The organism is Exiguobacterium sp. s189 (genome assembly GCF_018617615.1).
In the GTDB taxonomy this organism is placed as follows: Bacteria; Bacillota; Bacilli; order Exiguobacteriales; family Exiguobacteriaceae; genus Exiguobacterium; species Exiguobacterium aestuarii_A.
Genome location: NZ_JACSKM010000013.1, coordinates 1 through 57671 on the forward strand (window position 1 = coordinate 1; position 57671 = coordinate 57671).

At 47.3% G+C, this 57671-nt stretch carries 58 protein-coding genes; 43 read left to right on the forward strand and 15 right to left on the reverse strand.

Going from position 1 to position 57671, the window contains the following annotated elements:
• Window positions 1-221: 221 nt before the first annotated feature.
• From KNO99_RS13295 to dnaA, 7 genes are all read right to left on the reverse strand, one after another.
• Window positions 222-1211 (reverse strand): HD-GYP domain-containing protein, encoded by a 990-nt coding sequence (locus KNO99_RS13295; RefSeq protein WP_214749494.1) that lies wholly within the window; start codon window positions 1209-1211, stop codon window positions 222-224.
• A 57-nt stretch (window positions 1212-1268) separates the two neighbouring features.
• On the reverse strand, window positions 1269-3839 hold the full coding sequence (gene gyrA / locus KNO99_RS13300; protein ID WP_214749497.1) for a DNA gyrase subunit A: 2571 nt from the start codon (window positions 3837-3839) through the stop codon (window positions 1269-1271).
• 22 nt (window positions 3840-3861) lie between these two features.
• Window positions 3862-5790, reverse strand: coding sequence for a DNA topoisomerase (ATP-hydrolyzing) subunit B (gyrB, locus tag KNO99_RS13305; protein ID WP_214696486.1), 1929 nt, complete (start codon window positions 5788-5790; stop codon window positions 3862-3864).
• A gap of 49 nt (window positions 5791-5839) precedes the next feature.
• Window positions 5840-6958 carry a DNA replication/repair protein RecF gene (gene recF / locus KNO99_RS13310; protein ID WP_074034078.1) on the reverse strand — a complete coding sequence of 373 codons (1119 nt, stop codon included), beginning with the start codon at window positions 6956-6958 and terminating at the stop codon, window positions 5840-5842.
• A 1-nt stretch (window position 6959) separates the two neighbouring features.
• Window positions 6960-7175 carry a S4 domain-containing protein YaaA gene (gene yaaA, locus KNO99_RS13315; protein ID WP_015880213.1) on the reverse strand — a complete coding sequence of 72 codons (216 nt, stop codon included), beginning with the start codon at window positions 7173-7175 and terminating at the stop codon, window positions 6960-6962.
• 126 nt (window positions 7176-7301) lie between these two features.
• Window positions 7302-8441 (reverse strand): DNA polymerase III subunit beta, encoded by a 1140-nt coding sequence (gene dnaN, locus KNO99_RS13320; RefSeq protein WP_026824743.1) that lies wholly within the window; start codon window positions 8439-8441, stop codon window positions 7302-7304.
• Between the two features lie 196 nt (window positions 8442-8637).
• Window positions 8638-10017 carry a chromosomal replication initiator protein DnaA gene (gene dnaA / locus KNO99_RS13325; protein ID WP_214749500.1) on the reverse strand — a complete coding sequence of 460 codons (1380 nt, stop codon included), beginning with the start codon at window positions 10015-10017 and terminating at the stop codon, window positions 8638-8640.
• Between the two features lie 764 nt (window positions 10018-10781).
• Here dnaA and rpmH point away from each other — a divergent pair.
• The 4 genes from rpmH to KNO99_RS13345 all read left to right on the forward strand — a co-directional run bounded on the left by rpmH (window position 10782) and on the right by KNO99_RS13345 (window position 13028).
• Window positions 10782-10916, forward strand: a complete 135-nt coding sequence (gene rpmH / locus KNO99_RS13330) for a 50S ribosomal protein L34 (protein WP_015880216.1) — start codon at window positions 10782-10784, stop codon at window positions 10914-10916.
• A gap of 154 nt (window positions 10917-11070) precedes the next feature.
• Window positions 11071-11415 (forward strand): ribonuclease P protein component, encoded by a 345-nt coding sequence (rnpA, locus tag KNO99_RS13335; RefSeq protein WP_214749503.1) that lies wholly within the window; start codon window positions 11071-11073, stop codon window positions 11413-11415.
• A 105-nt stretch (window positions 11416-11520) separates the two neighbouring features.
• The gene (gene yidC / locus KNO99_RS13340; protein WP_214749506.1) at window positions 11521-12381 is read left to right on the forward strand and encodes a membrane protein insertase YidC; all 861 of its coding nucleotides are present in this window, start codon (window positions 11521-11523) and stop codon (window positions 12379-12381) included.
• Between the two features lie 101 nt (window positions 12382-12482).
• Window positions 12483-13028, forward strand: coding sequence for an HdeD family acid-resistance protein (locus KNO99_RS13345; protein WP_214749509.1), 546 nt, complete (start codon window positions 12483-12485; stop codon window positions 13026-13028).
• Between the two features lie 18 nt (window positions 13029-13046).
• Here the strand turns inward: KNO99_RS13345 and KNO99_RS13350 are convergent, their stop codons facing one another.
• Window positions 13047-13799, reverse strand: a complete 753-nt coding sequence (locus KNO99_RS13350; protein ID WP_214749512.1) for a nucleotidyltransferase domain-containing protein — start codon at window positions 13797-13799, stop codon at window positions 13047-13049.
• Between the two features lie 171 nt (window positions 13800-13970).
• Between KNO99_RS13350 and mnmE the strand changes: the two genes are divergently transcribed.
• The 5 genes from mnmE to KNO99_RS13375 all read left to right on the forward strand — a co-directional run bounded on the left by mnmE (window position 13971) and on the right by KNO99_RS13375 (window position 19756).
• Window positions 13971-15350, forward strand: a complete 1380-nt coding sequence (gene mnmE, locus KNO99_RS13355; protein WP_214749515.1) for a tRNA uridine-5-carboxymethylaminomethyl(34) synthesis GTPase MnmE — start codon at window positions 13971-13973, stop codon at window positions 15348-15350.
• 15 nt (window positions 15351-15365) lie between these two features.
• Window positions 15366-17252, forward strand: a complete 1887-nt coding sequence (gene mnmG / locus KNO99_RS13360) for a tRNA uridine-5-carboxymethylaminomethyl(34) synthesis enzyme MnmG (protein ID WP_214749518.1) — start codon at window positions 15366-15368, stop codon at window positions 17250-17252.
• A 4-nt stretch (window positions 17253-17256) separates the two neighbouring features.
• Window positions 17257-17973, forward strand: coding sequence for a 16S rRNA (guanine(527)-N(7))-methyltransferase RsmG (rsmG, locus tag KNO99_RS13365; protein ID WP_214696505.1), 717 nt, complete (start codon window positions 17257-17259; stop codon window positions 17971-17973).
• A 79-nt stretch (window positions 17974-18052) separates the two neighbouring features.
• Complete coding sequence (noc, locus tag KNO99_RS13370) at window positions 18053-18937, forward strand: nucleoid occlusion protein (protein WP_074034050.1); 885 nt, start codon at window positions 18053-18055, stop codon at window positions 18935-18937.
• Window positions 18938-18973: 36 nt separating this feature from the next.
• On the forward strand, window positions 18974-19756 hold the full coding sequence (locus tag KNO99_RS13375) for a ParB/RepB/Spo0J family partition protein (protein ID WP_074034048.1): 783 nt from the start codon (window positions 18974-18976) through the stop codon (window positions 19754-19756).
• On the opposite strand, the gene yyaC is transcribed toward KNO99_RS13375, so the two are convergent.
• Complete coding sequence (gene yyaC, locus KNO99_RS13380) at window positions 19729-20355, reverse strand: spore protease YyaC (protein WP_214749520.1); 627 nt, start codon at window positions 20353-20355, stop codon at window positions 19729-19731. The two genes, KNO99_RS13375 and yyaC, sit on opposite strands and share 28 nt — an antisense overlap.
• 171 nt (window positions 20356-20526) lie before the next feature.
• On the opposite strand from yyaC, the gene KNO99_RS13385 reads away from it, so the two are divergent.
• From KNO99_RS13385 to KNO99_RS13500, 24 genes are all read left to right on the forward strand, one after another.
• A complete protein-coding gene (locus KNO99_RS13385; RefSeq protein ID WP_214749523.1) occupies window positions 20527-21468 on the forward strand; it encodes a mechanosensitive ion channel family protein in 942 nt (313 codons plus the stop codon).
• Window positions 21458-21661, forward strand: a complete 204-nt coding sequence (locus KNO99_RS13390; protein ID WP_214696523.1) for a DUF951 domain-containing protein — start codon at window positions 21458-21460, stop codon at window positions 21659-21661. The genes KNO99_RS13385 and KNO99_RS13390 overlap by 11 nt, the downstream gene beginning before the upstream one ends.
• Before the next feature lie 153 nt (window positions 21662-21814).
• On the forward strand, window positions 21815-22915 hold the full coding sequence (gene ychF / locus KNO99_RS13395) for a redox-regulated ATPase YchF (RefSeq protein WP_214696529.1): 1101 nt from the start codon (window positions 21815-21817) through the stop codon (window positions 22913-22915).
• Window positions 22916-23046: 131 nt separating this feature from the next.
• A complete protein-coding gene (rpsF, locus tag KNO99_RS13400) occupies window positions 23047-23334 on the forward strand; it encodes a 30S ribosomal protein S6 (protein ID WP_074034039.1) in 288 nt (95 codons plus the stop codon).
• A 37-nt stretch (window positions 23335-23371) separates the two neighbouring features.
• The gene (ssb, locus tag KNO99_RS13405) at window positions 23372-23881 is read left to right on the forward strand and encodes a single-stranded DNA-binding protein (protein WP_015880231.1); all 510 of its coding nucleotides are present in this window, start codon (window positions 23372-23374) and stop codon (window positions 23879-23881) included.
• Between the two features lie 43 nt (window positions 23882-23924).
• Window positions 23925-24155 carry a 30S ribosomal protein S18 gene (gene rpsR / locus KNO99_RS13410; protein WP_015880232.1) on the forward strand — a complete coding sequence of 77 codons (231 nt, stop codon included), beginning with the start codon at window positions 23925-23927 and terminating at the stop codon, window positions 24153-24155.
• A gap of 151 nt (window positions 24156-24306) precedes the next feature.
• Entirely contained in the window at window positions 24307-26298 is a 1992-nt protein-coding gene (locus KNO99_RS13415; protein ID WP_214749526.1) for a DHH family phosphoesterase, read from the forward strand.
• Complete coding sequence (gene rplI / locus KNO99_RS13420; RefSeq protein WP_214696532.1) at window positions 26295-26738, forward strand: 50S ribosomal protein L9; 444 nt, start codon at window positions 26295-26297, stop codon at window positions 26736-26738. Before KNO99_RS13415 ends, rplI begins: the two co-directional genes overlap by 4 nt.
• A 17-nt stretch (window positions 26739-26755) precedes the next feature.
• Window positions 26756-28108: a replicative DNA helicase gene (gene dnaB, locus KNO99_RS13425; protein ID WP_015880235.1), complete on the forward strand. Its 1353-nt coding sequence runs from the start codon at window positions 26756-26758 to the stop codon at window positions 28106-28108.
• Between the two features lie 158 nt (window positions 28109-28266).
• Window positions 28267-29556: an adenylosuccinate synthase gene (locus tag KNO99_RS13430; protein WP_074034026.1), complete on the forward strand. Its 1290-nt coding sequence runs from the start codon at window positions 28267-28269 to the stop codon at window positions 29554-29556.
• 121 nt (window positions 29557-29677) lie between these two features.
• Window positions 29678-30388 carry a response regulator YycF gene (gene yycF, locus KNO99_RS13435; protein WP_015880237.1) on the forward strand — a complete coding sequence of 237 codons (711 nt, stop codon included), beginning with the start codon at window positions 29678-29680 and terminating at the stop codon, window positions 30386-30388.
• Between the two features lie 3 nt (window positions 30389-30391).
• Window positions 30392-32233 (forward strand): cell wall metabolism sensor histidine kinase WalK, encoded by a 1842-nt coding sequence (gene walK, locus KNO99_RS13440; protein ID WP_074034022.1) that lies wholly within the window; start codon window positions 30392-30394, stop codon window positions 32231-32233.
• Window positions 32233-33615 (forward strand): two-component system activity regulator YycH, encoded by a 1383-nt coding sequence (yycH, locus tag KNO99_RS13445; RefSeq protein WP_214749529.1) that lies wholly within the window; start codon window positions 32233-32235, stop codon window positions 33613-33615. The genes walK and yycH overlap by 1 nt, the downstream gene beginning before the upstream one ends.
• Window positions 33602-34426 (forward strand): two-component system regulatory protein YycI, encoded by an 825-nt coding sequence (locus tag KNO99_RS13450; protein WP_214749532.1) that lies wholly within the window; start codon window positions 33602-33604, stop codon window positions 34424-34426. Before yycH ends, KNO99_RS13450 begins: the two co-directional genes overlap by 14 nt.
• 13 nt (window positions 34427-34439) lie before the next feature.
• Window positions 34440-35231: an MBL fold metallo-hydrolase gene (locus tag KNO99_RS13455; protein ID WP_074034013.1), complete on the forward strand. Its 792-nt coding sequence runs from the start codon at window positions 34440-34442 to the stop codon at window positions 35229-35231.
• 51 nt (window positions 35232-35282) lie between these two features.
• Window positions 35283-36542, forward strand: coding sequence for a S1C family serine protease (locus tag KNO99_RS13460; RefSeq protein ID WP_214749535.1), 1260 nt, complete (start codon window positions 35283-35285; stop codon window positions 36540-36542).
• A 37-nt stretch (window positions 36543-36579) separates the two neighbouring features.
• Window positions 36580-36741 carry a CxxH/CxxC protein gene (locus tag KNO99_RS13465; RefSeq protein ID WP_214696548.1) on the forward strand — a complete coding sequence of 54 codons (162 nt, stop codon included), beginning with the start codon at window positions 36580-36582 and terminating at the stop codon, window positions 36739-36741.
• A gap of 83 nt (window positions 36742-36824) precedes the next feature.
• Window positions 36825-37304 carry a 23S rRNA (pseudouridine(1915)-N(3))-methyltransferase RlmH gene (gene rlmH / locus KNO99_RS13470; RefSeq protein ID WP_214749538.1) on the forward strand — a complete coding sequence of 160 codons (480 nt, stop codon included), beginning with the start codon at window positions 36825-36827 and terminating at the stop codon, window positions 37302-37304.
• Between the two features lie 71 nt (window positions 37305-37375).
• Complete coding sequence (locus tag KNO99_RS13475; RefSeq protein WP_214749541.1) at window positions 37376-38137, forward strand: hypothetical protein; 762 nt, start codon at window positions 37376-37378, stop codon at window positions 38135-38137.
• Window positions 38138-38221: 84 nt separating this feature from the next.
• Complete coding sequence (locus tag KNO99_RS13480) at window positions 38222-38776, forward strand: GNAT family N-acetyltransferase (RefSeq protein ID WP_214749544.1); 555 nt, start codon at window positions 38222-38224, stop codon at window positions 38774-38776.
• A gap of 172 nt (window positions 38777-38948) precedes the next feature.
• Window positions 38949-39194 (forward strand): acyl carrier protein, encoded by a 246-nt coding sequence (locus KNO99_RS13485; protein ID WP_214696564.1) that lies wholly within the window; start codon window positions 38949-38951, stop codon window positions 39192-39194.
• Entirely contained in the window at window positions 39191-40597 is a 1407-nt protein-coding gene (locus KNO99_RS13490; protein WP_214749547.1) for an AMP-binding protein, read from the forward strand. The genes KNO99_RS13485 and KNO99_RS13490 overlap by 4 nt, the downstream gene beginning before the upstream one ends.
• Window positions 40598-40646: 49 nt before the next feature.
• Window positions 40647-42098 (forward strand): MBOAT family O-acyltransferase, encoded by a 1452-nt coding sequence (locus KNO99_RS13495; RefSeq protein WP_214749549.1) that lies wholly within the window; start codon window positions 40647-40649, stop codon window positions 42096-42098.
• A 21-nt stretch (window positions 42099-42119) separates the two neighbouring features.
• Complete coding sequence (locus KNO99_RS13500) at window positions 42120-43034, forward strand: hypothetical protein (protein ID WP_214749552.1); 915 nt, start codon at window positions 42120-42122, stop codon at window positions 43032-43034.
• 8 nt (window positions 43035-43042) lie between these two features.
• Here KNO99_RS13500 and KNO99_RS13505 read toward each other — a convergent pair whose 3' ends face one another.
• Window positions 43043-43300, reverse strand: coding sequence for a hypothetical protein (locus tag KNO99_RS13505; RefSeq protein ID WP_214749555.1), 258 nt, complete (start codon window positions 43298-43300; stop codon window positions 43043-43045).
• A 72-nt stretch (window positions 43301-43372) separates the two neighbouring features.
• On the opposite strand from KNO99_RS13505, the gene KNO99_RS13510 reads away from it, so the two are divergent.
• The 3 genes from KNO99_RS13510 to KNO99_RS13520 all read left to right on the forward strand — a co-directional run bounded on the left by KNO99_RS13510 (window position 43373) and on the right by KNO99_RS13520 (window position 45149).
• Entirely contained in the window at window positions 43373-43849 is a 477-nt protein-coding gene (locus KNO99_RS13510) for a peptide-methionine (S)-S-oxide reductase (protein WP_214749634.1), read from the forward strand.
• A gap of 117 nt (window positions 43850-43966) precedes the next feature.
• Window positions 43967-44488: a sigma-70 family RNA polymerase sigma factor gene (locus KNO99_RS13515; protein WP_214749558.1), complete on the forward strand. Its 522-nt coding sequence runs from the start codon at window positions 43967-43969 to the stop codon at window positions 44486-44488.
• Complete coding sequence (locus tag KNO99_RS13520) at window positions 44478-45149, forward strand: DUF3600 domain-containing protein (protein WP_214749559.1); 672 nt, start codon at window positions 44478-44480, stop codon at window positions 45147-45149. Before KNO99_RS13515 ends, KNO99_RS13520 begins: the two co-directional genes overlap by 11 nt.
• Window positions 45150-45377: 228 nt before the next feature.
• Here the strand turns inward: KNO99_RS13520 and KNO99_RS13525 are convergent, their stop codons facing one another.
• A complete protein-coding gene (locus KNO99_RS13525) occupies window positions 45378-45620 on the reverse strand; it encodes a hypothetical protein (RefSeq protein WP_214749562.1) in 243 nt (80 codons plus the stop codon).
• A 19-nt stretch (window positions 45621-45639) separates the two neighbouring features.
• On the reverse strand, window positions 45640-46272 hold the full coding sequence (locus tag KNO99_RS13530; RefSeq protein ID WP_214749565.1) for an HNH endonuclease family protein: 633 nt from the start codon (window positions 46270-46272) through the stop codon (window positions 45640-45642).
• 280 nt (window positions 46273-46552) lie between these two features.
• Here KNO99_RS13530 and KNO99_RS13535 point away from each other — a divergent pair, with 280 nt between their 5' ends.
• Window positions 46553-47746 carry a DUF4317 domain-containing protein gene (locus KNO99_RS13535; RefSeq protein WP_214749568.1) on the forward strand — a complete coding sequence of 398 codons (1194 nt, stop codon included), beginning with the start codon at window positions 46553-46555 and terminating at the stop codon, window positions 47744-47746.
• Between the two features lie 14 nt (window positions 47747-47760).
• Window positions 47761-48189 carry a hypothetical protein gene (locus KNO99_RS13540; RefSeq protein WP_214749571.1) on the forward strand — a complete coding sequence of 143 codons (429 nt, stop codon included), beginning with the start codon at window positions 47761-47763 and terminating at the stop codon, window positions 48187-48189.
• A 195-nt stretch (window positions 48190-48384) separates the two neighbouring features.
• Here KNO99_RS13540 and KNO99_RS13545 read toward each other — a convergent pair whose 3' ends face one another.
• On the reverse strand, window positions 48385-49830 hold the full coding sequence (locus KNO99_RS13545) for a DEAD/DEAH box helicase (protein WP_214749574.1): 1446 nt from the start codon (window positions 49828-49830) through the stop codon (window positions 48385-48387).
• 109 nt (window positions 49831-49939) lie between these two features.
• Window positions 49940-50311, reverse strand: a complete 372-nt coding sequence (locus KNO99_RS13550; protein WP_214749576.1) for a hypothetical protein — start codon at window positions 50309-50311, stop codon at window positions 49940-49942.
• Window positions 50312-50430: 119 nt separating this feature from the next.
• Between KNO99_RS13550 and KNO99_RS13555 the strand changes: the two genes are divergently transcribed.
• The 3 genes from KNO99_RS13555 to KNO99_RS13565 all read left to right on the forward strand — a co-directional run bounded on the left by KNO99_RS13555 (window position 50431) and on the right by KNO99_RS13565 (window position 55785).
• The gene (locus KNO99_RS13555; RefSeq protein ID WP_214749578.1) at window positions 50431-51507 is read left to right on the forward strand and encodes an alpha/beta hydrolase; all 1077 of its coding nucleotides are present in this window, start codon (window positions 50431-50433) and stop codon (window positions 51505-51507) included.
• The gene (locus KNO99_RS13560) at window positions 51504-54278 is read left to right on the forward strand and encodes a glycoside hydrolase family 3 protein (RefSeq protein ID WP_214749581.1); all 2775 of its coding nucleotides are present in this window, start codon (window positions 51504-51506) and stop codon (window positions 54276-54278) included. Before KNO99_RS13555 ends, KNO99_RS13560 begins: the two co-directional genes overlap by 4 nt.
• Window positions 54279-54414: 136 nt before the next feature.
• Complete coding sequence (locus tag KNO99_RS13565) at window positions 54415-55785, forward strand: alkaline phosphatase (protein WP_214749584.1); 1371 nt, start codon at window positions 54415-54417, stop codon at window positions 55783-55785.
• Window positions 55786-55840: 55 nt separating this feature from the next.
• On the opposite strand, the gene KNO99_RS13570 is transcribed toward KNO99_RS13565, so the two are convergent.
• Entirely contained in the window at window positions 55841-56290 is a 450-nt protein-coding gene (locus KNO99_RS13570) for a hypothetical protein (protein WP_251131071.1), read from the reverse strand.
• A gap of 157 nt (window positions 56291-56447) precedes the next feature.
• Here KNO99_RS13570 and KNO99_RS13575 point away from each other — a divergent pair, with 157 nt between their 5' ends.
• Window positions 56448-57113, forward strand: a complete 666-nt coding sequence (locus KNO99_RS13575) for an HAD hydrolase-like protein (RefSeq protein ID WP_214749590.1) — start codon at window positions 56448-56450, stop codon at window positions 57111-57113.
• A gap of 61 nt (window positions 57114-57174) precedes the next feature.
• Complete coding sequence (locus tag KNO99_RS13580) at window positions 57175-57669, forward strand: LURP-one-related/scramblase family protein (RefSeq protein WP_214749593.1); 495 nt, start codon at window positions 57175-57177, stop codon at window positions 57667-57669.
• The last annotated feature ends 2 nt before the right edge of the window (window positions 57670-57671 follow it).

The following is a 57671-nucleotide window of genomic DNA, read 5'->3' on the forward strand; positions in this document are numbered from 1 at the left end:
GATATAGCTCTTAAATTGACGAAGCTTGCGCTTCATTCAAAAATTGTAAAACTTATTTTTGCCTCATCGTTCAGTTTTCAAAGTTCGTCTGCCGCTCTTAGCGACTCATTTATAATAGCATCTGACTTTATATTCGTCAACTATAAAAATAAAGTTTTTTAAAAAAGAATAAATAAAGACGATTCCTATCATTTTTGATGAGAGGAATCGCCAGTCTCTTCTTATTGAAATGATACAATTTTCACTTCAGCCAAACGTGATAAATCATATTCAGTCTCATCCGTATCTTCTATAACAATAGGTCGCTCAATACGATTCGTATAGGCGTGAATCTTCCCCTGCACTCCGCTACTCAATAAAACGGTTCGACCGATTTCATAAAATCCGAGCAACGTAGCGAGAAGCGACAAGGCCTCCTCGTCATAGGCTTTATTCTGCCACATATAGAAGTATGCTTCTTCTGGCGAAAGTGGTTTTCGAAACGTTCGAGGTGCGGTTAACTGACAGAATCGATCAGCGACAATAAATAGAGGAGACGCGGGATTCAACTCCCGCTCGGTTAGACGTTTTGGAAAACCGGATCCATCTAAACGTTCGTGATGCTCTGTGATCAATTGATAGACACGCCCTCGTAGCGTTTGGTTACTTGGAAGCATTGCTGCCGAGACGAGTGGGTGTTGATATAGTAGCTCCCGTTCCATTTTTGTGAAATAACGCATATGAGACCATTTTCGAATTTTAGCGTAACTTGCATCAGCGAAATAAGAAGCAATTCCGTAATCAAATTGAAGTTGGTGCTCATCCCCTCGATATTTCGATAAGGCGCGTGCGACGAGTGCTCGATAAATCGCATGGTAGATGACATGGTTTTTTCGCAAAGGTTGATGCGTAAAAAAATGAACAACTGCTGAAAGCGGGAGTTCCTGACGAAATAGTTGATGAATGAATTCTAAACCTTCGTAAGGATTCGGGGCGATTCGCTCTTCCCACTGATCATAATGTTTCTCATATTGTAGAACCTGTTCGCAAAGAAGCTTTTCTTCTATAGAAGTGAAGATGAATTGTTCAACGGGTGCAACATCAATTGCTTCAATCTTTAAGAAACGGAGCAAACGTAGATGTTCATTTGTTAAATGAATTCCTGCCTCTAAGGAAGAAACGGGTGACAATAACGTCATACCAACATGTACAGCGGATAAGTTCAAACGCACGCGAATCCCTCCTATATATGAAAAAGGTCGAACGGAAACACCGTTCGACCTCTCGTCTTACTCATTCACATCAGACGATTCGTCGGCTCCAGGTGCTTCTACCTCAAACCCATTCTCCAAATCGACTGCTGATTCCTCTTCTAACTCATCTTTTTTCAATTTTGCGATAGTCGCTAGACGATCGCCATCTTCAATGTTCATCACTTTCACACCACGTGTGCTTCGACCCATCTGAGAGATAGTTTGCGAATCGATTCGAATCGCAACGCCGTGTTCAGTCATCAACATGATGTCATCATCTTCATCAACAACACGCATACCCACGACTGTTCCACGATCTGTCTTAATTCCAATGATTCCGGAACCGCCACGACCTTGTGTACGGAACTGCTCCATAGCCGTACGTTTCCCGAATCCTTTTTCAGTGATAATCAAGACGTCTTGCGTTGTGCGAACGATTTCCATTGAGACGACTAAATCATCGTCTTTCTTCAAACGAATTGCACGAACACCACGTGCCGTACGTCCCATCGATCGAACTTCTCCTTCGAGAGGGAAACGAATCGACATTCCTTGGCGAGTGACAATCAACATTTCATCATCGCTCTTCGCAAGGCGGACGGTGACGAGCTCATCTGTTTCATTCAAGCTGATGGCACGAAGACCGTTTTTGTTGATTCGAGCGTATGCCGAAAGTGGTGAACGCTTAATCAAACCTTCTTTTGTAATGAAGACAAGAGACAATTGCTCATCTGCCACTTCTTCTTCCGATTCATTCTGCGCATCCTCTGCCACCGTTTGGTTTGCCAGGTAACTGTTGAAATCGACAGGAATCATTGTTTCAACTTTTTCACCTTTATCGATTTGAAGCAAGTTAATGATCGGCATTCCTTTTGCGGTACGACTCATCTCAGGAATTTCATATCCTTTAAGACGGAAGACACGACCGAAGTTCGTAAAGAAGAGAATCGTATCGTGTGTCGATGCTGACAGCAAACGAAGTACGAAGTCTTCATCGTTCGTTCCCATACCTTGTTTCCCACGTCCACCCCGACGCTGTGCGCGGTATGAATCGGATGGAATTGACTTGATGTAACCTTCGCTCGTTAACGTGATCATCATGTCACGAACTGGGATTAAATCTTCATCCTCAAGTTCAACAATATCTGTACGAATCACCGTACGACGTGCGTCACCATACCGTTCTTTGATTTCAAGCAACTCGTTGCGAATGATGTCGAGAAGCAACTCCTCATCACCAAGAATCGCACGAAGTTCCTCGATCAACGCTTTCACTTCACGGTATTCGCCTTCGATTTTCTCGCGCTCCAAACCAGTCAATCGTTGGAGACGCATATCTAAAATCGCTTGCGTTTGCTCAGTAGAAAGTCCAAAGCGGGCAATCAACTTCTCACGCGCCTCGTCACCAGTACGTGTGCTACGAATGATGGCGATGACTTCATCCAAGTGATCAAGGGCAACACGAAGTCCCTCTAAGATGTGGGCACGTGCTTCCGCTTTATCCAAATCGAATTGCGTACGACGACGTACGACTTCTTTTTGGTGTTCGATGTAGTAATAGATGGCTTGTTTGATGTTCAACGTTTTCGGGCGACCACCTACGAGGGCAAGCATGTTCACTCCGAACGTCGTCTGCATCGGCGTTTGCTTATACAAGTTGTTCAAGATGACACTCGCATTCGCATCCCGACGAACTTCGATGACGACCCGCATCCCGTTACGGTCGGATTCATCACGCAAATCTGTGATTCCTTCGATTTTTTTATCACGTACCAAATCGGCAATTTTCTCAACGAGACGTGCCTTGTTGACTTGATATGGGATTTCATGAACGAGGATCCGTTCACGACCGTTTTTCAACGTTTCGATTTCGGCTTTCGCACGCATCGTAATCGATCCACGTCCCGTTTCATAGGCACGACGAATCCCGCTGCGTCCCAAAATCTCTCCCGCTGTCGGGAAGTCAGGGCCTGGGATGTGTTGCATCAATTCAGCAATCGTGATGTCTGGGTTATGAGTAAGAGCCAACACCCCATCGATGACTTCATTCAAGTTATGCGGAGGAACGTTCGTTGCCATCCCGACCGCAATCCCGCTCGTTCCGTTGACAAGGAAGTTCGGGAAACGCGCCGGAAGAACGACCGGCTCTTTCTCTTCACCATCGAAGTTTGGTTGATAATCGATTGTGTTTTTGCCAATGTCTCGTACGAGTTCCATCGCAATCTTAGACATACGTGCCTCGGTATAACGCATCGCAGCGGCCGAGTCGCCATCGACTGAACCGAAGTTCCCGTGACCGTCGACTAGTTCGTAACGATAACTGAAATCTTGAGCCATACGAACCATCGTTTCGTAGACGGCAGAGTCACCGTGTGGGTGATACTTACCGATCACGTCCCCGACGACACGCGCCGATTTCTTATGTGGCTTGTCCGCACGAATTCCGAGCTCGTTCATCGCATACAAAATACGACGGTGAACCGGCTTCAAACCATCTCGCACGTCCGGAAGGGCACGTGATACGATGACGCTCATCGCATAGTCCATGAACGACGTTCGCATCTCTTGGCTAATATTTATATCCTTGATATTTTCTTGTTCTGCCATTCGTTATTGCCTACCCTTCTTATTAAATATCGAGGTTCTTCACGTAATGGGCGTGAGATTGAATAAAGTCACGGCGTGGTTCGACGTTGTCACCCATGAGCGTTTCAAAAATCTCATCTGCTTCAATCGCATCTTGAAGATCAACGCGAAGCATCGAACGCGTTTCCGGGTTCATCGTCGTATTCCACAACTGTTCAGGATCCATCTCTCCAAGACCCTTGTAACGTTGAACGCTATAACGTGCGTTTTCAGGAAGTTGTGCAAGTGTAGCTTGTAACTCTCGCTCGTTTTGAACATAGATTGTTTCTTTACCGTGCTTCACACCATAGAGCGGTGGTTGCGCGATATAGACGTATCCACTTTCTACGAGTGGTCGCATGTAACGATAGAAGAACGTCAATAACAGCGTACGAATGTGCGCTCCATCGACATCGGCATCGGTCATGATGATCAGTTTATGGTAACGTGCTTTTGATAAATCGAACTCATCCGCAATCCCTGTTCCGAGAGCCGTGATGATCGTCCGAACTTCTTGGTTGGCCAAAATCTTGTCAAGACGTGCTTTCTCGACGTTGATGATTTTCCCTCGAATCGGCAAGATTGCTTGGAAGTGACGATCACGACCAGATTTCGCCGAACCACCCGCTGAGTCACCCTCAACGATATACAGTTCAGATTTCGAAGCGTCTTTCGACGAACAGTCAGCCAATTTCCCTGGTAATGAACTGACTTCGAGAATACCTTTACGACGTGTCATCTCGCGTGCGCGTTTCGCAGCAAGACGTGCGCGTGCTGCCATCAATCCTTTGTCGACAATAAGACGACCGACTGATGGATTCTCGAGCAAGAATTGTTCGAACGTGTCACTGAATAACGTATCTGTCGCCGTACGAGCATCGGCATTTCCAAGTTTCGTCTTCGTCTGTCCTTCGAACTGAGGTGCCGGGTGTTTGACGGAAACGATCGCCGTCAATCCTTCACGGACATCATCCCCGGAGAGACTTCCGTCGGCCTCCTTCATCAATCCGAATCGCTTCGCATAATCATTGATTGAACGTGTGAGTGCTGTCTTAAATCCAGTCTCGTGCGTCCCACCTTCATGTGTCGGGATGTTGTTCGTGAATGAGTAGATGTTACTTGCGAAACCTTCGTTGTACTGAAGGGCAATCTCTACCTCAATTCCATCTTTCGTTCCGTGCACATACACAGGCTCTTCATGAATCGATGCCTTCGAACGGTTCAAGTGCTCGACGTAAGACTTAATTCCGCCCTCGTAGTGATAATTGCGTTCAATCGTCTCATCGCTACGATCATCTTTTGCGACAATCCGTAGCCCTTTGTTTAAGAAAGCGAGCTCGCGAAGACGTGTTGCTAGCAAATCAAAATCATACTCGAGCGTTTCTTGGAAGATATCGCCGTCCGGGAAGAAGCGGACAGTCGTTCCTGTCGTATCTGTCGTTCCGACGATTTCAAGTTCGCCTTGTGGCACGCCACGTTTGAACGATTGATAATACACGTTGCCGTCGCGACGGACGAACACTTCAAGTTTTGTCGATAGTGCGTTGACAACCGACGCCCCTACACCGTGCAAACCACCTGAAACTTTGTATCCGCCACCGCCGAATTTACCGCCGGCGTGCAATACCGTGAAAATAACTTCAACGGCAGGTCGACCTGTTTTCTTTTGAACGTCTACTGGAATCCCACGTCCGTTATCTTCGACAACGATGGAGTTTCCTGGCTCAACCGTCACTGTGATCGTGTCACAATAACCTGCAAGCGCCTCATCGATTGAGTTATCGACAATCTCCCATACTAAGTGGTGGAGACCGCGAGAGCTTGTGGAACCGATATACATCCCTGGACGTTTACGTACAGCCTCTAAGCCTTCAAGAACTTGAATCTGATCGGCGCCATACGCTTGCAATTCTTTTTCGTTTTCATTACTCATCGGTTATTTTCACCTACTATACATGATTTGGTGTTCCTTCTTACCACGATTACACGGATTCTGTTTCGACTTCACCTTGTTTCACGTGAAACACTTTGGCTTGTTGAATGGTTTCATGTGCGATTCCATCAATGTTTGTTGTCGTCAAAATCGTTTGTACTTTTCGTCCCATCGTATCGAGTAGATGGGTTTGGCGATGATCGTCAAGTTCAGATAACACATCGTCTAATAACAAAAGAGGATATTCGCCCACTTCTTCATGAATCAATTCAATTTCAGCTAGCTTCAATGACAAGGCCGCCGTTCGTTGCTGACCTTGTGAACCGAACGTTTGAACGTTTCGATCGTTTACGTACAATTCAAAATCGTCACGATGCGGACCAAATAAGGTCACACCTCTTCTTCGTTCGTTCTCTCTTATTTTATCAAACTTTTGACGATACGTTTCAAACATCTGTTCTTTTGAGAAACGTTCTTTTTGGAACGTGTCAGAAACGTATTGAATCGTCAGTGTCTCCAACTCACGTGTGATCCCAGAATGAATCGGATTGGCCCATTTTTCGAGTTGATCGATGAAATGATAGCGTCTCATCACAATCTTCACGGCGAGTTCAATCAATTGATCCGTCAATACTTCGAGTAACGTCTCGTCCCCACCCTTAGTGGATAACTGCTTCAACAAGGCGTTTCGTTGTTTTAACGTCTTCAAATATTGATTGAGCTCATGTAAGTACACGGGACTGACCTGACCGATTTCCATATCTAAAAATCGCCGTCTCCCTTGTGGACTGCCTTTGACGATGGCTAAGTCTTCAGGGGCGAACAAGACGACGTTAAATGCGCCGACATAGTCACTGAGACGACGTTGTTCTAAATGATTGAGCTTTGCTTTTTTTCCTTTAGGAGAAAATGAGAGACTCTGCACGGATTCGCCGGTGCGTTTATGAATCCGTCCTTCGATACTTGCGGCATCAGCTTCCCAACCGATCAATTCTCGGTCTTGTGTCGTCCGATGCGATTTTGCGAGCGCAAGTACGTAAATCGATTCGAGAAGATTCGTTTTTCCTTGGGCATTCTCACCAATTAGAACATTCGTCTGTTCTGAGAAATCTAGCTCGAGGGTTTCGTAGTTGCGATAATTTTGCAATCGGATCGACTTTAAATGCACGTCAGTTTCCCTCGATTTGATATTCCCCGAAGCCTTCGACCTCGATTGTATCTCCATCTCTCAATTTACGACCACGGCGTTGATCCTGCTCACCGTTCACTTTGATCATGACATCTTCTAAAAAGAACTTTGCTTGTCCCCCACTTGAGATGATGTCTGCTAATTTTAAAAATTGTCCGAGCGTTACATACTCGGTTGTAATCGACACTTTTTCCATGTCGTCACTTCCTTTCTCACATGCTGATCTGAAAAAATCGCCATACATATTAGTTTATCGAAAATCGTCGAATAAGGCAAAAAGAGGGATGACAAGGTCAGACACCTCATCATCCCTATCCGCTGCTTACGATGTGCGGACTGGTAAAATCAGTTGAAGCACGCTATCTTGCTCTACCGGTCGTAGAATGAACGGTCGCATCGAACCCGTGAACTGGATTTCGATTTCAGATGCATCGAGCGCACGAAGCGCATCCATTACAAACTTAGAGTTGAAGGAAATTTTCAATTCTTCCCCTTCAAGCGATAAGATGCTGACACGCTCAGACACTTTACCGACTTCAGGTGAATGTGAAGATACTTCGACTGCTGTCGTATCTTCCGCGACAAATTTAATCACGTTGTTCCGGTCAGCACGTGCTAAGAGTGACGCACGGTCGATGGCTTGTAAGAATTCTTTCGCATTCATGCGCACCGCTGTACGATATTCTTCCGGAATGAGGCGTGACGTGTCTGGGTACGCCCCGTCTAACAAACGCGAGAAGAATGAGATATTTTTCATGCGGAACAAGATCTGCTGGTCTGTCAGTACGATTTCAATCGGCAACTCTTCACGATCGAGCAATTTAGCGAGTTCGTTAAGTGAACGACCAGGGACGACGACATTTTGGAACGTCAAGTCGTTATCTGTCTCAAAACGAGCACGACGAAGCGCCAAGCGGTGGCTGTCTGTCGCTACACATGTAAGGAAGCCTTTCTCAGCAGAGAAGTTGACTCCTGTTAGAACAGGGCGTGTTTCTTGTGAGGAAACGGCGAAACTCGTCTGACGGATGATTGTCTTCAAGAGATCCGCTGGTAGATAGAAACGACGGTCGCTCGCAAGTTCTGGCAGGCGAGGATATTCGTCCGGGTCGAGACCGTTCAAATGGAATTCTGCCTGGCCAGACTCAATTCGTGTCATGAAGTTTGGTGACACTTCGAGTGTAACTTCGTTCGTCGGCAACTTCTTCACGATTTCTCCTAAAAAGCGCGCATTTAATACGACACTTCCAGCACGCTGAATTTGAATGAGTTCGATTCCACCTTCTTCGATTGGGATCAAACGTTCAATCGAAATTTCAGTGTCACTTCCTGTCAGTGTTAAACCGTCCGCATGAGCTTCAAGCTTTAAGCCTGTCAAAATTGGAATGGTCGTTCGTGAAGCCACAGCTTTGGATACATCTTGTACGGCTTGCATGAATACATCTCGTTGAATCGTTAAATGCATGTGGATAATTCCTCCTAAGGTGAAATGAGTCATTTACTAATGATAATAATAGTATTAATTAAGTCATAATAGTAATAAGGGCTGTGGATACTGGGGATAAGTCCCCTGAAGCATACGTATGAAGCCATTTCGCCTGTGAATAACTTGTGGATAACTAAGGTGGTTTATCCACAGGATATCCACAGAGAATCCGTCATCAGTTAGACAGTGCTTTTTTCAACGTTTGAATCGTCTCTTGCATTTCCACATCGTTTTTCAGAAGCGTGCTGATTTTCTCATGTGCATGAATCACAGTCGTATGATCACGCCCTCCAAACTCTTCCCCGATTTTCGGTAATGAACTCTCCGTCATCTCACGAGATAGGTACATCGCGATTTGACGTGGGAATGCCAACGTTTTTGTGCGTTTTTTCGAGTTCAACTCTTCTACTTGAATGTTGAAGTGTTGACCGACGATTTCTTGAATGTCACGAATGACAATCTTCTTCGCTTCCTGGACCGGCATGATGTTATGAAGCGCTTCTGCTGCTACGTCTGGGTCAATCGGTCGCCCAACTAGTTTTGCGTAAGCGACAACACGTGTCAACGCCCCTTCTAGCTCACGAATGTTCGTATCGATTTGATTCGCAATATAAAGCATGACCTCGTTTGAAATATCGAGACCTTCAGCAGTCGCCTTTTTACGGAGAATCGCAATTCGTGTCTCGAGGTCAGGTGGTGTGATGTCCGTAATGAGTCCCCATTCGAAACGCGAACGTAGGCGGTCTTCTAATGTCGGAATTTCTTTTGGTGGTCGGTCGCTTGAAATGACGATTTGTTTCTGATCATTGTGTAGCGCATTAAAAGTGTGGAAAAACTCTTCCTGCGTTTGTTCTTTTCCTGCTAAGAACTGAATATCATCAATCAGCAACACATCGATGTTCCGATAACGATTACGGAACTCGCCTGTTTTATTGTCTCGAATGGAGTTGATGAATTCATTCGTAAACTTTTCAGAAGAGACATACGCAATCCGAGCTCCTGGTTTTTGTCCTTTTACATAATGACCAATCGCATGCATCAAATGCGTTTTCCCAAGTCCGACTCCCCCGTAAATAAATAGTGGGTTATATGCACGGGCTGGCGCTTCAGCAACAGCGAGTGATGCGGCGTGGGCAAATCGGTTCCCCGATCCGATGACAAACGTCTCAAAGATATATTTGTCATTCAGCTGTCCGAGATCCCCTTCCTCTTTTGAAGGTAATGGTAAAGGCTGTTCCCTTGTTTCCGTCACGGCAATGGATTCTTGTGACGATCCATCCGCTGGAGCATACTTGTGTGCTTGAGATTCTTCAATAAAGTGAATTTCGAGCTTATTGTTTGTGATTTCTTCGACCGTATCTTGTAAAAGTGACAAGTACTGTCGCTCTAACCACGTAACGATAAAACTGGCCGGCGCCGACACAACGAGTGTCGTTCCCATCAGTGATATCCCCTCGGTTGATTTCAACCACATGTCAAAACTAGCTTTTGGAGTTCGTTCCTCTTCTTCAATCACAGATAAAACGTTTCTCCAAATCTCGCGAGCATTCTTCAATGAAAGACCTCCTTTACTCACATGTTTGGTAAAACTTATTCACACGATATACACATACACTATTCTATAGTAGAAACTAGGGTTATCCCCAGAGAACAAAAACTGTGGATAAAGTTATCCACATGGTGTTCATTATGGGGATAACACTTATCCACAGCCTGTGTATATCTCGGAATCACGAATTGTTCATCCACAAGTTTGTGCACATTCAGTTTAGCAAAATAAAATAGACGTGGCAATGCTTTTCGGTATTTATCCACAGATAAAGAAAAGTATCCACACCCACTTATCCACATGCTGTGTGTTTTGTGGATAAACTGTGGATATGTTGTGGATAAAGGTGTTTAAAGAGAATGGCAATTGAAAAAGTTATGCACAAAAGAGGAGGAAGTGAATCGAAAGAAAGTTTTTGTAAAAGAAGAAAATGAAAAAATAAAGAATTCGGACGTGAAAAAAGAAGAGTTATTCACATATAAATGTGGATAACTTCTTGAATATGTGGATAAAATGGCTCAACATCGCTATTTATAAAGACCGTTTAAGAAATACGTAAAGGTTTCGTATCAATCTAGTTCCATACAAGCCGTTCTAGACAAAGCTGAATGATCCCAAATGATCCTTCTCGATCACGTGATCGACCCGATTCGAAAACCATTCGAAAATACATTGACAATTGTTGATTCGATTTATATAATCTTAAAGACTGCCTTAAATGAAACTATAACTTGCTAATAGAGCGTTAATCTTGAGGAGGTGCTGTAACCATGAAACCAACTTTCAACCCTAACAACCGTAAGCGTAAGAAAGTTCACGGATTCCGTGCACGCATGGCGACTAAAAACGGTCGCAACATTCTTGCTGCTCGTCGTCGTAAAGGCCGTAAAGCCTTGACTGTATAATTTCGAATGAAGATTGCCCGGGGATCCTTTCCTCGGGCAATTTTTTAGTTTGTCACAGAAACGTAGCATTTCATGGATTCTCCCTCGTTCAAATGATGCGGATATGATATGATGTTAGTTGACGATTTTTGAAGCGAAGGATGGAGTGAGAATTTTGAAAAAAGAATACCGCCTGCAAAAGAATGAAGAGTTCCAAGCGGTGTTTCGCGAAGGACGCTCCGTGGCCAATCGTCAGTTTGTCGTCTACACGCTCAAAGCGGATCAAACGCATTTCAGAGTGGGTCTTTCTGTCAGCAAAAAGCTTGGAAATGCTGTAGAACGAAACCGCATGAAACGATTGATGCGTGAGTCGCTTCGCTTGCTTGAACCGAACGTTGCGCCGAATGATTATGTGATCATCGCCCGGAAGCCTGCGACCGCATTGACGCAGTCGGAAGTGACCGAGAGCTTGAAACACGTATTCAAACGAGCCAAGGTCTGGAAAAAGCAAGGCCGGTGACCATGACAATCTGAATTTGTTCTCTCATATAATCAGAGTCTTATAAGATTGCCCGATCGACGTGTGCGTTAAAAAAGAATTGATAAAGAAAGCGTAGGAGGAACTATGAGCAAAAAGCTAAAATTAGGATTACTCGCTGCCATGACTGCGGTCATTATGCTGATGGCAGGCTGTGTGGATCCGTCTACCATCCAAGCCGAACCAATCACGGCTGACACAGAAGGTTTCTGGGCGAAGTACTTTGTATGGCCGCTCGCATGGCTCTTGAAGGAAGTTGCTTATTTAGTGGGTGGCCCATGGCAATATGGGATTTCAATCATCATCGCGACAATCATTGTTCGTTTGTTGATTCTCCCGCTCATGATCAAGCAGACGAAGAGTATGGGTGCGATGCAAGTCTTGCAACCAGAAATGCTGAAGCTTCGTGAGAAGTACAGCTCAAAAGACCAAGAAACACAACGTAAACTCCAGGAAGAGATGATGAAGCTTTATCAAGAGTACCAAATCAACCCGCTCGCTGGTTGCTTGCCAATCTTGATTCAGATGCCGATTCTCTTCGCATTCTATGATGCGATTCGTCGTACACCTGAGATTTTCGAAGCGGACTTCTTATGGTTCGATCTCGGTGCTCCGGATCCGACGTTCATCTTGCCGATTTTAGCGGCAGTCTTGACGTTCGTTCAACAAAAAATCTCAATGGCGGGTCAAGAACAGAACCCACAATTGAAGATGATGCTCTATATCTTCCCAGTCATGATTTTCATCATGTCGATCAACCTTCCAGCCGCACTCTCATTGTACTGGGTAGTCGGTTATATCATCTCAATCATCGTCACGATGGCAATCATGCTTCCGATGCGTGAGAAGATGAAGGTTGCAGCAGAAGCGAAAATCGCAGCGAAAGAAGCAGAGCGTGCAGCGCTTGCTGAAGAAGAGAAGAAAAACAAAAAGAAAAAACGTAAATAATCGTTAGGCTGGGTGTCTTCTGACACTCAGCTTTTTTTGTGGGATTGTATGTTGAGAAGACGGGAATAATGAAAGAAACGGGTAAATGGAGGTGTGGAAACATGGAGACATTTATTCATCGTGTAGAACGTTCGACGTTATGGCAAGCCATCCTTTACTTTGTGCTCGGTGTTCTTATTCTGCTATACCCTCGATTTTTCTTTGATGTCATGGTGTACGTGATTGCCGGATACTTGGCGATTATGGGCATATGGATGATCTTTCAGGGAGTTCGCAGACGACAAGGCGGATTACCGCCCGCTTTCTTTATGGGTCTCATCTATTTGATTTTGGCAGCGGTCGTCTTTTTCTTCGCCGAGACGCTGGCCAGTCTACTCCCGATTTTAATCGGGGCGCTGTTTTTATTTGGAGGAATCATTCGCCTCATTCAGGCGCTCGGTTACCGTCAATCGATGGCAGGACGATGGCTCTGGTTTTTGATTGGCAGTCTATTGTGGATTGGTGTCGGGATTCTCATGTTGACGAATCCGTTCAGTAGCCTACTTGTCCTATTCCAGCTTTTCGGTGGAATCCTCATCGCCATTGCAATTCTAGAATTGTTCCTCTATTTCACGATTCGTTCGACGAAACGACAAGCACGTTACTAAAAAACAAACCGTCCTCTTTCAAGGGCGGTTTGTTTCTCGTTGAAGCAACTGTTCCATAAACGATCCGAACACGTTGTAGCCCGATAAAGATTGGAAGAAAGGTTGTTCTTCTTTAAGTCGCTCGATATAGAGTCGGGCGGCTTTTTCATGATTCGCTGGGGTCAATTGATCATAAAATGAATGTAGGTTGATTTCTTGTCGCTGCGTCACATCCTTTAAACCTAGGGAAGCCCTGTCCGGTGTATGGTGAGCGGCTAGCACATATGCAAAATGGACCATTCCTTGACGAAGCATGTCGGTTGCCCAAATGTCGTTACCGCGATTTCTGGATTTTGTATATTGGAAAAAGAACCAAACGGTATCGAATGCATGGTCACTGATTGCCGCTTCGTCTAATTTCAAAGAAGTGGCGTGTCTAGCAAGTCGCTGTTGTGGGTCGTAGAGCACATGAATCGAATCTTGATGGTTCAACGTATCTTGCGTGACCGTGAACAGGTCGAGGTGAAGAAAATCGTCGAATACGACGATGAGTTGTGGCGCAACGATGTGAATCTCGTCTTTTAACAGAATCGGACGGTAGGCGTTTAAATGCTCGAGGCGTCTAGATAAAAAGGAGGCCTCCTCATCGGGGTGCACCATGACATAGAAGTCGATGTCTGAATGCTCATCGGCTTCTCCCCTGCCGAAAGAGCCTTTCAAAAAAATTGCTTGAACCGCTTCGTCGTGCTTTAATCGCTCGGTGATGACTCGAATTGCGTCTTGCTGGTTCATATAGATGTCCTCTCTTCTATGTAAATATATTCCTTTATTGTACGAAAATAATGATAGGAACTGCAATGACTTCATCGGCGGGTGAACTCTTTCGTTCAAGTCGAATATCGTGTATAGTAGGTTCGTTATGCATATGATAGAAGAAGATGGTTTAGGTTTGGAGGGAGAAAGATGCTAGAGTTTGACACGATTACAGCGATTTCGACGCCGATGGGTGAAGGTGCCATTGGAATCGTCCGATTATCAGGCGATTTGGCGGTCGAAACGGTGAACAATGTGTTTTCTGGAAAAGACTTAACAACGGTCGATTCACATACCATTCATTATGGAACATTAAAACGTCCTGATACGGGCGAAGTCGTAGATGAAGTCATGGTCAGTATCATGCGAGCACCAAAGACGTTTACACGAGAAGACGTCGTCGAAATCAATTGTCACGGAGGCGTCGTGGCGGTCAATCGTGTGCTAGAACTCATTCTCGACCAACCCGACATCCGCTTAGCAGAACCGGGCGAGTTCACGAAACGCGCCTTTTTAAATGGCCGCATCGATTTATCACAAGCCGAGGCGGTCATGGACTTGATTCGTGCGAAAACGGATCGGGCGATGAATGTAGCCATGTCTCAAATGGAAGGACGTTTGTCACGACTCGTTCGCGAATTGCGTCAACAACTGCTTGAGACGATTGCGGCAGTCGAGGTCAATATTGACTATCCTGAGTATGACGCCGAAGAGATGACACAAGCGATCGTCGAAGAGAAGGCGGGCGAAGTTAAACGAATCTTAGAGCAATTGCTCGAGACGGCGCGACAAGGAAAAATCTTGCGCGAAGGTTTGGCAACGGCGATCATCGGGCGACCGAACGTCGGAAAATCCTCACTCATGAATACGCTCGTGCAGGAGACGAAAGCGATTGTCACGGAGATTGCCGGAACGACACGTGACACGATCGAGGAATATGTCAACGTGAAAGGTGTTCCGCTCAAGTTGGTGGACACCGCCGGTATTCGCGAGACAGAAGATATCGTTGAACGCATCGGCGTAGAAAAATCGAGGAAGGCTTTAGAAGCAGCGGACTTGGTCCTTCTCGTCTTAAACGGACATGAAGGGTTGACTGTCGAAGATGAGGCGTTGTTTGAGGCCGTCAAAGGGATGAATGCGATCATCATCATCAACAAGACAGACTTGCCACAAAACATGGATTCTTCTAAGCTAGAGAAACTAGCGGCAGGCCGTCCGATCGTGGCGACGTCGCTCTTACTAGATGAGGGAATCGATGCACTTGAAGCGGCGATTGCGAACCTCTTCTTTGCAAAAGGCGTCGAGTCACAAGATATGACATATATCTCAAACGCTCGACACATTCAATTAATCAAACGAACGATTGGTCAAATTGATGAGGCACTCGGTAGTGCTGTCATGAATATGCCAATCGATATGGTCCAAATTGATTTACGTCGGGCATGGGATACGCTCGGTGAAATCAATGGAGATACCGTACAAGAGAGCTTGATTGATCAGCTCTTTTCACAGTTTTGTCTTGGGAAATAATAAGGAGGAACAAATATGGCTTATACGGCAGGCGAATATGACGTAATCGTCATCGGGGCCGGACACGCAGGGATTGAAGCGGCACTCGCATCGGCTCGGATGGGTGCCAAAACAGCGATGCTGACGATGAACCCTGATATGGTCGGGTTCATGTATTGTAACCCGTCAATCGGTGGACCGGCGAAAGGGATTGTCGTACGTGAAATCGACGCACTCGGCGGAGAAATGGGTCGTGCGATTGATGCGACGTACATCCAAATGAAGATGCTCAACACGTCGAAAGGTCCAGCGGTACGTGCGCTACGTGCACAGGCGGACAAATTCCAGTATCAAAATCATATGAAGAAAGTGCTAGAAGACGAGCCGAATCTATTGCTTCGTCAGGCACTTGTTGAACGATTGCTCGTCGAAGACGGAGAAGTTCGTGGCGTGGTAACGAACACGGGTTCAGAATATCGCGCGAAAGCAGTCATCGTCACGACGGGAACGTTCATGCGTGGTCAAATCATCATCGGTGAATTGGCATACGAAAGTGGTCCAAACAACCAAATGCCATCGGTCGAGCTTTCAAAACATTTAGAAGAACTCGGCCTCGATTTAGTTCGATTCAAAACAGGGACACCGCCACGAATCGATGGGAAAACGATCGATTACTCGAAGACTGAGATTCAGCCGGGAGACGAGAATCCATCATTCTTCTCGTACACGTCGACTGACTTGAATCCAATTGAACAAATCCCATGCTGGCTCACGTATACGAGTGAACGTACGCATCAATTGATTGATGAGAACTTACACCGTTCACCAATGTATTCGGGTGCAATCAAAGGAACAGGACCACGTTACTGTCCATCGATTGAAGATAAAGTCGTCCGTTTCAATGACAAACCACGTCACCAAATCTTCTTAGAACCAGAAGGTCGCGATACGGAAGAAGTATACGTCCAAGGTTTCTCGACGAGTATGCCAGAAGACGTTCAACATCAGATGCTTCGGACGATTCCAGGTCTTGAAAAGTCAGAGATGATGCGTCCAGGTTATGCGATTGAGTATGATGCGGTCGTACCGACGCAACTTTGGCCGACGCTTGAAACAAAGGCAGTTCCAGGACTCTTTACAGCGGGGCAAATCAACGGGACGAGCGGCTACGAAGAAGCAGCCGGACAAGGAATCATGGCGGGAATCAACGCCGCATGCAAAGTGCTCGGTAAAGACCCTGTCATCCTTGACCGCTCTCAAGCATACATCGGTGTCTTAATCGATGACTTGGTGACGAAAGGAACGAACGAACCATATCGTCTCCTCACATCGCGTGCTGAGTATCGCCTCTTGTTGCGTCATGACAATGCAGATTTACGCCTCAGCGACATCGGGCATGAGATCGGCTTACTTTCAGAAGAACGCCATGCACATCTCAATGAGAAGCGTGAAGCGATTGAAAAAGAAGTGAAGCGACTCGCATCACTTGTCGTCAAACCGACACCTGAAGTGAATGCGATGCTTGAATCGGTCGGTGCACACCCGCTGAAAGAAGCGACACATGCGAACATCTTGTTGAAACGTCCAGAAGTGACGTATGAGGCGCTCATGACAGTCGTCCCATCTACAGACGAATTGTCGTTCGAAGTGAAAGAGCAAGTCGAGATTCAAGTGAAGTATGAAGGCTATATCTCAAAACAGCTCGAACAAGTCGAGAAGATGCGTCGCATGGAAGAAAAACGGATTCCAGAAAACTTGGATTACGATGCAATCGGCGGTCTTGCGACAGAAGCGAAACAAAAATTAAAACAAGTTCGTCCACTTTCGATCGGACAAGCATCACGAATCTCGGGTGTAAACCCTGCAGACGTGTCAATCTTGCTCGTCTATATCGAACAAGGACAATATGCGACGGTGGAGTGAAACGATGAACGAATCTCAATTTATTGAAGCGTTACGGGCGAAAGGATTTGAACTGAACGAGACACAACTCGCTCAGTTCAAGCGCTATTTCGAAATGCTCGTTGAATGGAACGAAAAAATGAACTTGACGGCCATCACGGACAAAGAGGAAGTGTATCTGAAACACTTTTACGATTCGCTCAGCGCAGCGTTCCATTTCGATTTCACGAAAGTCGAAACGGTATGTGATGTCGGAGCGGGTGCCGGATTCCCGAGTCTCCCTCTCAAGATTTTATTCCCGCACTTACATGTCACAATCATCGATTCATTGAATAAGCGCATCACGTTCTTGAATGAATTGGCGCTCGCCCTTGGACTTGAAGGTGTCGCGTTCCATCATGGACGTGCCGAAGAGTTCGGGAAGAATAAAAAATTCCGTGAACAGTTTGATGTCGTCACAGCACGGGCGGTAGCCCGCATGACAGTGTTGGCTGAGTACTGCCTACCACTCGCAAAAGTAGGCGGAAACTTTGTCGCGCTGAAAGCGGCGAAAGTATCTGATGAGATGAAAGACGCCCAAAATGCGTTGGCTGTCCTTGGTGGGAAAGAAAAAGCGACACACCAGTTCCTATTGCCAGGAGAGATGAGTGAGCGTAATATCGTAGTTGTAGATAAACTACGAAAAACGCCCGGGAAATATCCGCGTAAGGCGGGGACACCGGCGAAAGAGCCACTTATCTGATGATGTCGTTTCACGTGAAACAAAAGCAGATTCCAGTGGTGGAGTCTGCTTATTTTTTACATAAAAGGGGTGCCCGACGTTGAAGAATAGATTTGCGAAATTGTTCGGTGTGAATCGAAAAGACGAAGTTGCCGTGACGCAGATTGCAGAAGTTCGAGCGGACGACACGGTACAGGAGCTCTCGTTGTCACGATTGCGTCCGAACCGATATCAACCGCGTAAAGTATTCGAACCGGCTAAAATTGAAGAGTTGGCAACGACGATTTCGGAACACGGACTGCTTCAACCGATCGTGGTTCGTAAGGCAGACGGGGACTGCTATGAAATCATCGCCGGGGAGCGTCGTTTCCGAGCCGTTAAATCGCTCGGCTGGTCAGCGATTCCGGCAATCGTTCGAGACATGGACGACGACACGACGGCTGCGCTCGCCTTGATCGAAAACTTGCAACGGGAACAGTTGAGTCCGATTGAAGAAGCGGAGGCATACGACCGTTTACTCGCCTTGAACGGCTTGACGCAGGATGCGCTAGCGAAGAGTTTAGGGAAGAGCCAGTCTACGATTGCGAATAAGTTACGACTGTTGAAGTTGCCTGAAGACGTGAAACAGTCACTTCGCGATCGTCGCATCAACGAACGACACGCTCGTGCGCTGTTACCGTTAAAAGAAGAGGGACTACAGCTCCAAGTGCTCGTGGAAGTGTTGGAACAGGATTACAATGTTAAAGAGACGGAAGAACGAGTCGCCTTTTTGACAACGCCAATCGAAGAAGAAAAGCGTAAACCAAAAAAACAACGTCGCCGGACGAAAAGTTTTGCGCGCGATACGCGAATCGCCATCAATACGATTCGTGACTCAATCGATTTGATTGGGAAAACAGGGATTGATGTCCAAACTGAAGAAGTGGACGAAGAGGAATTTGTTGAAATTCGAATTCGCATCCCGAAAGCGCGGCCTCAAAAATGAGTCCGTGCTTTTTCATACGATGAAGGAGGTTTGTAGATGGAACGATTAGCATTAAAATTCATTCGCCCAAACCCGAACCAACCCCGGAAACAATTTGAGGTGGAGAAACTAGAAGAGTTGCGCCAGTCGATTGAACGGTATGGCGTTCTGCAACCGATTGTCGTACGAAAAGCGACCGGCTACTATGAAATCATCGCTGGGGAAAGACGATTCCAAGCGGCAAAACTCGCCGGGAAAGAAGACATTCCCGCTCTAGTCGTCACAGCGGACTCGGATCGCGTCATGGAGTTGGCCTTGATTGAAAACATTCAGCGTGCGGACTTGAACGCCATCGAAGAAGCCGTCGCCTATGAACAATTGATGCAGACACTCGGCCTGACACAACAACAGTTGGCAGACCGGGTCGGGAAAAGCAGAAGTCATGTGACGAACAGTTTGCGTCTGCTTCGTTTGCCGAGCGCGGTTCAGCACGCGGTCATGGTCGGTGATTTGACGATGGGTCACGCACGGGCGATTACAGGCATGAAATCAGAACAAGCGATGGAACAGATTGCAAAACGAGTGATTGCCGAACACTGGACGGTAAGGCGGCTCGAGCGTTACTTACAAAAAGAGCGCACAGCAAAAAAGACGCTGAAGCAATCGAACGCAGATATCGAAGCGGTCGAAGCAGTGCTTGCAGAGCGTCTTCAAATGGATGTGTCGATCCGTCCCCGTCGAAAGGGAGGCGTGTTAGAACTAAAATACTTCTCACAAGACGATTTAGAACAACTCCTTACATTGTTGTCGCCTCAAGACTTTGACTCGTCTCGTGACTGACGAAGTCTAGTGATCGCAGCCTCTTCGTGATGAAGGCGTCCGATACGTGAATCGAAATCGACGAATCCTTCTGTGATGAACCGTGCGAGTTCATAGACGAGATGGAGTCGTGTATTTTGAAGAATCATCATCTCCATAAAACCACTGACGTTCACGACGGCCTTGATATTATAAGCGCCGACAGCAGGGAGTTCTTTTTGGACGCCTGCACCTGGGGCGAGTGGTCCTTCTGAAAAGAAGACGTAACCGACGCTCGACAAACGTCCGAGACAGGCATCGATGGCAATGATGAGCGGTTGATGGAAGCGTGTTTGAATCTCATGTAACGTCTCCACTAAATTGAGTGCGTGTACGGGTTTCGTTAATGTACCGTATACGTGTAGGTTTCGGATGCGACGTTCTTCTAAAAACGTTCCGACGAGTGGACCAAGAGAATCACCGGTCGAACGATCCGAACCGATGCAAACAAGGACGATGGGGCGATGGGCTTCATTGACCAACTGTTCATGAAGCTGGTCCGCAAGTAATCTGGATCCACTCCGCTCAGTGTGTTCAATGAAGAAAGAGTATGGTTTATGAGGTTTTAGGCGAAACGGCATGAATCTCATCCTCTCTTCTGAGTTGCCTATTCCTAGTTGCAGTTAGGGGATTGATCTCGTATTAACCCATTCCCAAAAGTGGAAAACTTCTAAACTTCCGAATGCGGCGTTTGAGAAAAGTCGCGAAATATGTTTTGATGATTTAGAATCTACGACTTTTGAGGTGAAAAGATGGCTTCGCAAAATACAGAAAAAGATTTAAGCACGGTAGCAGACGAAACGATGGATAGCGTAAACCAATTCGTGGAGTACTTTAAAGATACAGACATGTGGATTGGCTTGGGAATCAAGCTCGCCGGTGTCGCACTCATCATCCTTGGCCTATATATCGCGACAAGAATTTTGACGACGATGGTCGAACGTGTGTTTACGCTTCGGAAAATAAAAGAACATGATATTGTCGCTCAGCGTCAAAACGAGACGCTATTAAAACTCGCACAAAATACAATTCGTTATGTGATTGGGTTAATTATGGTCCTGACAGTGCTCGGACAGTTCGGCGTCAATATCGCCGGTTTAATCGCATCAGCCGGGGTAGCAGGTCTTGCCATCTCGTTCGGTGCGCAAAGCTTAGTGAAGGACGTCATCACAGGCGCATTCATCATCTTTGAAAACCAATATAAAAACGGGGATTATGTCAGTTTGAATCAACAGGTCGAAGGGATCGTCATCGAGGTCGGCATTCGAACGACGAAACTAAAAGGATTGAACGGACAAGTTTCTATCATTCCGAACGGACAGATTATGCAAGTGACGAACTACTCACTAGAAAATAGTGTGGCGGTTGTCGATGTCGGTGTCGCCTACGAAGAGGACATGGAACATGTCGAGTCGGCGATTAAAGAGATTGCGAAAGAAGTCGAGGCGAAGTATCACGACCTCTTTATCGAACCAATCACACTCGCAGGAGTACAGTCACTTGGGGCTTCGGAAGTCGTCTATCGCTTGATGGCAGAAGTACCACCGACTCAACACTTCGCAGCCGGACGAATTTTGCATAAAGAATTGAAGGCAGGATTCGACCAACGTGGTATTGAAATTCCATACCCACGCACGGTCATGTTGCCACCGAACCCAACTCCTAAAGGAGGAGAAGCAGAAAATGCACAGTAAAACTTATGCGTTGAACGATGTTGTGGAAATGAAAAAACCACATGCCTGCAAGACGAACCGCTGGCAAATCACACGTGTAGGGATGGACATTCGCATCAAATGTCAAGGCTGCGGAGCAAGTGTACTCATGCAACGCCGTGACTTTGATAAGCGATTCAAGAAAGTGCTTGAGCAAGGGAACGCCGCAGAATAAGCGGCGTTTTTCTTTAGGTTATGAACGTGAGTTGCGGTTTAATCGTGGACTATCTATAATTGTGAAGGATGTGACGGTGTGGTGTACTGAAGGTACCCACTCCACAGACGGCTTAACATTTCCCGGGAAACACCGGATGAGGAGGAACTACTAGTGGGATTAACAGCAGGAATCGTCGGATTACCAAACGTCGGGAAATCGACTTTGTTTAATGCGATTACACAAGCAGGAGTCGAAGCGGCTAACTATCCGTTCGCGACAATCGACCCGAACGTTGGAGTCGTTGAAGTACCAGATGCACGTCTTGATCGATTGACGGAACTCGTCAAACCGAAAAAGACGGTGCCAACAGCGTTTGAATTTACAGATATCGCTGGAATCGTTAAAGGTGCATCAAAAGGTGAAGGACTCGGAAACAAGTTCTTGGCGAACATTCGCGAAGTCGATGCAATTTGCCAAGTCGTTCGTTGCTTTGAGGACGAGAACATCACGCACGTTGCGGGACGCGTCTCACCGATTGACGACATTACGACCATCAACCTTGAATTGATCTTAGCTGACCTTGAACAAGTCGATAAACGAATCGCACGCGTTCAAAAGATGGTCAAAGCGAAAGATAAAGGAGCGGTACAGGAGCTTGAAGCACTTGAAATCGTACGTGATGTTCTTGAGTCGGAGCGCCCGGCACGTGTCGCTGAATTAACGGACGACCAACTCGCCATCGTGAAACACTTCCAATTGTTGACGATGAAGCCGATGCTTTATGTGGCGAACGTGAGTGAAGACGAAGTGGCGGACGCGGACTCAAACGAGTACGTTCAAGCGGTCCGTGACCATGCGGCAACAGAAGGGGCGAAAGTCATCGTCATCTGTGCACGTATCGAAGAAGAAATTTCAGAACTCGAACCGGAAGAGCGTCTCGAATTCTTACAAGATCTTGGTATCGAAGAGTCAGGACTCGATCAATTGATCCGTGCTGCGTATTCGACACTTGGTCTTGCGACATACTTCACTGCAGGAGAAAAAGAAGTTCGCGCTTGGACGTTCAAACAAGGCATGAAAGCACCACAATGTGCCGGTGTCATTCACTCTGATTTCGAACGTGGGTTCATTCGTGCTGAAGTTGTCGCGTATGAAGATCTTTCAGCAGCTGGCAACATGACGACAGTGAAAGAACAAGGGAAACTTCGCTCGGAAGGTAAAGAATATGTCTTCCAAGACGGCGATGTTGTCACATTCCGCTTCAACGTATAAGTTGATTTGCTGAAACGTGTTGTAAAAGTCAAGGAAGTTTGATAGTATATTATGACGTGAGTAAAACAATTGTTTGCTCCTTGCTCCTACAAACCGGTAGGAGCCGTTAGTCCAAGAGGAGGTGAAAGATAATGCGTAAATACGAACTTCTTTACATTATCCGTCCATCAGTTGATGAGGAAGCGAAGAAAGCTTTGATCGAGCGCTTCAACAACGTCATCACTGAAAACGGTGGTACTGTTGAAAAAACAACAGACATGGGTAAACGTCGTTTCGCTTATGAAATCAACAAGATGCGCGAAGGACACTACGTTCTTCTTAACATCGTTGCTGAACCTAAAGCGATCCAAGAAACAGAGCGTCTCATGAAGATCTCTGACGACGTTGTCCGTCAAATGACAACAAAAGACGAGCGTTAATCCTTAACGCCTCGTATCGTGAAAGGGGAGCTTGGAGATGATTAACCGAGTTGTGTTAGTTGGTCGATTGACTCGCGATCCGGAAATGCGTTACACGCAGAGCGGAATCGCCGTAACACGCCTTACTCTCGCTTGCGATCGTCCATTCGCTGGACAAGATGGGAAGCGCGAGACGGACTTTATTGATTGTGTCGTTTGGCGCAAACAAGCAGAGAACGTAGCACAATACTTGAAAAAGGGCAGCATGGCCGGCGTTGACGGTCGCCTTCAAATCAGTAGTTACGAAGGACAAGATGGCCAACGTCGTTACCGGGCAGAAGTAGTCGCCGACAGCGTACGCTTCCTTGAACCACGCGGAGCCTCAGGGCAACGTGAGCAAGCACCATCTGGAGATGTCTTCGGTGGTGGTGAATCAAGTGGATCAGGATGGGGCGCAGGAGCTGCTTCGACTTCATCTCAGTCCTCGAATTCGAATAAAGGTTTTGACGCAGATCCGTTCTCGGGTGGCGGCAAAATCGACTTGTCAGATGATGATTTGCCATTCTAATCATTGTTGACAATAAAAACTAACTTATAAAGGAGGTCTTCACATGGCACGTCGTCCAGGAGGTCGTCGTCGTCGTAAAGTATGTTTCTTTACGTCGAACAACATCACTCATATCGATTATAAAGACGTAGAATTGCTCAAACGCTTCGTTTCGGAGCGTGGTAAAATTCTTCCACGTCGTGTGACTGGTACTTCAGCGAAATACCAACGTCCACTTACTGTCGCTATCAAGCGCTCACGTCAAATGGCTTTGCTTCCATACGTTGCAGAGTAATGTTTGACGAACGGCTTATCCTTTTGGATAAGTCGTTTTTTTGTATTTCATCTCGTTTGTAAGTGTGTAAGTGAAACCGACGAATATGGTATGATAGAGCAGAAACCTTTACGATTCCATGGGTGAACATTACTCATTTTAGGAGGCATACATGCACAGTGGTGAAGCAATAACATCCGTGAAGAACCAATACGCGCGGCATATGATTCCATATGTGATTGGATTCCTTGTCTCGTTAGGATTGGCGTTCTACAGCATTGTGGCGGCAATCACCCTGTTTACGGGCACGCTGATCTTTTTCATCTATCAGCAAGTGACGATGCGAAGGGAGCGTAAAAATTGGGAACAGTATGTCCTCTCACTCTCTCATCAAATCGAAGAGGTCGGAAAAGAAGCATTGACGACGATGCCGATTGGAATCTTAGTCTTCGATCAAGACAGACGTGTCAATTGGTATAATGAACAGTCGCGATTGATCTTTGAGCTCAACATGGCGATTGGTGTACCGCTTGATGCGCTCCATTCCGCATTCGATGAATTGATTGAAGAGGAAGAGGATGAAGCCACGATTGAAGTGGGTGACCGCGTCTATCGTGTCTATTACAACCAAATACATCAAACCCTTTATTTGTTTGACATGACCGAAGAAGCAGAGATGGAACAAAAATATGTTCAAACGCAAACGGTCATTGGCATCTTGTATCTAGACAACTACGATGAAATGTCGACTGCGGTGGATGAGCAAGTGCGAAGTGAAGTCAACCGTCGTGTGACGGTACTTCTCAACCAATGGGCACAGCGGCATCACATCTATATGCGTCGTACGGCAGCAGACCGTTTCTTCCTCGTGATGAACGAGCGGACGTTATCTGAACTTGAAAACAATCGTTTTGCTATTTTGGATGAAGTACGCGATGCGACGAAGGAACAAAAAATTCCTTTGACGTTATCGATTGGGATCGGATGTGGAGAAACGACGTTGACGGAGCTCGGCAACTTATCGCAGTCGAGTCTAGACCTTGGCCTTGGTCGCGGTGGTGACCAGGCAGTCGTCAAACGTCATAACGGAAAGGTTCGTTTCTTTGGAGGGAAGACAAACCCGACGGAGAAACGGACACGGGTCCGAGCACGTGTCATCTCGAACTCGATGCGTGATTTGATTCGCGAATCGAGCCGTGTCCTCGTCATGGGGCATAAAAATCCAGATATGGACTCACTCGGTGCTTCAATCGGGATTATGAAGCTGGCTGAGTTTGTCGGACGTGAGGCGTACGTGGTGGTGCCGTCAGGTGAGACGAGCATCGGCATTCAACGTCTCGTTCAGGAAGTGGAGAACGATGACTCGTTATACAGCCAGTTCTTAACCGAATATGAAGCACAACCGCTCATCGATGAACAGACGCTTCTCGTCATCGTTGACACGCATCGTCCTTCACTTGTCATTTCAAAAGACATCCTGTATCGGGCGGAGCGCGTCGTCGTGATCGACCATCACCGACGTGGTGAAGAGTTTATCGAGGACCCGGTCCTTGTTTATATGGAACCTTATGCATCATCGACGTGTGAGCTCGTCACGGAGTTGATTGAGTATCAGGCAGGAAGTCGCAAGCTCTCGATTCTCGAGGCGACATCACTTCTTGCAGGGATTATGGTCGACACGAAAGGCTTTACGCTCCGTACAGGTTCACGTACGTTTGATGCGGCGTCCTACTTACGTATTCAAGGGGCTGACACGGTACTCGTGCAACACTTTATGCGTCAAGACCTCGATGCCTATATCGAACAGTCACAGATTTTGAAAAACACTGAGATTTACGCAGATGGCATGGCGATTGCGGTCGCTTCTGACGATGAGGCCCATCACCAAGTATTGATTGCCCAGTCTGCAGACCAGTTGCTGAACATGGAGGGTGTCAAAGCCTCGTTCGTCATCGCGATTTTACCGGATGGACGAACCGGAATCAGCGCAAGGTCTCTCGGTGACGTCAACGTTCAAGTCATCATGGAAATGCTCGATGGTGGCGGACATTTGACGAATGCAGCGACACAACTCGAAATGAGTCGTGAACAAGCAAACGTCTTGTTAAAAGAAGCAATTGACCATTATTTGACAGATGATACTGAAGGAGAGGAATTAGAATGAAAGTCATTTTGAAAGTAGATGTTAAAGGGCAAGGAAAAGCTGGAGAAGTGAAGAACGTGGCAGACGCTTACGCAAAAAACGTCTTGTTCAAGAAAAACTTGGCGGTTGAAGCGACACCTGGAAATCTAAAAGCGTTCGCGGCGAAAGAACGTCGTGCTGAAGAGGCTGCAGAAGAAGAGTTGAAAGAAGCGCAGCAACTTAAGGCAAAACTTGAAAAAGAGACGATCGCCGTCACGACAAAAGCCGGTGAAGGTGGTCGCGTCTTCGGATCGGTCACAAGCAAACAAATCGCGGATGCCCTCAAATCAATGGGCTACAAGATTGATAAGCGTAAAATTGAACTCGAGCACCCAATCAAGGCGCTCGGTTTCACGAAAGTGCCAGTGAAGTTGCACCATGACGTCGTTGCGACGTTGAATGTACATGTACAAGAAGCTTGAAGGTGAGGTAGAGACGGATGAGTGATGCGATTCAAGTCAATACACCACCACATAGCGTGGAAGCGGAGCAAGCCGTCTTAGGGGCGATCATCCTCGATTCGGACCGGTTGATCACGGCCTCAGAGCGGGTCGACCCGGACGACTTTTATCGCGTCAGCCACCAGCGCATCTTTGAAGCGATGTTAAAAATCAATGACCGGGGCGAACTTGTCGACTTGGTCACGCTCAGTTCAGAGCTCCAAGCGCAAGGTATTTTAGACGAAATCGGCGGTCTCAACTATTTAGCGGAGGTCGCTGAATCCGTCCCGGCCATCGGGAACATCGGCTATTACTTGAATGTCGTCGATCAAAAAGCGGCACTTCGTCGTCTCATTCGAACGGCAACGAACATCGTTTCAGATGGTTATGAGCGTCAGGACGAGGTCGATTCTGTCCTCTCGGACGCGGAGCGGAACATTCTAAAAGTATCGCAACGGAAAGGGCAGTCCAGTTTCCACCCGATCGGTTCCGTTCTATCGGATGCCTATTCGACGATTGAAAAACTGCATCAGTCGAGCGGTGAAATCACCGGGATTGCCACAGGCTTCACGGATTTAGATAAGATGACGGCCGGTTTCCAACGAAACGATTTGATTATCGTGGCCGCTCGTCCATCTGTCGGGAAGACCGCATTCGCCTTGAACATCTCGCAAAACGTTGCCGTCCGTACGGGCGAGAACGTCGCCATCTTCAGTTTAGAGATGGGAGCGGAACAGCTCGTCATGCGTATGTTGTGTGCAGAAGGAAATATCGATGCCCAGCGCCTCCGGACCGGACGTCTTGAAGCGGAAGACTGGGGTCGCTTATCACTTGCGATGTCATCGCTCTCACAAGCGGGCATCTACATCGACGATACGCCGGGTCTTCGTGTCAACGAGATTCGGGCGAAGTGTCGTCGCTTGAAGCAAGAACACGGTCTCGGGATGATCATGATTGACTACTTGCAGCTCATCGTCGGGAACGGGAAACCGGGCGAAAACCGACAACAGGAAGTATCGGAAATCTCGCGTACGCTCAAAGCGATTGCGCGTGAACTTCAAGTACCTGTGATCGCCTTGTCACAGCTCTCTCGTGGGGTAGAGAGTCGTCAAGACAAGCGACCGATGATGTCGGATATCCGTGAATCGGGAGCGATTGAGCAGGATGCCGATATCGTTGCCTTCCTCTATCGTGATGACTATTACGATAAAGAGAGTGAAGACGCCAATACGATTGAAATCATCATTGCGAAACAACGTAACGGTCCGACCGGTACGGTCAAGCTCTCCTTCCGGAAAGAGTACAACAAGTTCGTCAATATGGAGACACAAGCCTTCGCACCACCGATGTAACGTCGGTGGTGTCTTTTTTTATATAGGTGATTCACAAAATAACGAACGAATAGTTACATGTTATATAAAACGTTCGGTATTGGATTGACTTTCTCGCTTTTCAAGTGTACACTTACGGATGGTTTGAACAGAACGTTGATCAATAAGGAGGATTCATTATGTCATCAGTAGTCGTAGTGGGAACGCAGTGGGGCGATGAAGGGAAAGGGAAGATCACCGATTTCTTATCGAAACAAGCCGAAGTCGTCGCGCGTTATCAAGGGGGAGACAACGCTGGTCATACGATCGTCTTCAATGATACGAAATATAAACTTCACCTCATTCCGTCGGGTATCTTCTATTCGGATAAGACGTGTGTCATCGGGAACGGAATGGTCGTCAACCCGAAATCACTCGTGACAGAACTCGCTTACTTACATGAGCGCGGTGTGAGCACGGATAACCTTCGTATCTCGAACCGGGCGCACATCATCTTACCGTATCACCAGCTTCAGGATCGTTTAGAAGAAGATGCGAAAGGTGATGCGAAAGTCGGGACAACACTTAAAGGGATTGGTCCAGCATACATGGACAAAGCGGCGCGTATCGGGATTCGTATCGCAGATCTTCTCGACAAAGAAGTGTTCGCAGAGAAATTAAAGACCGTTCTCGAATTGAAGAACCGCATGTTCGTGAAAATGTACGAGGTCGACCCAGTCGAATTTGATGACATCTTCGAAGAGTACTACGCGTATGGCCAACAGTTTGCGAAATACGTGTGCGATACATCTGTCGTCTTGAACGATTCACTCGACGAAGAGAAGAAGGTTCTCTTTGAAGGAGCACAAGGTGTCCTTCTCGATATCGACCACGGAACGTACCCGTTCGTCACATCGTCGAACGCAGCGTCAGGTGGCGTATCAAGTGGTGCCGGAATCGGTCCATCAAAAATTCATCACGTTGTCGGTGTTTGTAAAGCATATACGTCACGCGTCGGTGACGGTCCATTCCCGACACAACTCGATGACGAGATCGGTCATACAATCCGTGAAGTCGGGAAAGAATACGGAACGACAACAGGTCGTCCACGTCGTGTCGGCTGGTTCGACTCGGTCGTCGTTCGTCACTCACGTCGTGTCAGCGGGATTACAGATCTTTGCCTCAACTCAATCGATGTGTTGACAGGTCTTGAGACGCTCAAGATTTGTACATCGTATGAGTACGAAGGAAAGCATCTTGACGAATATCCGCCGAACTTCCGTGTCCTTGAGAAGTGTGTACCGGTGTACGAAGAACTTCCTGGTTGGACAGAAGACATTACGGGCGTCCGTAACTTCGACGACCTTCCAGAAAACGCGAAACGTTACGTGCGTCGCATCGAAGAATTGACGGGTATTGAGTTATTGACCTTCTCGGTCGGACCGGCTCGTGAGCAGACGGTCATCTTGCGTGACATTTACGAAGCATAAGAAAGGGAGCCATTGCGGCTCTCTTTTTCATTTCCACGGAAATGGACCACGCTTTCTAAGCTGTATAAAAAGAGTTACAATGTAGGCATGTACGTTTAATGATAAGAGGAGGACTAACTGAATGGATCGTACGATTTTAGTGGTAGATGACGAACAACCAATCGCAGATATATTGAAGTTTAAACTTGAAAAAGAAGGTTACCAAGTGCATGTCGCATATGACGGCGAAGAAGCGCTCGTGAAAGTAGAAGAGATTCAACCGGATCTCATCTTACTCGACATCATGCTTCCACTCAAAGACGGCATGGAAGTATGCCGCGAGGTACGGAAGAAGTATGACATGCCCATCATCATGTTGACGGCAAAAGACTCAGAGATTGATAAAGTGCTCGGACTAGAGCTCGGTGCGGACGATTATGTCACGAAACCGTTTAGCTCACGTGAGTTGTTGGCTCGCGTCAAAGCGAACATGCGACGTCATGCGACGGCGCCGGCGCCTGAAGCAAAAGGGGCGAACGCGAACGATATCGTGATCGGCGACTTGACGATTCACCCAGATTCGTACATGGTGACGAAACGGGACGAGAAGATCGAGCTGACGCATCGTGAGTTCGAATTGATTCATTACCTCGCGCAAAACATCGGACAAGTGATGACGCGTGAGCATTTACTCCAAACGGTCTGGGGCTATGATTACTTCGGGGACGTTCGTACTGTGGATGTCACCGTACGTCGACTTCGTGAAAAAGTAGAGGACAACCCATCGACACCGACGTATATCATTACGCGTCGCGGGGTCGGGTATTATTTGAAGGCAGGAGAAGAAGATTAAACGATGAAACGGACGAACTTCTTTAAATCAATTCAGTGGAAGCTCGTCGTCATCTATGCGCTGCTCATTCTCGTTGCGATGCAAGTCATCGGCGTGTACTTTGTGCGTTCTTTGGAACGGCAATACATCAACAACTTCTCGCAGTCACTCGTCGACCGGGCGAACCTACTGAGCTATAACGTCAGTGAGGGGATCGCCGCGAACGAGAGTGACTCGACCACGGACCAGCAGTTGAACCAGTTACTGGATCAGCTGCTGTCTGACTTTACCGAGAGCACGACGCTAGCTGACGACATTCGAGAAGTCCAAATCATCGATACGAACAGTGTCGTACGGGCGACCTCGAACCAGAACAATCAAAGTCTCGTCGGACAACGGACGGCAAGTACGTTTATCCAGAAGTCATTCGCGACAGGCGGCGCCCAAGAGACGCTTGTCTATGAAGATTCGAATGACCGGATGCGCGTCGTCGCCGTTCCCGTCAAGTCAGAAGTAGACGGGACCACAATCGGCATGATCTATATCGAGGCATCGATGCAGTCTATCTATAACCAGATGGAACAAGTCATCCGAATCCTCGCAACCGGGACGGTCATTGCCTTGATCATCACATCCTTCCTCGGTATCTTGTTATCTCGAACGATCACACGACCGATTGCCGATATGCGTCGGCAAGCCGTCGAGATGCGAAAAGGGAACTTCTCGCGGAAAGTTAAAGTGTATTCGGATGATGAGGTCGGTCAACTCGCCTACGCGTTTAACGAATTGACGGATGAGTTGATGGAAGCGAATGCGACGACAGAAGCAGAGCGTCGTCGGTTGACGAGTGTCCTCGAAAACATGTCTGACGGTGTGGTTGCGACCGACCGTTCGTTACGGGTCATCTTAATGAACGACCAGGCGCGTGACATGATTGGGGTCGATGAAGAAGAAGCGATGGGTATGAACTTGCAGAGCCTTCTCGCGTTTGAAGAGGAAATCGTCATTCCAGAGGACGGGACGATGCCAGCGAAACTGATTGACCTTAGTACGGATGAGGAACTGTTCCTCGTTCGAGCCTATTTCTCACCGATTCAAAAACATAGTGGACCAATCACAGGTCTTATCGTCGTCTTACATGACGTCACCGAACAAGAGCAAGTCGAACAAGATCGCCGTGAATTCGTCGCAAACGTCAGTCACGAGTTGCGCACGCCGCTCACGACGATGCGTAGTTATTTGGAGGTCCTTGCGGAAGGGGCTTATCAGGATGATGAGTTGGCGCCGCGCTTCTTAGAGACGACGCAAAACGAGACAGAGCGAATGATTCGCCTCGTCAATGACTTGTTGCAACTCTCGAAGATGGACAGTAAAGAATATAAGATGCAGAAAGTGAAGTTCGACTTTGTGCAGTTCTTTAACGACATCATCGACCGTCACGAGATGACGAAAGGAGACGCGATTCAATTTCGTCGTAAGCTGATGAAACGTCGCGTGTACGTACATGCCGACCAGGATAAGATGACACAAGTGATCGATAACATCATCACGAATGCCATCAAGTTCTCGCCAGAGGGCGGTACGATCACGTTCCGGACGATGCTTCGGGCGAAACGCCTCGTCATCGGCATCAAGGATGAGGGAGTCGGGATTCCGAAGTCGAACTTGAAGAAAATTTTCGAACGCTTCTATCGTGTCGATAAGGCGCGGGCGCGTAATATCGGTGGGACCGGACTCGGTCTATCGATTGCCAAAGAAGTCGTATCCGCTCACGGTGGAGACATCTGGGCAGAGAGTGAATTTGGCCGTGGCACGACGATTTACTTCACGATTCCGTTCGATACGATTGTGGAGGTGAATGATTGATGAAACGGTTTACGATTGCAAAGCCAGAACTGTGGAAGTCGTTCCTTTTGCTCACGTTAATCGTCACGTCGATTGTTCAAACCATCATCTTGTGGGATTACCATCCCACGTATCAGGCCGTCCAATCGGAGACGCAATTGACGACGGTGGACGAGTCACTACAGCGTCGTGCGAATCAGGTCATCATCCCGACTCAAGCGGTCGTGCATGACAACAATGCCGTGTTCGCTTCGAAGAATACACCGAAGCAGTTGATGCGGGTCATTCGGGATACGTTTGAAGCAAGTGAATTCAAACCGCTCGCCGCAAAAAATGTCCCGAGCTTTTACACGGATATCAACGAAGGACTCGAATTGATTTTACCGGAAGCCTACTATGCGGACACGCTCAGCTATATGCTGCCGGGCACGTACAGTCTGTCTGGGAAAATCCCGCAACGTGTGCTCATCTACATGGAAGACAATGCGTTTACCATCCGGACGATCATGAGTGACCAATCCATTTGGGAAGGAAAGCTGACGAAGGTCGGAAACGGCGACGTGAACAGTCTATTCCTAAAAAACTCGAGTCGGACGATGAAGCGAGTGACGTATACGGATGAACGCGTGAACTATATCCCGGTCGTCGGACCGGAGATGAATGAGTTGTTCGCATATGACGTATCGTCGATTCAAATCGATGCGCGCCTCGACTGGATGCGGGACACATTCTTCCCAGGCGACCCGAACGTCCAAGAAGTCGACCCGGCGAGTTCAGTGGGGGCATTGACGAACGGTGTCAGCGTGGCGGAATATGACGCGAAGTTGAACGCGAGTCGCTATCGGAACTTATCGCGAAACAGCACCGAGCGGGAAACGGCACTCGGATTGGATTCGATTGTCGAATTCGTGAATTTCCATGGTGGATGGGTCGACGAGTCTTCTGAGAATCAAGGACTCTCGCTTCGCTTCGATGCCATCACACCGGCGAACAAAGGCTTTGAAACGACCGTATTCCGTTTTCATGTGAAAGGATTCCCGGTCTTTAGCCAACGTGAGGCGTTTATCAACAATGACGCCATCGACTTATCCACATTGCGTGTGGAAAACGACGGGGCGCAAGTCCGGTCCATCACACGACATCACTTAGAGATTGACCGCTTGATCACAGTCGGTACGACGCAGCTGGCTGACGCAGACGAAGTACTCGGGACACTCATCAACTCTGGACGGTTTGAGAACGTGACCGAGATTCGAATCGGCTATGAGATTGAGTATAACGAGGATACGAGCCGATATGTGACGTTCTCACCGAATTGGTTCGTGCGTGAAGCGGGACGTTGGGTCCCGTACAACCAGTCAGAAGATTGGACAGAAAGGATGATGTATCGTGGATTGGAGTAAAGCGAAAACCATTTTAATCTTCGCCTTCCTTGCCTTGAACATTTATCTGTTGTTCCAATTGGTGACTGAGACATGGGCGACCGAAGTCGTAACGAACGACAACACGTCGATTGCACAAATTTTAGACCAACGAAATGTCGACCCGGTCAAACTGCCACGAATGGGTCGGGATATCGGCTATTTGACAGGGTCGTCTGAAGAAATGTCGGCCGCAATGATTACGAAAAATCGAGAGGCACAACTGGCAACGACGCTCGACAATATGCAACTCGAAGTCGAGCTGAAACAGCCGGTACCGCTCGATGCAAAAGAGTTGAGAACAACGGCTTCAACGTTTGTTGCGGAATATGTCCCGTTCGGAGAAGAATATGCCTACTGGCGATATGATGAAAAGACGAGACAAATCGCCTTCGTCCAAACGTTTGAAGACAATAAGATTTTCTCGGCACCTGAAGTTGAGGGAGATTCGGAGATGTATATCGGACCGTCCCTCATCTTGATTCAATTGAATGAGGCGTTTGAAGTGACGGATTATAAGCAACGTCACTTGAAAGACATCTCATCGAAACCACAAGACGATCTCGTGTTAACGGCCAGTGAAGCCATCTCTCAACTCGCGTCACGGAAGTATTTCCAACCGAACCAGGAGATGCGGGCCATCAACACCGGTTTTTATAGCTTACCCCTCGACAGCTCTGGCGGTTTGATTATCATGCCACCGCTCTGGTCGGTCGCAATCGACGATCATGTGTATTTCGTCAATGCCATCGACGGAACGGTAGAGCGCGTCGAGTTTGAAACGAAAGAATGAAAGGAGTGATGGTGTGAGTTTACAGTATAGTGTGTTAGCGAGCGGGTCGACCGGGAACGCCCTCTATATCGAGACGGAACGGACAAAGCTGCTCGTCGATGCCGGATTGACCGGGAAAGCGATGCAACAACGCATCGAAGCGATCGGTCGGTCGTTTGATGGGATCGATGCACTGCTCGTCACCCATGAGCACTCCGACCATATTAAAGGAGTAGGGATATTAGCGCGAAAGTATAACTTACCGATTTATGCGAATGCGAAGACGTGGGCGGCGATGGAATCACTCATCGGAAAGATTGACCCAGCGTTGAAGTTTCACATCGAGGTCGGGGACATCAAGCAGTTCGGTGATATCGAGATTGAAACGTTCAACGTCAGTCACGATGCGGCGGACCCGATGTTTTATCAGTTTGCCCACGACGGGAAACGCTTGGCCCATATCACGGATACGGGCTACGTCTCAGACCGGATGAAAGGGGTCATTCGTGGAGCTGACGACTTCATCTTCGAGTCAAACCATGACGTCTCGATGCTTCAGATGGGTCGTTACCCGTGGAGCGTCAAACGACGCATCCTTGGGGACTACGGCCACGTCTCGAATGAGGATGCCGCGATTGCGATGAGTGAGGTCATCGGTGACCGGACGAAACGGATCTATTTGGCGCACTTAAGCAAAGACAACAACATGAAAGAGCTAGCGCAAATGAGCGTCTCGCAAACACTCGGCATGCGAGACGTCGACTTAGGTCGGATCAAATTGTGCGACACGGACCCGACAATCCCCACTTCGCTCGTTTCTTTATAAGGAAACTTGGGAAAAGACAGTTATCACACTGTCTTGAAGGGGGGACGCGTCGTGAACGAAGAGAGACACCATGAGTATGAACCTCAAGACGTCGAACCTGAAGTACACGAAGCAACAGAAGAAAAACCGACGTATCCGTCTCGGAGCGAATGGCGTCCGAAGCAAGAGGAACACGTACGCCACAAGCCGAGACCGAATATAAAACCGTTGTTACTCGGAGGGGTTGGCGGATTCTTAGGAGCGGCTTTGTTTTTTGTCACAGTGATGCTCTGGGATTCGCCGACCTCTCGTTTTGTGACGAATGAACTGACGCGGACCGAGCAAGCTGTGACCGTCACCGAATCCGACGTCACAACGGCAGTTCTCGGAGCGAAGACGTCCGTTGTCAGTATTACGAACATTCAGCGGGCCTTCACTTCGGACTCGCAATGGGAGGCGGGCGCTGGTTCTGGCGTCATTTATAAAGTGGAAGGAAACACGGCATACATCGTCACCAACTTCCATGTCATCGAAGAAGCGGATGAAATCAATATCGCCTTCTCCGACGGTCAGATTGCGTCAGCGACCATTTTAGGTGAAGACCCGCTCAACGATTTGGCGGTCGCAGAAGTGGAGCTGCCGGATAATATCGATGCGAAACCGATCGTGCTTGGCGATTCGACCGTGCTGCAAGCCGGTGAGACCGTCATGGCCATCGGAAATCCGCTCGGTGTCTTCTCAAACTCGGTCACCCGTGGTATCGTCAGTGGTGTCGAGCGGACGGTGCCGGTCGATACGAATAGCGACGGCTTGATGGATTACAACGCAGAAGTCATCCAGACCGATGCGGCAATCAACCCAGGGAATTCGGGCGGTGCTCTCATCAACATTCGTGGGGAGCTCGTCGGGATCAATTCGATGAAAATCGCCGAAGCGAGCGTAGAAGGGGTCGGTTTCTCGATTCCGGTGAACGTGGCGCTACCGGTCATTGACATGTTAGAGCGTGACGGCAAAGTGACACGGGCCCAGCTCGGGGTCACGATTCAAGAAGTCATTGCCGTACCCGGTAACGTCCGGGAAGAATACGGCATCTCATTCGACCAAGAAGACGGTGTCTTCGTCGAAGAAGTGACACCAGGTAGTCCGGCTGAAGAAGCGGGACTTCGCGTCGGCGATATCATCACGCAAATCGGAGATCGCGAGATTAAACGATACGTTGATTTACGCGATGCACTCTATCGAGATGCAACGGTCGGTGATACGATTACGATTGAGTATTTACGTCGCGGGGAAACGAGAGAAACCGAGGCGACGTTAACTGAAGCAACTTAAAGAAGCGGCGACGCTTCTTTTTTAAGGAGGAAAAACTGTGGAAAAAAAAGTATGCAAGGAACATGTTGAAATCGCTTTAGACATCATTGTGGATGAAACAGGGGAGTACCCGTTGTTAGAGGAATTATCCACAAGTGAACAAGTGACATGTGAGTTCTGTGAAGCCGACGCAACATATGTTGTGTCAAGCAAAAACTAATTATCAACATGTGGATTTGTGGATAACTCTGTGGATAACCCTATGGATAACTCCAAAAAAACTGTGGAAAAAGGAAGAATTGGATGAATATTTCAATTATCACTGTCGGCAAACTAAAAGAAAAATATTTAAAGCAAGGAATTGCCGAGTATACAAAACGGCTCTCTGCCTACGCAAAAGTGCAGGAAATCGAGGTCTCAGACGAAAAAGCACCCGAACATTTGAGTGAGGCAGATATGTTACTAGTAAAACAAAAGGAAGGCGAGCGGATTTTAGCGAAGATATCCCCAGACACGCACGTCATTGCCTTGGCGATTCAAGGGAAGCAGCGGACGAGTGAAGCGTTCGCCCGTGAACTCGATCAACTCGCAACGTATGGAAAGAGTAAAATTGCCTTCGTCATCGGAGGATCGCTTGGTCTGTCGGACGATGTGATGAAACGAGCGGACGATACGATTTCGTTCTCAAAAATGACGTTCCCCCATCAACTCATGAAGCTCGTATTGTGTGAACAAATTTATCGGGCGTATCGAATTAATCGGAATGAGCCGTACCATAAATAAATATTTTCAAAGAGTCATGTAGAACATTGTTTTATACTTGTTCTAGATGACTTTTTTAGGAGTTGAATTATATGGGTGTTTGGGGAGTAGCGATTTTATCGAATGACCTTGCCGAAGATATTCGGTTTATATACAAAGATTTACTAGGGGACGGGTATTCGAATGAACAAGCGAGTGAAAAGGTCATTCAAGAGTACATAGATGAGTTAGATGCTGAAGAAATGACACTTTTTTGGCTTTCCTTTGCACTTATTCAATGGAAGCTAGGACGGTTACAAGGTCATGTAAAACAAAATGCTGTAGAGATTATTGACAGTGGAATCGAGCTAGAAAATTGGAACGATGATTTAAAGTTAAAGAAGAAAAGAGAGGCCGTTCTTCTTAAGTTAAAACATCAATTGAATCAGCCTCAGCCCCTGGCTAAAAAGATTCCTAAGCGCTTTGTAGCGGATACGACGTTTAAATCAGGAGACATTGTCAGTTTTCAGATGGACTCTTCCGAATATATCCTGTTAAAAGTGATTGATATTATTGAGCAATGGACACGTGATCGGTACCCAATTTTTGAGATATACGATTGGCAGGGAAAAGAAATTCCTTCATTAGAGGAAATCAGTACATTGAGATTAAAGACCGGATATTATGATGACGATGAGGACATGCCTCGAAAAATTGCCGTGTATCAGTCTGGTAAAAGGGATCTATTCGTCAAGCGGGCTAGTCTCATTGCTGAAGATTTTCCTGTAACGAGTGATACGGAACCACCTTACACCTTGTTATCTTGGAAGAGCCTCAACACACTTATAGATGAGATGAATCTAAATAAAAACTAGATTGGACGATAGGATTCATCAAAACGATTGATTTTGCATCGGACTGTAATAATCTCAATCAAGGAAATGGAGCTACAGCCAAATATGAACCACACCATCAATCTTCTAACAAATCAAATTGCTCCCGATTTTCTAACAACCTTCGATCGCTTTCAGGAAACGCATCGCATCTATGCCGTGGATTCAAATGGTGAGCTTTATCAAAAAGACGAGCATTATATCGATGAATGGGATGATGCGAAAAAACAACAGATCATTGATATTCTCAACTACTACATTGACCGTGGCGGCGTTGTTGTGGCAATCCAAAAAAGTGAAACGTTACTTGGATTTGCTGGACTGGATGGACACCTGCTCGGAACGGAAGGCCAGTATTTGAATTTGGGCTTCATTCATGTGAGTCGTCCTTGTCGCGGTCAGGGAATCGGGAAGGTGTTATTTGAACGTGTCTGTCAGGCAGCAATCGAACGAGGCACGAAAAAGCTATACATCGGAGCGAACCCGGCCGTCGATACGTATCATTTCTATGAAGCGATGGGATGCATACTAGCCGAAGAAATCGTGCCAGAAATCTATAAAGAAGAACCACTCGATTTACAACTCGAATATGTTTTATCGTCTTCTGAGACCGCATCGTAACGATGTGGTCTTTTTCATGTACAAAATCGCTCAACTCCAGGCTTTTTCTCCTGTGAAGAATTGACCGATTTCGAAAAATTGTGATAGAATCACAAGGCAAATGATTATCATTATCAGTCAATAAGAATAGATGAAATCGAACAGTTGGAGTGAACGTGAAAGGATGAATACAATGAGCACGCTTGAAGCATATAACATGGCATTTAAAAACGGATTGGAATTAGAGGACGATGTGGTTCTCGAGGACATGAAGCTCGGAGAATCGACGGAATGGGATTCGATTGGACACATGACACTCATCGCAGAAATCGAGGATGCGTTTGACGTCTATATCGACTCGGATGAAATGACAGAGTTCCATTCGTATCAGTCTGGCATCGCGTTGCTGCAGCGCCTCGGTGTGGACATCCAATCATGACGCTTTTTCAAACACTCGAGCAGTACACGGATCGTGAGGCGGTCTATGCGGACCGTTCTTACACATACGGCGAGATGTTGGAGGTCGGCGACTCGATTTGTCAGGAAGTCGGCGAACGGTCGCTCGTCTTCTGTCTATGTACCAACCGGGTCGAGTCGCTCTTCGGCTATGTCGGTTTCATTCGGGGACGCGTTGTACCCGTCTTGTTAGACGCGGATATCCCAGCCGAGCAATTACAGAAGTTGATGGAACGGTATGAACCGACGCACGTATGGGCACCGGAATCAAGAAACGATTTGGCGAACTCGTTGGATGCTTACTATGGTTACGGTGGTTACGCCTTGTTTGAAACAGGAGCAACAGTTCACCATGAACTTCATAAAGAGTTGGCCCTTCTGTTGACGACTTCAGGGAGTACCGGAAGTCCGAAATTGGTCCGTCTCACGTATAACAACTTATTAGCAAACGCCACGTCGATTATCGACTATCTCGACATCGATCAAACGGATAAACCAATCACGACCCTTCCGATGAACTATTCGTATGGACTCTCGATTATCAACAGTCATCTATTGAAAGGGGCGACCATCATCCTAACAGATCGCTCGATCGTTCAAAAAGAGTTTTGGGAGTTGTGTCGTGCTGAGCAGGCGACGACGTTTGGTGGGGTACCGTTTCATTACGAGATGTTGAAACGGTTGAAGTTTGAGACGTATGATTTGCCAAGTTTGAAGAAGTTGACGCAAGCGGGTGGAAAGTTAGACCCAACGCTCGCCCATCACTTCACGACGGTGTGTGAAGAAAAAGGGATACAGTATTTCATCATGTACGGTCAGACGGAGGCGACGGCCCGGGTGTCGTATTTACCGGATCGGATGCATGCGAAAAAAGCAGGGAGCATCGGAATTGCCATCCCTGGTGGAACGCTCTCGTTACGAGACGAAGCCGGAAATGACATCAAAGAGGCGAACGTGACAGGCGAGTTAGTATATCAAGGCGACAACGTGTCGTTTGGGTATGCGACCTCGTTAGCGGACCTTTCAAAAGGTGACGACAATCACGGTGTCTTGCGTACAGGAGATATGGCGTATCGCGACGAGGATGGGTATTTCTTCATCGTCGGCCGCATGAAGCGCATGATCAAACTATATGGAAGTCGAATCAGCCTGGACGAAGTCGAGGCTCTCCTTCGAGAGCACGGACATGACTGTGTCTGTGCCGGGGAAGACGACCAATTATACGTGTATACGTTGCAAGATGACGTCGCACGCATTCAAAAAATCATCAAAGAACAAATTAAGGTGAAAGGTGTTCGGGTGATGCAGATTGACGAGATTCCACGTAATTCGTTCGGAAAGATTCGTTATGCCGCATTGCCGAAGCGAGAACTTGTGACCACCTGATTGTCAGGAATCGGTACATCGTCAAGTTTCATAACATCAGGTGGTAAATATGACTTTTATTTCGATTGAATTTCTCTTATTTTTAACAATCATCGTTGGAACGTATTACGTGGTCCCGCATCGATTCCGATGGGGGCTCCTTCTCTTAGCGAGCTATGTCTTTTACGCTACGTTGAGCGTCCAATTCATTCCGCTCCTGTTGATTAGTACCGCCTTCACTTATGTGATTGGGATTTTGATTGAGAAACAGGAAAAGAAAGAACAGAAGAAGCGGCTCATGTGGGTTGGGGTCTCCGTTCTTGTCTTCTTCCTCGGATGGTTCAAATATTTTAATTTCGTCAATGATTCGCTCCGTTCGTTCGCCGCATGGAGCGGATTTGATTATGACGTGCCTTATAAAGAGATCGTGTTGCCCTTAGCCATCTCGTTCTATACGTTCCAAGCCATCAGTTATGTCGTGGACGTCTCACGAGGGAAGCAAAAAGCAGAGCGTCATTACGGCTATTTTTCGGTCTATTTCGCCTTCTTCCCGCAACTTGTGGCGGGACCGATTGAGCGAGCGAAAAAGCTGCTTCCCCAGCTGAAGACGGAGCAGCATCTCGACTACGACAATATCAGCTATGGGATTCAGCGCATCATTTGGGGATTCTTCAAGAAGACGTTGATTGCTGACCGGTTAGCCCCGATTGTCGCAAGTGTGTTCAATAGTCCAGACCCGACCGGTTCGGAGATTGTACTCGCGACGATGCTGTTCTCCATTCAACTGTTCGCCGATTTCTCGGCATGTAGTGATATTGCCATCGGCTGTGCCAGATTGCTCGGGATTCGCTTATCGGAGAACTTCAAACAGCCACACTTTGCCGTATCGATTGCCGACTTTTGGAACCGCTGGCACATCACACTCTCGATGTGGTTGCGGGATTATATCTTCATGCCGCTCGCGAAAGGGAAGAAAAAGCGCGAGCAGATTTATGGTGCCATCCTTGCGACTTTCTTAGTGAGTGGAATCTGGCACGGTGCCGCGTGGAATTTCGTCTTATGGGGACTCATTCATGGAATTTATCGTGTGTTCGGAGACCATACGAAACAGCAACGCGAAAAAATGGCGTCATGGGTTGGGTTTGACCGCGTGCCGACACTGCATCGTTGGTGGAAAATCGCCATCACGTTTCAGCTCGTCTGCTTCTCGCGCGTCTTCTTTCAATCGCATTCGATGGCAGAGGCGTTCTCACATGCCAAACTGTACGTGACACCTTCTTCATGGGCACCGTCAGGCATGATGCAGGCAATTCAAATGTTCTCATTGCTCAATTTGATCATCTTCCTCGTCGTCTTTGTTGTCGTTCACCTGTTCCAGCATATTGAACGGACGAAAGGTTCGGCTTGGGATTGGATGGCACGTCAGTCTGCCGTGACGAGCGTGGCGATCAACTTGTTCTTGATTGTTTCGGCGTTCTTATTTGGTGTCTCGAGCCAAGGATTTGTGTACGGTGGGTTTTAAGATGCAAGGAAAGGAATTAGCATGAAACGTTTAGGAATCAAAATCGTCGTTGTGTTACTCGTCATGATTACCATCTTCATTCCCGTCAACGAGTTCGTGAAAGACTCGTGGGAATACAATAATAACCGGCCCGTCCTTGCCTTCAAGGAGGACCCTCATCCTGTCGACATCATCAATCTCGGAACGTCCCATGCGATGTACGGGTATTATTTTAAACCGACCGGATTGTCGCATCTCGACTTGGCGTTACCGAGTCAACCGATTGAATATGATTTGAAGATGCTAAAAGAATACGATGAGCACTTGAAACCAGGTGGGGTCGTGATCGTATCCTTATCTCAAATCACATTCAGCAATTCGGACGTCGGTCGGAAGGCCAATTACTATCGCGTCTTGGACCGTAAAGACATCGAGCCGGTCAGCCTGTTTCAATATTATACGCATGAACAGTTCCCGGCATTGAATAGTGGCAGTGTTTATGCCGCGATTTCCCGGGAAATCCGAGATTTTCGGTTTGATGCGCATAAGCCATGGGAGAATGGTGGGCTGAACTACTCCGAGCGTAAGTATGAGGAAGTGGCCGCTCAATATGAGAATGCCGTGAACAATCATGAGATTGAAGAAAACATGGCGCATTTACAAGACATCATCGACTACTGTAAACAACAAGGGTATCGTGTCGTCTTGGCGATGGAGCCGGTACACGCGTCATACCATGCGTATTTTGATGAAGACGTCATGGAGCGCCTCGTGTTTCAGCATGTAGAGAAGTTGGATTTAGATGTCCCGTTCCTCAATTATATGGGGGATGAACGATTCATTCATGAGCAGTCGTTCTTCCATAACCCGGACCATTTGAACGGTGATGGGCGGACGCTGTTGTCTACACTCGTTTATGAAGATTTGAAGCGGTTGGGGTACATTCAAGAACAATGACTTCGTATTCAATCGAAAAGAATGCTCGCGAACGTCCATAGTATCACTAGCATCGACAGGAACGAGACGAATACCGTCTGATTCGATACCCGTTGCTCCGCAAAGCGTCGAAATAGTCGTTCGAGGATTGTTTGGCCGATGACGACCGCTATAAAGATGATCGCCATTTCAGCGAATAGAGAATAGTCGTTACGAAAAATAAAGATCATGGCAACAAAGAGGATGATGGAGCTGGTCAATGTGGTGAGAAAACGTTGTTTATTCAATCAAATCCCTCCCTTCTCTCATCATTACGTGTATGCTTTAGAAAAGATTCAAATAGACGGGGAGTGATTCACATCGAAACGATCTATTTAGCGGGCGGATGTCTATGGGGTGTCCAGGAGTTTGTGAAGACGTTACCGGGTGTCCTTTCAACAGAAGCGGGACGCGCGAACGGGACGACCGATACGGTGGACGGAGAGTATGACGGTTACGCAGAGTGTGTCAGAACAACGTTTGATCCGGACGTCGTGACGGTCGAGGATTTGATGCATTACTTGTTCGAAATCATTGATCCATACAGTATCAACCAACAAGGAATCGATATCGGGGAGAAGTATCGAACGGGAGTCTACAGTGAGGAGTCACGACATTTGATGGAGGCGCAAACGTTTATTGATCGACGCACGGATGCAGAACGAATCGCTGTTGAAGTCAAACCGCTCACGAACTATGTTCGGAGTGCGGATGAACACCAGGATCGCCTGACGCGTTGCCCGGACGATTATTGTCATATACCGAAAGATTTGTTAACGAAATATCAGACCGTTTAATTAACAAAGGTGTCTCTCCGAGATACCTTTTTCATTTTTTTCCAAATGAATAAAGCCAAATGCATGAGTTTCATGTCTAATAAGTGTAAGGGAAAAAACGAAAAGGGGGGACGTTCGATGAAACGTCTCATTCAGAAAGCGCAGCGAGGCAATGATCAAGCGTTCTTAAAGATCTTTCAGCATTACGAGGAAGACCTATATCGGATGGCCTATGTGTACGTCAAAAATCCGGACGATGCGCTAGACGTTGTACAAGAAGTTGCTTATCAAGCTTTTAAAAAAATCGGGACGTTACGGGAACCACAATTTTTGAAGACGTGGTTGATGAAAATCACCATCAACTGTGCACTCGATGTGATGAAAAAAAGACAGAACGTGATTCACTTGAATGCAGAGGTGGAAGAGGCGTTCGGGATTGAACAAACAGATCTTGCGATGACGATGACACTAGCTGACATGATGGAGTCCCTTCATGAGGACGAACGCAGTGTGGTTGTACTGAAGTATTACCAAGACTATACGTTTCAACAAATCTCAGATTTATTGGAATGGCCGATCGGTACGGTGAAGACAACCTTATATCGAGCTGTCGCTAAATTGAGACGTGAATGGAAGGAGGCCGATTGCTATGAATCATGAGATGAAACGAATGTTGGCGGACATCGAAATTCCAAGTGAACTGCGTGAGCGGAGTCGCCAAGGTGTGAAGCGAGCGAAACAAGAAATGCGCCGGGAACCAGGATTTATCCGTCGGCGGTTGATGACGGTCGGAATCGCGGCGGCACTACTCATCCCGACTGGTGCATTCGCCTATCAATCCCTGCTTGCAGATGAGTTATACGGTTCGTTTGATGAGATGAAAGTACATATCGTCAGCGCTACTTTAGAGAAATATTTGTTATTGGATGCTAAATTGAATCAAGCGAAAGGGGTACTCGGTGAGGCAGAGTATGAGGAGTTCAAGCAAGGTCTGAGTGTCTTCACGGATACGCGAATCGCCTATGGAAATGCGAATGGAAACGTTGATTATGAAGCAATTCCGAAAACGGAACGAGCGGAAGTGAAGCAGGCACTTGCCGACATTCAGCCATACTTCGATCAATTGAACAACCAGCCTGTTGCACGTGATGTGTTGACTACTGATGAATATGACGCATACATCGAAGCGCTCATGCGAGAAGAGTCGATTCGGGTACGTGCTGGGGAGTACGTTGAAGACATGCCGGATGAGTTGCGACAGTCTTATGAAGAGGCACTCGCGATTATTCGAGAGGTCGATCGGAAGCAACAACAAAACTAGTCAAGGTTCATAAGGATGGGAAAATATGTTATCTTCATCATGTTCTAATTCAGAAAATGAAAAAGAGGTACAAACATGTTCACATTCGGCATCATTGGTGGCGCGAGTTTTCTTTTAGTTGCGTTTATATTCGGCGTGACGTATCTTGTCGTCCGATCCATTATAAAAATGATGAAAAATTAAAAGAAGGAGTCGGTCACTCAAATCGAGTGATGGACTCCTTCTTTTTTACGTCCGCTCGAGAATATTCACGAGCATCTGATGGATGACGTCATGGTCGTTCGGGTCATGCAGCTGATATGGACTGCCGGGGAGCGTGTACACATCTTTCGCTCCGACATAAGTGATGTGGAGTGTCAAGGAACCATCTTCCTGACACGCCGTCGTCAATTCCAACTCGCCACTGATGACACCGACTTCTTCCGTCATGACACCGTGGGTTGCCTTAAAGGTGGAAGTAAGTTTGTTCATGAATGACTCCTTTTCTGTCTCAATAAATACAAGCGTTGATGGCTGTCGTGAGTGCTGACTTCTCTGACGATTGAAGGCTCAAGCCCCAACGGCTTTTCGTTTCGACCCACATCTTCGCATACGCACAACGCGCGCCGGTGCGAGGTGGTTGCCATGTCGACGGGTCTTGGTCTCCTTTTGAGCGGTTCGATGAAGCGGACACCGCGATCAACTGAGGACCGTTCAAGTCGTTCGCAAAGCTTTGACGTTTGGTTGTCGTCCAGCTGCTTGCGCCAGAGCGCCATGCTTCAGCGAGCGGGACCACGTGGTCGATATCGATGTCAGATGCCGACGTGAACGTCAACCCATCATAGTAACTGTACCATGAGCCGGTCGTTACCGGACATTGGTCGACGACCGAATCAGCGTCCCGTTTCAAGACGATGTGACGCGTGTTACATCCACTTCCTTGACTCGACCAGTGTGGGAAGAGGTCCCGACTGTATCCTGTCATCGACCCTTCATTTTTGACCGTGAGCGCATTCAGTTTCGTGAGTGCATCTGTTTTCGAAGGGATATTCGGCGGGAAAGCAGAGACCGGTGTCGCGTCAAATGACGCTGAAATCCAGACAAGCAATGTGACGAGTGCGACAGACATGAGTTTCTTCAACATAAAAAGCCTCCTACTATGTATTTGGAATGAACACTTGTCGAGCAAGTGGGCAACCTTTCATCAACCAAAAAGTGAGACAAACATCACGCAATAAATTCAACTTGATCATACACATGACGATTTTGAAAAAGTGTGAAAATCTGCAAAATGATTAGAAAGACTATCGCAAATCCTTCTCTAGCATTAGCGAACGATCTCGTGTTATTTCTTTGGAACTAGTGAGCGATCAGGACTGGTATAATGAATGACATGGATCGAGAGAAAAGAAGAGGTGGATGGAATGAACAAGAAAGAGATTGCGGCGATTCGCCGACAGTTTAAAGTGAATGCGACGAAGCTGAAGATTGCTGACTTATATACGATTTACATTCGACAGGAAACGAATGAGATTTATTATGAAGAGTTGCGTCCGTTCCCGTTCCTTGAAGAAGAACAGCAAGAACTGTTTTTGACGAACTTCAAAAAAGTGCTCGGTGGGAAACTTGATGAAAAGTTATTTGAAGTGAAGTTCCAATATCCGGAGGAAGGTCAGGTCGACCATACGCAAGGATTGCTGTATGAAGGACTTCGTACGGAAGAGACCGACGTCTGGACGGACTATATGCAGCGGATCGCGTTAAAGATGGTAAAGGACACGCCATTTGAAAAAGACATGGTCGTGACGTTCATCCGGGGTAATTATAATAAGCCGACGAACCGGCACTCGGAAGAGTCTGAGATTCATGCGAACGATGAAGTGTATACGACGAAGTTCATCCTCGGCAGTATCAGCCCGACAGAACTTCCGAAAAAGTCACTCGTCTTTGACTTCGTCGAGCGAGAATTCAAAGCGAGTTTGATTGTCAATCCAATCATCAAACTCGAGGCGCCAATCGGTGGATTCTTATTCCCGTGTTTCACCGATAATGCGGCCGATGTGAACCATGTCCTCTATTCGGCACATAAAGCGCACCAACCGGATATGACATTCATTGAGAGTGTGTTGAATGGTTCGGAAATCGTTACAGCAGTGGAAGAGAAGGCGGTCTTCGAAGAAGTGGTGAAAGCGGTCATCGGGGAAGAAGTCAATTCACGGACGCTCGCGACCGTTTACGATGAGATCAATCAAATCATTGTCGCCGAAGAAGAGAACGAACAGGAAGAAGAGAGGATCGCAATGCTCGACTCTCGTGCGGTCGAGGTCGTCCTTCGGGCGAGCGGTGTGGAAGATGTGACGACAGAAAAAGTCGAGCAGGCGTTCAAACAAGTCGTCGATGACACGAAATATGAGATGAAAGCGACGAGTGTCGTTCCGAAATATACGTCAAAATCGATTAAAATCAATACGAAAGTCGCCAATATTTCCGTCAGTCCACAAGATCTGAAATACGTGAAGCAAGTGAACTATAAAGGAAAGCCATGCTTGTTGATCGAAGTGGAGGAAGAGACAGAGATTGAAGGATTCAAGCTCATCTCTGAAGAGTCGCTAGACTGACTGGGGGAAAATCGATGCATCCGCTTGAGCTGATTGACCTGTTAGTTGTATTCGCCATCGTGGTTGTATTGACTTTGCTGTCGTTTCAATTTCATGGGAAATGGCGCAGGCGTATACGGGTCGCGACGGTGTGTTGTATATTAGCGTACGGAATATTCTATGCAGTTCGTCCTTATTGGGTGAATCAACAGGTGCAGGAAGAAAAAATAGTGCTCGAAGCGTATCTCAAGGACCGATATCCGACCGAAATCATCACCGTCCGCTCTATTCCTTATGGGGAGGACGGATTGGAGAGTATGAATCCTCATACATTGTTCGTGAAATTTTCGACAGAACCGGATGCAGAGTACACATATCTCGTGAGTCGTGACGAATCGATTCATCAAACGAGCCACAGTTCAACCATCGATTCAAAATTTGATTTTCTTCACTTGGAAGACTGAGCCCAAACGATAGATTGGGCTCTTTTTTGACAATCGAGTGAGGAAGGTTGAATTTGAGATTTGATACAGGTATGATGCAGGTGAAAACGTTTTCCGGAATCCATATTTTTTTAATGTTTACCGAAAGCGCTTTCGGTTATTGCGAGGTAATAAAAAACCCCAAAGACGAATATCATCTTTGAGGCTGAATCTGCATTATTTACGTGCTTTGCTTACTTTTAATTTCTTCCCTTTGACCGGTGTCGTCTCCATCGCTTGAAGGACAATCGAACCTTTCCCGTTAAGGATATCGACGTACGTCATCTGGTCATTGATTGTGATGATCCCGATGTCGTCAGCAGATACGCCAGGAATTTTGGCAATCGTTCCAACGAAGTCGACAGCGCGAAGTTTTTTCTTCTTCCCGCCACTGAAGTGAAGCTTCATGATGTCCTGGTTAATACGAGCCGTCTTGTTGTTTCGAACGACACGTCGGCCACTCAACTTCTGCTCAAAGGCATCTTGGTTAGCCGCGACTTCCGCTTCTGTCGGCGCATCGATCATCGGAATCTCGAATTGAACGTATGATTCGATAGCTCCGATGAGACGTTCTTCCTGACGGGTCATGAGCGTGATGGCTGTTCCTTGTTTGCCGGCACGTCCAGTACGACCCGTCCGGTGCACGTAACTCTCCTTTTCGACAGGAACGTCATAGTTGATGACGAGTTCGACGTTGTCGACATCGATTCCACGTGCTGCGACGTCTGTCGCCACGAGGTAGCGGAAGTTACCCATCTTGAAGCCGTTCATGACGGCGAAACGGTCCTCTTGCTCAAGTCCGCCGTGAAGACGTTCAGCCGAGTAACCGGCTTTGTCGAGCTCAGCGTACACCGTATCGACGTTCTCTTTCGTACGGCAGAAAATCATACAGCTATCCGGGTTTTCGACGACCGTGATGTCTTGAAGGACAGCAAGTTTCTCGTTCCGATGAACGGGAAGTAAACGGTGTTCGATTGTCGAAGCCGTCATACCTGTCGATTCGATGGCGACACGTGCCGGAGCATTCATATGCTTCTGGCAGAGACGTTCGATATCTTGTGGGAATGTTGCGGAGAAGACCATTGTGACGCGATTTTTCGGCAACTGTTGAAGAATTTTCTCGACGTCGGCGAGGAAGCCGCGGTTGAGCATCTCGTCCGCTTCATCGATGATCAAGTATTCGATGCGATCGAGTGAGAGCGTCTCGCGCTCGATATGGTCCATGACGCGTCCAGGTGTACCGACGACGATATGTGTCTTTTGTTTCAACTCTTCACGCTGTTTCGAGAACGGTTCTTTCCCGTAGACGGCAGTCGCTTTGATTCGTTTGAAACGTCCGATGTTCGTCATGTCTTCCCGTACTTGAACGGCGAGTTCGCGTGTCGGCGTCAAGACGAGCACTTGCGGTTTGTTTTCGGCCCAGTCGATGAGCTCGATGACCGGAATCCCGAAAGCAGCTGTCTTTCCGCTTCCCGTCTGTGCTTTGACGATCAAGTCTTCGCGCTCAAGCGCACGTGGGATGACCTGTTGTTGTACTTCGGTCGGTGATTCGTATTTCATAATGCCTAACGCACGAGTAATCTCGTCGCTCAGGCGATAATCCGTAAATTGCTGTTTGTTCATGGGTAACCTCATTCTTTCGTGAAAACTTCTGCTTCAGAAAATTTCAATGTCTATTTGCAATACAGTCCATTATAGACCGAAAGACGGTAGGAAAGCGAATGAGAATCCATTATCCGAAGTCAGGCAACGTCGGGTCGGGTTGAATCACATAAAAAATAAACTGGTCATGAACATCTTCTAACTGTTCGATCAGCTCTTCATTTTGTTGTTGATATGCTTCTAGCAATTGAGGACATATGTAATGAACTGTTCCATCTTCACGAGCTAGGCTAGCGGTTTCTTCCTGATCAAATTGTAAAACTAACGGTTGTTGGCATGCTGTGCAGCAACCAATCTCCATCTTGTGAAAACCGATTTTTGCTCCCTCAATGAAACAAGCATCGCAATAATGCTTGATTGGATCACCGAAATGACCGAGTTCATCTGTATGGATGACTTCATGTTCGTTCAATGATTTATTGCAGCTGACGCAGTTATACATCAATAACACTCCTTTAGTGGTCTGTTCCAAAAACGTATCACGCGATGAGCTAATGCACAACTTTATCCATTAACAATATTTTTGTGGGTTCGAGTAATTGATTGAAAGGAGCTTACATAGTGGGACATAGCTATGAACATCTCATACATTCTCTAAGTAAATATCAACAACATACGAGTACAAATCATCTCGAAACTATCATCAAACCGATTCCAGATTTAGATCGTACCGGTGACCTCGATCCACGCGTCTTTGCGACACTGACCTCGAATCATGCTTCAGATGATGAACCAGATGGCGATTTCAATCTCGAGTCGGCACGTGCCAGCATGGGTTGGCCGAATCAGAATCGGACGACGACTGATATCAAAACCGAATATGTAAAGATTCCAAGTAAAGACAGGGATATCACGGTTCGCCTGTATCGTCCGCATCACACTGAAGCCATCCCAGCGATTCTCTTTTTCCACGGGGGCGGCTTCTTCGGAGGAACGCTCGATACGGTCGAGAATCCTTGTAAATTGCTTTCAGAACGGGCGAACGCAGTCGTCATCTCCGTCGATTATCGTCTCGCCCCGGAGCATCCGTTCCCGGCCGGATTGAACGATTGTTACCGAGCCTTTGAATGGGTGTATGACCATGCGAGTGAGTTGAACATTCTCCAAGACCGAATCGCGGTCGCCGGTGACAGTGCCGGTGGCAACTTGGCGACCGCTTGTTGTCTGATGGAGCAAGAACGAGGGGAGGGGCGCATTTGTTATCAAGCGCTCGTCTATCCCGTCGTCAATCTAGCATCCATTCCGACAAATGATTTTGAATGGACACTTGATGCGTACGACATCTCACACCATCACGACCTGATTCGAGGTGTCGTGCTCGCTCTTGCAGATCCAGATTCGTTACTAAATGACCTCTATCTTCAAGGGAAGACGGATGTCACGCATCCACTCGTCTCACCGTTGTTGGCAGAAGACGTCACGACTTTACCGCCAGCCTTGATTGTGACGGCAGAGTACGATTACTTACGACTTGAAGGGGAGGCGTATGCCCGAAAACTTTCAGAAGCTGGTATTCCGACTCGACTGATTCAATATCGGGGTATGGATCATGCCTTTATGGACAAATTAGGAGACTACCCACAGGCAGAAGATTGTATGAATGAAATCGCAAAAGGACTTAAGGAGCTGACGAAATGAAACAGTATACATTGGATTGGAAACGTTATGAGGAATTGGCACGTCAAGCGGTTGCGGAAGGGGTCGTGTTAGTCAAAAACGAACAGAAAACTCTCCCGTTGCAGTCTGAAACGAAGCTTGCCGTTTTTGGGCGTAGTCAGTTCCATTACTATAAGAGCGGTACCGGTTCAGGTGGGATGGTGAACGTCGGACATGTCACGACACCGCTCGAGGCGTTGCGTGAACGTACAGACATTCATATCAATGAATCGCTTTATGCGACGTATGAAACATGGGTGAACGAGAACCCGTTCGACCAAGGTGTCGGTTGGGCAGGTGAACCGTGGTCGCAACAGGAGATGGACGTATCGGACGAACTCGTCGACCAAGCTGCGCAGGAGTCAGATGTTGCCCTCATCATGATCGGACGTACGGCAGGGGAAGACCGTGACAATACGGCCGACCCGGGCAGTTACTTATTGACGGATATCGAACACGCGATGATTGAGCGCGTAACGAAGCGCTTCAACAAGACGGTCGTCGTGTTGAACGTCGGAAACATCATCGACATGAAGTGGGCGAATGAGCCGAGTGCAATCCTCTATGCATGGCAAGGTGGGATGGAAGGCGGAAAAGGACTCGTCGACGTGCTTGTCGGTGACGTGAGTCCTTCCGGGAAACTGACGGATACGATTGCCCGATCCATCGAGGATTATCCGTCGACAAAGAACTTTGGTCACGCGGATAAAGGGATTTATCAGGAAGATATCTATGTCGGTTACCGCTACTTTGAAACGTTCGCGAAAGACGACGTCTTGTACCCGTTCGGATTCGGATTGTCTTATACGACATTCCATACTGAAGTGAAGCGTACGGCAGAAGTCGATGGCGTTTTAACAGTTGAGGTGGAAGTGACGAACACGGGTGAGTGTGACGGGAAAGAAGTCGTCCAACTCTACGTCGAGAAGCCGCAAGGAAAACTCGGAAATCCGCTCCGGTCTTTAGTAGCGTTTGAGAAAACATTGCTTCTTGAACCGGGTGAGCGACAAACCCTTTCGTTTAACGTCCGCATGACTGATTTTGCGAGCTACGACGACTCTGGCGTGACGGGTCATGAATCGAGCTTCGTTCTCGAAGCAGGGGCATATCGCTTATATGTCGGGACAGATGTCCGTTCGGCTTCACTCGCTTTCGAAGTCGAGCAGCAGGAGCAACGCATTCTCGAGACGTTAAGCGAAAATATGGCACCTGTCCTTCCGTTCGAACGGATGAAGCCGATTCAGAGCGAAAAAGGATGGGAAGTAGGTTACGAATCAACGCCGCTTCGTGCCGTTGATGTCGAGACACGTTATTTGGAAGAACGCCCTGAGACTAGAGTGTTCACGGGTGACCAAGGCATCAAATTGAGCGATGTGTATCATGAAAAGGCGTCACTCGACACATTCTTGGATCAGTTGACGGATGAGGACTTGGCGACAATCGTCCGCGGACAAGGAATGAACTCACCGCGTGTCACGCCGGGGACGGCAGCTGCGTTTGGAGGCGTGTCCGACCGGTTGAACGAGCTTGAGATTCCAGCGGCGTGTTGTGCCGATGGTCCGTCAGGCATTCGCATGGATATCGGAACAAAGGCGTTCGCGCTTCCAAACGGGACTCTCTTGGCTTCTACGTTCAACGTCGACCTCGTTGAAGACTTGTTCGAGATAACAGGGCTCGAGATGCGGAAAAACCGGGTCGACACGTTGCTCGGACCAGGGATGAACATTCATCGCAACCCGTTGAACGGTCGGAACTTTGAATACTTCTCGGAAGACCCGCATTTGACAGGGAAGATGGCAGTCGCTCAGTTGAACGGGATGCATCGCGTCGGCGTGACGGGTACACTCAAGCACTTCAGCGCCAACAACCAAGAGGCACATCGTCATGATATCGATTCGGTCGTCTCGGAGCGCGCGTTACGCGAGATTTATTTGAAAGGGTTCGAGATGGCGGTGAAAGAAGGACGTGCATCGTCCATCATGACGACATATGGAGCGGTCAACGGCATCTGGACGGCAGGTCTATATGATCAAAACACGCGTATTTTACGGGACGAGTGGGGCTTTGACGGCATCGTCATGACAGACTGGTGGGCAAAAGTGAACTTCCGTGAGGACGAGTCGGCCAATCGTCAAAACACAGCGGCGATGGTTCGTTCGCAAAACGATTTGTATATGGTCGTCGACCGTCCGGACCTCAACTCATTCGAGGATAATACGATGGCATCGCTCGAAGAAGGGGTGGTCACACGGGGTGAGTTGTTGCGGAGCGCGCGCAACATTTGTTCATTCATTTTGAAATCACCGGCGATGGAGCGTCTTCTCGGAATTCATGATGGTTCGGTCGAGGTCCTCGGCTTTGAAGATGAGACGAATCAACAGGACGCATTCGAGTTGGACTATCAACATCTCGAGAACGGGGAGCACGTCGATTTGTCAGGAATCGACACCTCGACAGGCAACACGCACGTCTTCGCCATCTCGGTCGACCAGACCGGGACGTATGACATCACGTTGACGGCCCGTTCGAACGCTGGGGAGTTGGCGCAGATGCCGGTGACGTTGTTTGCGAACAATATCCCGGGTGCGACGTTCACGTTTAACGGGACGGACGGGGAATGGGTGACACAGACGAAGCAGGTCTTCTTCCTGAACCAGCATAATTATCTCCAACTCTATTTCGCATTGAGCGGTCTAGAAGTGAAGGACGTATCGTTCACACTTGCGGATGAATTCAGTATGAAGAACGGATAATGGATGCAAGGACGTCTCAATGAGGCGTCCTTTTTCTATTTACAAAAAGCATACACATCTGTATTCATTCTGAAAATGTATCTTTACAATAGTCCGTTACGCTACAGAAGTAGCAAACATTCGGGAGGGTTTACAGATGAAAAAGACAATGAAAAAGTTCGTTCCACTCGCAGTCGTTTCGACGCTTGCACTCGGGGGCATCGTTGGCGTTCAGCAACAAAACGAAGCAGAAGCAGCAAAGGATTCAAAGAATCATAAGGCGAAAAACGTCATCTTTATGATCGGGGACGGGATGGGCGTGCCTTATACGACGGCACTTCGTTATATGAACGATAATGAAGAGACGGTAGAAATGGAACCGACTGCGTTCGATTCACATTTGGTGGGAATGCAATCGACATATCCTGAGGACGAAGAAGAAAACGTAACAGACTCGGCAGCAGCAGCGACAGCGATGAGTTCTGGAGTCAAGACGTATAACAACGCGATTGCCGTTGATAACGACAAAACAGACGTGAAAACGGTACTTGAACAAGCGAAAGAGAACGGCATGTCGACAGGACTTGTCGCGACGTCAGAGATCACGCATGCGACACCGGCATCTTACGGCGCGCACGAGGAGCAACGTAAGAGCGAGAATGCCATCGCCAACGATTACTATGATGATTTGATTAATGGAGAACATAAAGTCGACGTCATGCTCGGAGGCGGAACGAAGTTCTTCGAACGCTCGGATCGAAATATTGCGAAACAGTTCCAAGAAGATGGCTACAGCTATGTCACGTCTGCTGAGGAAATGAAGCAAGACAACAACGAGCAAGTGCTCGGTCTTTTCGCGGAAGTTGGCATGGATAAAATGATTGACCGTGACGAGGAACAACCGAGTCTTGCGGACATGACGACTTCGGCTCTTGATCGCCTAAAAGGGAACGATGATGGGTTCTTCCTCATGGTAGAAGGAAGTCAAATCGACTGGGCCGGACATGATAATGATGTCGTCGGTGCGATGAGTGAGATGAGAGACTTTGAGCAAGCATTTGAGGTCGTTCGTGACTTCGCCAAAGAGAACGGTGAGACGTTAGTCGTTGTAACAGCGGATCACTCGACAGGTGGTATTTCAATCGGAGCGGACGGAAATTACAACTGGGATCCGACACCGATTCAAGCAGCGAAACGCACACCGGACTTCATGGCAAAAGAAATCGAAGGTGGAGCGGACGTAGAAGCCGTCTTACGTGAGAATATCGATTTGGAATTGACGTCTGAAGAGATTGCTTCTGTGAAGAAAGCGGCTGAGACGAATGACGTCACGAAAATCGACAACGCCATCGAGAAAATCTTTGATCAGCGTTCGGGAACGGGCTGGACGACGGACGGTCATACGGGTGACGACGTGCCGGTATACGCGTTCGGACCACAACAAGAGAAGTTCGTCGGTATGAGTGACAACACGGATCAGGCGAAACGGATTTTCAACTTGTTGAAGAACAAAGGGAAAATCAAATAAGTAAGAATATACGCCAAGACTACGTGGGATTTCCCGCGTAGTCTTTTTGAACGTATCATCTTTCATATGCTTCTAGGGATTTGATTGCATGCCGCAATACATCGACCTCTTCATTTTCCCACCCTAATCGGTCTACTGCATTGATGAACTGTCGTGTTGCTTTAATAAGAGAGACTTTCAATTCTTCAATAGAAACGATACCAATTTCTGTCTTCATTTGATCATCTTTCACAAATGACAATTCGAGTTCAGACAAAGATATTTTTTTGGCTGATATAGAAAGGGGGCCATCCATAAATGGAAACGAATGAATAGATTTAAGTGGAGCGTGTAAAATCGCGCGACAGTTATCGATCCACCATTTTAGAAGAACAGCAACGAAATCAGACCAACCGACTCCCGGGAAATAATCGTATGTATCAATGACAAAGTTGATTTCGCCAATAATTTGACCGGAGTACGTTAATGAATCAAGATCAATCTCGATGGAAATTTGATGACACATCAATGTTTCACCTCGTTTGTTTGTATGTTTTGACGTTCTAATATCATTAAGACCATCTTACTCGAGCGATAAGAAGTACGAAACGATGAGTTAAATTGACAAATTTTGTCGTATGATAGACAGACAAGCCATGATTCAATCAACGAGGGGGAAGCAGATGAAACACGCAGTGATTTTTGACATGGATGGAACATTGTTTCGGACAGATTTAATTTTGGAACGGGCGCTAGATGAAACGTTTGATCACTTACGAAGTGAAGAAAAATGGATAGGCCCGACACCGATTGATCAATATCGGAACATCATGGGGGTGCCGTTGCCTGTTGTTTGGACCACGTTGCTCCCACAATACGATGAGCAAGCTAGAGAAGAAGTCGATGCCTATTTCTTAACACGACTCATCAAAAACATTCAAAACGGGAATGGTGCATTATATACCGGGGTACTCGAGTTGTTTGAACAATTGCATCAGATGGGTCATTCCATGTTCGTGGCAAGTAATGGCTTGGTGGACTATTTACAGGCCATCGTCACGCACTATGAATTGGACCATTGGATTACCGAAACATACAGTATTCAGCAAATCGACACGTTGGATAAGGGTGATTTAGTGGCTGAAATCGTGAATAAGTATGAACTACAGGATGGCTTCGTAGTCGGAGACAGATTATCGGATATCATGGCTGCACGAGCGAACGGATTTACTTCAATCGGCTGTCGTTTTGACTTTGCGCAAGAAGCAGAATTGAAAGAAGCGGATTACGTCGTGAATCACTTGTCGGAAGTGCTAGACATCGTTCTAAAGGAGACGGTTTCGCTATAAGTGAATCGATTTCGAGTTTGGGTTCGTACGTAAAGTACTACAACAAATCGGGGGGATCATCATGCACACGCTCTACATGAAACAAAAAGTGTTCAGTCTACGCGGCCGCTTCACCATTAAAGATGCGGACGGACAGGATCAATATTTCATCGAAGGTAGCTTTATGAAGTTTCCAAAGTCGTTTGAAATTAAAGACGTGAATGGTCAAACGGTCACAACCATAACGAAAAAGACATTTAGTTTTTTACCGAAGTTTTTTGTAGAAGTGGATGGTACGGATATGATGACCATCTCAAAAGAGTTTTCATTCTTTAAACCGAAGTATTCGATCGATGCGGCCGGAATCGATGTCCAAGGGGACTGGTGGGACATGGATTTTGAAGTGACGAAAAATGGACAATCGATTGGAAGTGTTCAAAAGAAATGGTTCTCATGGGGCGACAGTTATGAGATTCGCGTCGAAGAACCGGATATGGAGCACCTTCTCATCTCAATCGTCGTAGCCATCGATTGCGCGAAAGCAGATCAAGCAGCGGCATCAAGTGCAGCAACATAAAG

What these genes read in the sequence shown, in the direction of transcription:
- gyrA (WP_214749497.1), bottom strand. Translation starts at nt 3,839, where the DNA reads ATGGCAGAACAAGAAAATATCAAGGATATAAATATTAGCCAAGAGATG.
- gyrB (WP_214696486.1), bottom strand. Translation starts at nt 5,790, where the DNA reads ATGAGTAATGAAAACGAAAAAGAATTGCAAGCGTATGGCGCCGATCAG.
- yaaA (WP_015880213.1), bottom strand. Translation starts at nt 7,175, where the DNA reads ATGGAAAAAGTGTCGATTACAACCGAGTATGTAACGCTCGGACAATTT.
- dnaN (WP_026824743.1), bottom strand. Translation starts at nt 8,441, where the DNA reads ATGCATTTAACGATTCAACGAGATGTATTCATGCAAGCCGTACAAGAT.
- rpmH (WP_015880216.1), top strand. Translation starts at nt 10,782, where the DNA reads ATGAAACCAACTTTCAACCCTAACAACCGTAAGCGTAAGAAAGTTCAC.
- yidC (WP_214749506.1), top strand. Translation starts at nt 11,521, where the DNA reads ATGAGCAAAAAGCTAAAATTAGGATTACTCGCTGCCATGACTGCGGTC.
- KNO99_RS13345 (WP_214749509.1), top strand. Translation starts at nt 12,483, where the DNA reads ATGGAGACATTTATTCATCGTGTAGAACGTTCGACGTTATGGCAAGCC.
- KNO99_RS13350 (WP_214749512.1), bottom strand. Translation starts at nt 13,799, where the DNA reads ATGAACCAGCAAGACGCAATTCGAGTCATCACCGAGCGATTAAAGCAC.
- mnmE (WP_214749515.1), top strand. Translation starts at nt 13,971, where the DNA reads ATGCTAGAGTTTGACACGATTACAGCGATTTCGACGCCGATGGGTGAA.
- mnmG (WP_214749518.1), top strand. Translation starts at nt 15,366, where the DNA reads ATGGCTTATACGGCAGGCGAATATGACGTAATCGTCATCGGGGCCGGA.
- rsmG (WP_214696505.1), top strand. Translation starts at nt 17,257, where the DNA reads ATGAACGAATCTCAATTTATTGAAGCGTTACGGGCGAAAGGATTTGAA.
- KNO99_RS13375 (WP_074034048.1), top strand. Translation starts at nt 18,974, where the DNA reads ATGGAACGATTAGCATTAAAATTCATTCGCCCAAACCCGAACCAACCC.
- yyaC (WP_214749520.1), bottom strand. Translation starts at nt 20,355, where the DNA reads ATGCCGTTTCGCCTAAAACCTCATAAACCATACTCTTTCTTCATTGAA.
- KNO99_RS13385 (WP_214749523.1), top strand. Translation starts at nt 20,527, where the DNA reads ATGGCTTCGCAAAATACAGAAAAAGATTTAAGCACGGTAGCAGACGAA.
- KNO99_RS13390 (WP_214696523.1), top strand. Translation starts at nt 21,458, where the DNA reads ATGCACAGTAAAACTTATGCGTTGAACGATGTTGTGGAAATGAAAAAA.
- rpsF (WP_074034039.1), top strand. Translation starts at nt 23,047, where the DNA reads ATGCGTAAATACGAACTTCTTTACATTATCCGTCCATCAGTTGATGAG.
- ssb (WP_015880231.1), top strand. Translation starts at nt 23,372, where the DNA reads ATGATTAACCGAGTTGTGTTAGTTGGTCGATTGACTCGCGATCCGGAA.
- rpsR (WP_015880232.1), top strand. Translation starts at nt 23,925, where the DNA reads ATGGCACGTCGTCCAGGAGGTCGTCGTCGTCGTAAAGTATGTTTCTTT.
- KNO99_RS13415 (WP_214749526.1), top strand. Translation starts at nt 24,307, where the DNA reads ATGCACAGTGGTGAAGCAATAACATCCGTGAAGAACCAATACGCGCGG.
- rplI (WP_214696532.1), top strand. Translation starts at nt 26,295, where the DNA reads ATGAAAGTCATTTTGAAAGTAGATGTTAAAGGGCAAGGAAAAGCTGGA.
- dnaB (WP_015880235.1), top strand. Translation starts at nt 26,756, where the DNA reads ATGAGTGATGCGATTCAAGTCAATACACCACCACATAGCGTGGAAGCG.
- KNO99_RS13430 (WP_074034026.1), top strand. Translation starts at nt 28,267, where the DNA reads ATGTCATCAGTAGTCGTAGTGGGAACGCAGTGGGGCGATGAAGGGAAA.
- yycF (WP_015880237.1), top strand. Translation starts at nt 29,678, where the DNA reads ATGGATCGTACGATTTTAGTGGTAGATGACGAACAACCAATCGCAGAT.
- walK (WP_074034022.1), top strand. Translation starts at nt 30,392, where the DNA reads ATGAAACGGACGAACTTCTTTAAATCAATTCAGTGGAAGCTCGTCGTC.
- yycH (WP_214749529.1), top strand. Translation starts at nt 32,233, where the DNA reads ATGAAACGGTTTACGATTGCAAAGCCAGAACTGTGGAAGTCGTTCCTT.
- rlmH (WP_214749538.1), top strand. Translation starts at nt 36,825, where the DNA reads ATGAATATTTCAATTATCACTGTCGGCAAACTAAAAGAAAAATATTTA.
- KNO99_RS13475 (WP_214749541.1), top strand. Translation starts at nt 37,376, where the DNA reads ATGGGTGTTTGGGGAGTAGCGATTTTATCGAATGACCTTGCCGAAGAT.
- KNO99_RS13480 (WP_214749544.1), top strand. Translation starts at nt 38,222, where the DNA reads ATGAACCACACCATCAATCTTCTAACAAATCAAATTGCTCCCGATTTT.
- KNO99_RS13485 (WP_214696564.1), top strand. Translation starts at nt 38,949, where the DNA reads ATGAGCACGCTTGAAGCATATAACATGGCATTTAAAAACGGATTGGAA.
- KNO99_RS13490 (WP_214749547.1), top strand. Translation starts at nt 39,191, where the DNA reads ATGACGCTTTTTCAAACACTCGAGCAGTACACGGATCGTGAGGCGGTC.
- KNO99_RS13495 (WP_214749549.1), top strand. Translation starts at nt 40,647, where the DNA reads ATGACTTTTATTTCGATTGAATTTCTCTTATTTTTAACAATCATCGTT.
- KNO99_RS13500 (WP_214749552.1), top strand. Translation starts at nt 42,120, where the DNA reads ATGAAACGTTTAGGAATCAAAATCGTCGTTGTGTTACTCGTCATGATT.
- KNO99_RS13515 (WP_214749558.1), top strand. Translation starts at nt 43,967, where the DNA reads ATGAAACGTCTCATTCAGAAAGCGCAGCGAGGCAATGATCAAGCGTTC.
- KNO99_RS13520 (WP_214749559.1), top strand. Translation starts at nt 44,478, where the DNA reads ATGAATCATGAGATGAAACGAATGTTGGCGGACATCGAAATTCCAAGT.
- KNO99_RS13525 (WP_214749562.1), bottom strand. Translation starts at nt 45,620, where the DNA reads ATGAACAAACTTACTTCCACCTTTAAGGCAACCCACGGTGTCATGACG.
- KNO99_RS13530 (WP_214749565.1), bottom strand. Translation starts at nt 46,272, where the DNA reads ATGTTGAAGAAACTCATGTCTGTCGCACTCGTCACATTGCTTGTCTGG.
- KNO99_RS13535 (WP_214749568.1), top strand. Translation starts at nt 46,553, where the DNA reads ATGAACAAGAAAGAGATTGCGGCGATTCGCCGACAGTTTAAAGTGAAT.
- KNO99_RS13540 (WP_214749571.1), top strand. Translation starts at nt 47,761, where the DNA reads ATGCATCCGCTTGAGCTGATTGACCTGTTAGTTGTATTCGCCATCGTG.
- KNO99_RS13545 (WP_214749574.1), bottom strand. Translation starts at nt 49,830, where the DNA reads ATGAACAAACAGCAATTTACGGATTATCGCCTGAGCGACGAGATTACT.
- KNO99_RS13550 (WP_214749576.1), bottom strand. Translation starts at nt 50,311, where the DNA reads ATGTATAACTGCGTCAGCTGCAATAAATCATTGAACGAACATGAAGTC.
- KNO99_RS13560 (WP_214749581.1), top strand. Translation starts at nt 51,504, where the DNA reads ATGAAACAGTATACATTGGATTGGAAACGTTATGAGGAATTGGCACGT.
- KNO99_RS13565 (WP_214749584.1), top strand. Translation starts at nt 54,415, where the DNA reads ATGAAAAAGACAATGAAAAAGTTCGTTCCACTCGCAGTCGTTTCGACG.
- KNO99_RS13570 (WP_251131071.1), bottom strand. Translation starts at nt 56,290, where the DNA reads ATGTGTCATCAAATTTCCATCGAGATTGATCTTGATTCATTAACGTAC.
- KNO99_RS13575 (WP_214749590.1), top strand. Translation starts at nt 56,448, where the DNA reads ATGAAACACGCAGTGATTTTTGACATGGATGGAACATTGTTTCGGACA.
- KNO99_RS13580 (WP_214749593.1), top strand. Translation starts at nt 57,175, where the DNA reads ATGCACACGCTCTACATGAAACAAAAAGTGTTCAGTCTACGCGGCCGC.